Source organism: Enterobacter chinensis (assembly GCF_034008295.1).
GTDB classification, from domain to species: domain Bacteria; phylum Pseudomonadota; class Gammaproteobacteria; order Enterobacterales; family Enterobacteriaceae; genus Enterobacter; species Enterobacter chinensis.
In genome coordinates this window covers 511,259-566,772 of sequence record NZ_JARDVI010000001.1, presented here as the reverse complement: position 1 = coordinate 566,772, position 55,514 = coordinate 511,259, and the positions used below count along the sequence as shown (strand labels likewise).

General features: G+C 55.5%; 60 protein-coding genes (2 of these 60 running past the window's edge). 28 read left to right on the top strand and 32 right to left on the bottom strand.

Annotated features, from left to right (window positions below; genetic code table 11):
* On the bottom strand, window positions 1-549 hold the 5' portion of the coding sequence (locus PYW49_RS02830) for a MarC family NAAT transporter (protein WP_023311775.1). Its footprint begins 117 nt before the window's first position; the window shows 549 of its 666 coding nt (coding positions 1-549); it begins with the start codon at window positions 547-549; the stop codon falls past the left edge of the window.
* Between the two features lie 255 nt (window positions 550-804).
* Between PYW49_RS02830 and marR the strand changes: the two genes are divergently transcribed.
* From marR to marB, 3 genes are read left to right on the top strand one after another with little or no spacing between them, the layout of a single operon-like run.
* A complete protein-coding gene (gene marR / locus PYW49_RS02825; protein ID WP_032647191.1) occupies window positions 805-1,239 on the top strand; it encodes a multiple antibiotic resistance transcriptional regulator MarR in 435 nt (144 codons plus the stop codon).
* A gap of 20 nt (window positions 1,240-1,259) precedes the next feature.
* Window positions 1,260-1,640 carry an MDR efflux pump AcrAB transcriptional activator MarA gene (gene marA / locus PYW49_RS02820; protein WP_008502237.1) on the top strand — a complete coding sequence of 127 codons (381 nt, stop codon included), beginning with the start codon at window positions 1,260-1,262 and terminating at the stop codon, window positions 1,638-1,640.
* 33 nt (window positions 1,641-1,673) lie between these two features.
* Window positions 1,674-1,892, top strand: a complete 219-nt coding sequence (gene marB, locus PYW49_RS02815) for a multiple antibiotic resistance protein MarB (protein WP_320385588.1) — start codon at window positions 1,674-1,676, stop codon at window positions 1,890-1,892.
* A 32-nt stretch (window positions 1,893-1,924) separates the two neighbouring features.
* Here marB and eamA read toward each other — a convergent pair whose 3' ends face one another.
* On the bottom strand, window positions 1,925-2,827 hold the full coding sequence (gene eamA, locus PYW49_RS02810) for an O-acetylserine/cysteine exporter (RefSeq protein WP_320385587.1): 903 nt from the start codon (window positions 2,825-2,827) through the stop codon (window positions 1,925-1,927).
* A 194-nt stretch (window positions 2,828-3,021) separates the two neighbouring features.
* Here eamA and ydeE point away from each other — a divergent pair, with 194 nt between their 5' ends.
* Entirely contained in the window at window positions 3,022-4,215 is a 1,194-nt protein-coding gene (ydeE, locus tag PYW49_RS02805) for an efflux MFS transporter YdeE (protein ID WP_320385586.1), read from the top strand.
* Between the two features lie 49 nt (window positions 4,216-4,264).
* Here the strand turns inward: ydeE and zinT are convergent, their stop codons facing one another.
* From zinT to PYW49_RS02765, 8 genes are all read right to left on the bottom strand, one after another.
* Window positions 4,265-4,906 (bottom strand): metal-binding protein ZinT, encoded by a 642-nt coding sequence (gene zinT / locus PYW49_RS02800; RefSeq protein ID WP_320385585.1) that lies wholly within the window; start codon window positions 4,904-4,906, stop codon window positions 4,265-4,267.
* 52 nt (window positions 4,907-4,958) lie between these two features.
* A complete protein-coding gene (urtE, locus tag PYW49_RS02795; protein WP_134350271.1) occupies window positions 4,959-5,657 on the bottom strand; it encodes an urea ABC transporter ATP-binding subunit UrtE in 699 nt (232 codons plus the stop codon).
* A 9-nt stretch (window positions 5,658-5,666) separates the two neighbouring features.
* On the bottom strand, window positions 5,667-6,464 hold the full coding sequence (gene urtD, locus PYW49_RS02790; RefSeq protein WP_320385584.1) for an urea ABC transporter ATP-binding protein UrtD: 798 nt from the start codon (window positions 6,462-6,464) through the stop codon (window positions 5,667-5,669).
* A complete protein-coding gene (gene urtC / locus PYW49_RS02785) occupies window positions 6,464-7,537 on the bottom strand; it encodes an urea ABC transporter permease subunit UrtC (protein WP_320385583.1) in 1,074 nt (357 codons plus the stop codon). The genes urtD and urtC overlap by 1 nt, the downstream gene beginning before the upstream one ends.
* Entirely contained in the window at window positions 7,537-9,111 is a 1,575-nt protein-coding gene (gene urtB / locus PYW49_RS02780) for an urea ABC transporter permease subunit UrtB (protein ID WP_320385582.1), read from the bottom strand. Before urtB ends, urtC begins: the two co-directional genes overlap by 1 nt.
* 23 nt (window positions 9,112-9,134) lie before the next feature.
* Entirely contained in the window at window positions 9,135-10,406 is a 1,272-nt protein-coding gene (urtA, locus tag PYW49_RS02775; protein WP_047348546.1) for an urea ABC transporter substrate-binding protein, read from the bottom strand.
* A 204-nt stretch (window positions 10,407-10,610) separates the two neighbouring features.
* Window positions 10,611-11,714: a cobalamin-independent methionine synthase II family protein gene (locus tag PYW49_RS02770; protein ID WP_320385581.1), complete on the bottom strand. Its 1,104-nt coding sequence runs from the start codon at window positions 11,712-11,714 to the stop codon at window positions 10,611-10,613.
* 156 nt (window positions 11,715-11,870) lie between these two features.
* Window positions 11,871-12,284: a rhodanese-like domain-containing protein gene (locus PYW49_RS02765; protein ID WP_134350266.1), complete on the bottom strand. Its 414-nt coding sequence runs from the start codon at window positions 12,282-12,284 to the stop codon at window positions 11,871-11,873.
* Window positions 12,285-12,357: 73 nt separating this feature from the next.
* On the opposite strand from PYW49_RS02765, the gene ftrA reads away from it, so the two are divergent.
* Together ftrA and PYW49_RS02755 are read left to right on the top strand one after the other, a co-directional pair.
* The gene (gene ftrA, locus PYW49_RS02760) at window positions 12,358-13,365 is read left to right on the top strand and encodes a transcriptional regulator FtrA (RefSeq protein ID WP_320385580.1); all 1,008 of its coding nucleotides are present in this window, start codon (window positions 12,358-12,360) and stop codon (window positions 13,363-13,365) included.
* 52 nt (window positions 13,366-13,417) lie between these two features.
* Window positions 13,418-13,954 (top strand): dihydrofolate reductase family protein, encoded by a 537-nt coding sequence (locus tag PYW49_RS02755; RefSeq protein ID WP_134350264.1) that lies wholly within the window; start codon window positions 13,418-13,420, stop codon window positions 13,952-13,954.
* Window positions 13,955-14,121: 167 nt separating this feature from the next.
* Here PYW49_RS02755 and PYW49_RS02750 read toward each other — a convergent pair whose 3' ends face one another.
* Entirely contained in the window at window positions 14,122-14,484 is a 363-nt protein-coding gene (locus PYW49_RS02750) for a hypothetical protein (protein WP_320385579.1), read from the bottom strand.
* 244 nt (window positions 14,485-14,728) lie between these two features.
* Here PYW49_RS02750 and PYW49_RS02745 point away from each other — a divergent pair, with 244 nt between their 5' ends.
* Window positions 14,729-14,959: a DUF2554 family protein gene (locus PYW49_RS02745; RefSeq protein WP_134350262.1), complete on the top strand. Its 231-nt coding sequence runs from the start codon at window positions 14,729-14,731 to the stop codon at window positions 14,957-14,959.
* Here the strand turns inward: PYW49_RS02745 and PYW49_RS02740 are convergent, their stop codons facing one another.
* Window positions 14,960-16,924 carry a peptidase U32 family protein gene (locus PYW49_RS02740; RefSeq protein WP_320385578.1) on the bottom strand — a complete coding sequence of 655 codons (1,965 nt, stop codon included), beginning with the start codon at window positions 16,922-16,924 and terminating at the stop codon, window positions 14,960-14,962.
* 80 nt (window positions 16,925-17,004) lie between these two features.
* The gene (locus PYW49_RS02735; RefSeq protein WP_320385577.1) at window positions 17,005-17,532 is read right to left on the bottom strand and encodes a helix-turn-helix domain-containing protein; all 528 of its coding nucleotides are present in this window, start codon (window positions 17,530-17,532) and stop codon (window positions 17,005-17,007) included.
* A gap of 92 nt (window positions 17,533-17,624) precedes the next feature.
* On the opposite strand from PYW49_RS02735, the gene PYW49_RS02730 reads away from it, so the two are divergent.
* A complete protein-coding gene (locus tag PYW49_RS02730; protein ID WP_320385576.1) occupies window positions 17,625-18,791 on the top strand; it encodes a benzoate/H(+) symporter BenE family transporter in 1,167 nt (388 codons plus the stop codon).
* Here PYW49_RS02730 and PYW49_RS02725 read toward each other — a convergent pair.
* On the bottom strand, window positions 18,771-19,643 hold the full coding sequence (locus PYW49_RS02725; RefSeq protein ID WP_134350258.1) for a helix-turn-helix domain-containing protein: 873 nt from the start codon (window positions 19,641-19,643) through the stop codon (window positions 18,771-18,773). The genes PYW49_RS02730 and PYW49_RS02725 overlap by 21 nt on opposite strands.
* A 173-nt stretch (window positions 19,644-19,816) precedes the next feature.
* Here PYW49_RS02725 and PYW49_RS02720 point away from each other — a divergent pair, with 173 nt between their 5' ends.
* Complete coding sequence (locus PYW49_RS02720; protein ID WP_320385575.1) at window positions 19,817-20,713, top strand: DMT family transporter; 897 nt, start codon at window positions 19,817-19,819, stop codon at window positions 20,711-20,713.
* A gap of 34 nt (window positions 20,714-20,747) precedes the next feature.
* Here the strand turns inward: PYW49_RS02720 and PYW49_RS02715 are convergent, their stop codons facing one another.
* Window positions 20,748-21,422 carry a DUF3313 domain-containing protein gene (locus tag PYW49_RS02715; protein WP_320385574.1) on the bottom strand — a complete coding sequence of 225 codons (675 nt, stop codon included), beginning with the start codon at window positions 21,420-21,422 and terminating at the stop codon, window positions 20,748-20,750.
* Window positions 21,423-21,557: 135 nt separating this feature from the next.
* A complete protein-coding gene (locus tag PYW49_RS02710; protein ID WP_320385839.1) occupies window positions 21,558-23,153 on the bottom strand; it encodes an ABC transporter substrate-binding protein in 1,596 nt (531 codons plus the stop codon).
* Between the two features lie 111 nt (window positions 23,154-23,264).
* Here PYW49_RS02710 and pepT point away from each other — a divergent pair, with 111 nt between their 5' ends.
* Window positions 23,265-24,494 carry a peptidase T gene (gene pepT / locus PYW49_RS02705; protein WP_320385573.1) on the top strand — a complete coding sequence of 410 codons (1,230 nt, stop codon included), beginning with the start codon at window positions 23,265-23,267 and terminating at the stop codon, window positions 24,492-24,494.
* Here the strand turns inward: pepT and tehB are convergent.
* Complete coding sequence (gene tehB / locus PYW49_RS02700; protein ID WP_134350254.1) at window positions 24,491-25,084, bottom strand: tellurite resistance methyltransferase TehB; 594 nt, start codon at window positions 25,082-25,084, stop codon at window positions 24,491-24,493. The genes pepT and tehB overlap by 4 nt on opposite strands.
* 134 nt (window positions 25,085-25,218) lie before the next feature.
* Here tehB and ydcK point away from each other — a divergent pair, with 134 nt between their 5' ends.
* On the top strand, window positions 25,219-26,199 hold the full coding sequence (gene ydcK, locus PYW49_RS02695) for a YdcK family protein (protein WP_320385572.1): 981 nt from the start codon (window positions 25,219-25,221) through the stop codon (window positions 26,197-26,199).
* Here the strand turns inward: ydcK and rimL are convergent.
* The 4 genes from rimL to PYW49_RS02675 form a co-directional block, all read right to left on the bottom strand.
* Window positions 26,194-26,733, bottom strand: a complete 540-nt coding sequence (gene rimL / locus PYW49_RS02690) for a 50S ribosomal protein L7/L12-serine acetyltransferase (protein WP_320385571.1) — start codon at window positions 26,731-26,733, stop codon at window positions 26,194-26,196. The genes ydcK and rimL overlap by 6 nt on opposite strands.
* A gap of 104 nt (window positions 26,734-26,837) precedes the next feature.
* Window positions 26,838-28,493 (bottom strand): glucan biosynthesis protein D, encoded by a 1,656-nt coding sequence (locus tag PYW49_RS02685; RefSeq protein ID WP_320385570.1) that lies wholly within the window; start codon window positions 28,491-28,493, stop codon window positions 26,838-26,840.
* A 242-nt stretch (window positions 28,494-28,735) separates the two neighbouring features.
* The gene (locus PYW49_RS02680; protein WP_025756391.1) at window positions 28,736-29,509 is read right to left on the bottom strand and encodes a transporter substrate-binding domain-containing protein; all 774 of its coding nucleotides are present in this window, start codon (window positions 29,507-29,509) and stop codon (window positions 28,736-28,738) included.
* A 10-nt stretch (window positions 29,510-29,519) separates the two neighbouring features.
* Complete coding sequence (locus tag PYW49_RS02675) at window positions 29,520-30,689, bottom strand: pyridoxal phosphate-dependent aminotransferase (protein ID WP_320385569.1); 1,170 nt, start codon at window positions 30,687-30,689, stop codon at window positions 29,520-29,522.
* A 114-nt stretch (window positions 30,690-30,803) separates the two neighbouring features.
* Here PYW49_RS02675 and PYW49_RS02670 point away from each other — a divergent pair, with 114 nt between their 5' ends.
* Window positions 30,804-31,646, top strand: coding sequence for a LysR family transcriptional regulator (locus tag PYW49_RS02670; RefSeq protein WP_320385568.1), 843 nt, complete (start codon window positions 30,804-30,806; stop codon window positions 31,644-31,646).
* Here the strand turns inward: PYW49_RS02670 and PYW49_RS02665 are convergent.
* Both PYW49_RS02665 and hglS read right to left on the bottom strand, forming a co-directional pair.
* A complete protein-coding gene (locus tag PYW49_RS02665) occupies window positions 31,633-33,138 on the bottom strand; it encodes a carboxylesterase/lipase family protein (protein ID WP_320385567.1) in 1,506 nt (501 codons plus the stop codon). The two genes, PYW49_RS02670 and PYW49_RS02665, sit on opposite strands and share 14 nt — an antisense overlap.
* A 43-nt stretch (window positions 33,139-33,181) precedes the next feature.
* Window positions 33,182-34,525, bottom strand: coding sequence for a 2-oxoadipate dioxygenase/decarboxylase HglS (gene hglS, locus PYW49_RS02660; protein ID WP_320385566.1), 1,344 nt, complete (start codon window positions 34,523-34,525; stop codon window positions 33,182-33,184).
* A gap of 524 nt (window positions 34,526-35,049) precedes the next feature.
* On the opposite strand from hglS, the gene PYW49_RS02655 reads away from it, so the two are divergent.
* The 8 genes from PYW49_RS02655 (at window position 35,050) to PYW49_RS02620 (ending at window position 41,588) form a co-directional block, all read left to right on the top strand.
* A complete protein-coding gene (locus tag PYW49_RS02655) occupies window positions 35,050-35,235 on the top strand; it encodes a con-10 family general stress protein (protein ID WP_004136767.1) in 186 nt (61 codons plus the stop codon).
* 94 nt (window positions 35,236-35,329) lie between these two features.
* The gene (locus tag PYW49_RS02650; RefSeq protein ID WP_023311678.1) at window positions 35,330-35,824 is read left to right on the top strand and encodes a YciE/YciF ferroxidase family protein; all 495 of its coding nucleotides are present in this window, start codon (window positions 35,330-35,332) and stop codon (window positions 35,822-35,824) included.
* Between the two features lie 23 nt (window positions 35,825-35,847).
* Window positions 35,848-36,051: a hypothetical protein gene (locus PYW49_RS02645; RefSeq protein ID WP_320385565.1), complete on the top strand. Its 204-nt coding sequence runs from the start codon at window positions 35,848-35,850 to the stop codon at window positions 36,049-36,051.
* A 25-nt stretch (window positions 36,052-36,076) separates the two neighbouring features.
* Entirely contained in the window at window positions 36,077-36,583 is a 507-nt protein-coding gene (locus PYW49_RS02640) for a ferritin-like domain-containing protein (protein ID WP_193139977.1), read from the top strand.
* 16 nt (window positions 36,584-36,599) lie between these two features.
* Complete coding sequence (locus PYW49_RS02635) at window positions 36,600-37,472, top strand: manganese catalase family protein (RefSeq protein ID WP_320385564.1); 873 nt, start codon at window positions 36,600-36,602, stop codon at window positions 37,470-37,472.
* 68 nt (window positions 37,473-37,540) lie between these two features.
* Window positions 37,541-38,944, top strand: a complete 1,404-nt coding sequence (locus tag PYW49_RS02630; RefSeq protein ID WP_320385563.1) for a cytochrome ubiquinol oxidase subunit I — start codon at window positions 37,541-37,543, stop codon at window positions 38,942-38,944.
* The gene (gene cydB, locus PYW49_RS02625) at window positions 38,944-39,954 is read left to right on the top strand and encodes a cytochrome d ubiquinol oxidase subunit II (RefSeq protein WP_320385562.1); all 1,011 of its coding nucleotides are present in this window, start codon (window positions 38,944-38,946) and stop codon (window positions 39,952-39,954) included. Before PYW49_RS02630 ends, cydB begins: the two co-directional genes overlap by 1 nt.
* Before the next feature lie 8 nt (window positions 39,955-39,962).
* Window positions 39,963-41,588 carry an alpha-amylase family protein gene (locus tag PYW49_RS02620; protein ID WP_320385561.1) on the top strand — a complete coding sequence of 542 codons (1,626 nt, stop codon included), beginning with the start codon at window positions 39,963-39,965 and terminating at the stop codon, window positions 41,586-41,588.
* Here PYW49_RS02620 and PYW49_RS02615 read toward each other — a convergent pair whose 3' ends face one another.
* Genes PYW49_RS02615 through PYW49_RS02600 form a run of 4 tightly spaced genes read right to left on the bottom strand, consistent with a single transcriptional unit; the run spans window position 41,589 to window position 44,082 of the window.
* Window positions 41,589-42,575: an SDR family oxidoreductase gene (locus PYW49_RS02615; protein ID WP_320385560.1), complete on the bottom strand. Its 987-nt coding sequence runs from the start codon at window positions 42,573-42,575 to the stop codon at window positions 41,589-41,591.
* Between the two features lie 17 nt (window positions 42,576-42,592).
* Window positions 42,593-43,111, bottom strand: coding sequence for a 2-oxo-tetronate isomerase (locus PYW49_RS02610; RefSeq protein WP_134350241.1), 519 nt, complete (start codon window positions 43,109-43,111; stop codon window positions 42,593-42,595).
* Between the two features lie 11 nt (window positions 43,112-43,122).
* Entirely contained in the window at window positions 43,123-43,569 is a 447-nt protein-coding gene (locus PYW49_RS02605) for a DUF421 domain-containing protein (protein WP_320385559.1), read from the bottom strand.
* 9 nt (window positions 43,570-43,578) lie between these two features.
* The gene (locus PYW49_RS02600) at window positions 43,579-44,082 is read right to left on the bottom strand and encodes a hypothetical protein (protein ID WP_320385558.1); all 504 of its coding nucleotides are present in this window, start codon (window positions 44,080-44,082) and stop codon (window positions 43,579-43,581) included.
* 138 nt (window positions 44,083-44,220) lie between these two features.
* Here PYW49_RS02600 and PYW49_RS02595 point away from each other — a divergent pair, with 138 nt between their 5' ends.
* The 4 genes from PYW49_RS02595 to PYW49_RS02580 all read left to right on the top strand — a co-directional run bounded on the left by PYW49_RS02595 (window position 44,221) and on the right by PYW49_RS02580 (window position 49,303).
* On the top strand, window positions 44,221-44,610 hold the full coding sequence (locus PYW49_RS02595; RefSeq protein ID WP_123922440.1) for a YdeI family stress tolerance OB fold protein: 390 nt from the start codon (window positions 44,221-44,223) through the stop codon (window positions 44,608-44,610).
* Window positions 44,611-44,674: 64 nt separating this feature from the next.
* Complete coding sequence (locus tag PYW49_RS02590) at window positions 44,675-45,559, top strand: SDR family oxidoreductase (RefSeq protein WP_134350237.1); 885 nt, start codon at window positions 44,675-44,677, stop codon at window positions 45,557-45,559.
* 182 nt (window positions 45,560-45,741) lie between these two features.
* Complete coding sequence (locus tag PYW49_RS02585; RefSeq protein WP_134350236.1) at window positions 45,742-46,665, top strand: LysR substrate-binding domain-containing protein; 924 nt, start codon at window positions 45,742-45,744, stop codon at window positions 46,663-46,665.
* A 256-nt stretch (window positions 46,666-46,921) separates the two neighbouring features.
* Window positions 46,922-49,303, top strand: coding sequence for a glucose/quinate/shikimate family membrane-bound PQQ-dependent dehydrogenase (locus tag PYW49_RS02580; protein ID WP_320385557.1), 2,382 nt, complete (start codon window positions 46,922-46,924; stop codon window positions 49,301-49,303).
* Between the two features lie 119 nt (window positions 49,304-49,422).
* Here the strand turns inward: PYW49_RS02580 and PYW49_RS02575 are convergent, their stop codons facing one another.
* The 4 genes from PYW49_RS02575 to cspF form a co-directional block, all read right to left on the bottom strand.
* Window positions 49,423-51,114, bottom strand: a complete 1,692-nt coding sequence (locus PYW49_RS02575) for a methyl-accepting chemotaxis protein (RefSeq protein WP_320385556.1) — start codon at window positions 51,112-51,114, stop codon at window positions 49,423-49,425.
* Window positions 51,115-51,274: 160 nt separating this feature from the next.
* Entirely contained in the window at window positions 51,275-52,393 is a 1,119-nt protein-coding gene (locus tag PYW49_RS02570) for an S-(hydroxymethyl)glutathione dehydrogenase/class III alcohol dehydrogenase (RefSeq protein ID WP_134350233.1), read from the bottom strand.
* Window positions 52,394-52,424: 31 nt separating this feature from the next.
* Window positions 52,425-52,700 carry a metal/formaldehyde-sensitive transcriptional repressor gene (locus PYW49_RS02565; protein ID WP_134350232.1) on the bottom strand — a complete coding sequence of 92 codons (276 nt, stop codon included), beginning with the start codon at window positions 52,698-52,700 and terminating at the stop codon, window positions 52,425-52,427.
* A 248-nt stretch (window positions 52,701-52,948) separates the two neighbouring features.
* Window positions 52,949-53,161 (bottom strand): cold shock-like protein CspF, encoded by a 213-nt coding sequence (gene cspF, locus PYW49_RS02560; RefSeq protein ID WP_134350231.1) that lies wholly within the window; start codon window positions 53,159-53,161, stop codon window positions 52,949-52,951.
* Window positions 53,162-53,431: 270 nt separating this feature from the next.
* Here cspF and PYW49_RS02555 point away from each other — a divergent pair, with 270 nt between their 5' ends.
* A complete protein-coding gene (locus PYW49_RS02555) occupies window positions 53,432-53,653 on the top strand; it encodes a cold shock domain-containing protein (RefSeq protein ID WP_134350230.1) in 222 nt (73 codons plus the stop codon).
* A 115-nt stretch (window positions 53,654-53,768) separates the two neighbouring features.
* Here PYW49_RS02555 and PYW49_RS02550 read toward each other — a convergent pair whose 3' ends face one another.
* Window positions 53,769-53,933 carry a YnfU family zinc-binding protein gene (locus PYW49_RS02550; RefSeq protein WP_286164430.1) on the bottom strand — a complete coding sequence of 55 codons (165 nt, stop codon included), beginning with the start codon at window positions 53,931-53,933 and terminating at the stop codon, window positions 53,769-53,771.
* 149 nt (window positions 53,934-54,082) lie between these two features.
* Here PYW49_RS02550 and PYW49_RS02545 point away from each other — a divergent pair, with 149 nt between their 5' ends.
* The 3 genes from PYW49_RS02545 to PYW49_RS02540 all read left to right on the top strand — a co-directional run.
* The gene (locus PYW49_RS02545) at window positions 54,083-54,310 is read left to right on the top strand and encodes a hypothetical protein (protein WP_134350229.1); all 228 of its coding nucleotides are present in this window, start codon (window positions 54,083-54,085) and stop codon (window positions 54,308-54,310) included.
* Window positions 54,311-54,550: 240 nt separating this feature from the next.
* A complete protein-coding gene (locus tag PYW49_RS23355; protein WP_353620398.1) occupies window positions 54,551-54,658 on the top strand; it encodes a YnaM/YnfT family protein in 108 nt (35 codons plus the stop codon).
* Between the two features lie 308 nt (window positions 54,659-54,966).
* Window positions 54,967-55,514: the 5' portion of a LysE family translocator gene (locus tag PYW49_RS02540; RefSeq protein WP_320385555.1), read on the top strand. The gene runs 55 nt beyond the window's last position; only the first 548 of its 603 coding nucleotides appear in the window; it begins with the start codon at window positions 54,967-54,969; its stop codon lies beyond the right edge, outside the window.

Here is a 55,514-nt window from a genome sequence, read left to right as displayed (position 1 = left end):
GCGCATAATGGCGCCGGAGCTGCGCAGTGACGCCCACACGATAACCCCGATAATCGCAAAAATCAGCGGCGGTGCAACCGTCAGCACCCAGTCAGGGAAAGTTGCGCTGTCGCGCACCGTCGACGCGGAGCTGATGATCATCGCAATGGTACCCGGCCCCGCAGTGCTCGGCATGGCAATCGGCACAAACGCAATATTCGCACTCGGTTCGGTTTCCAGCTCTTCGGATTTGCTGGCCGCCTCCGGCGACTCATGGGCCTTTTGCGCCGGGAACAGCATGCGGAAACCGATAAAGGCCACAATCAGCCCCCCGGCGATACGCAGGCCAGGGATGGAAATCCCAAAGGTGTTCATCACCACCTGTCCGGCGTAGTAGGCCACCATCATGATGGCAAACACATACACCGAGGCCATCATCGACTGATGGTTGCGCTCGGCGCTGTTCATATTCCCTGCCAGCCCGAGGAACAGCGCCACCGTCGTTAACGGGTTAGCCAACGGCAGCAAGACCACCAGCCCAAGGCTGATTGCTTTTATTAAATCCAACATAGTGCGTTGTTGTCCTTATCCATATTTAACACAGCAATTATAGGGTGAAAGTGTGACATTCAGCCATGGGCGCAACGTAACGATTATTTTCCTCCAGAAATGATAACTGACAGTTATCTATCTGATTTGAAAGACCTCAAAAATAGTTCATGAAACGTTTTAGCAATTCGTGGCATCGGCTAATTCATTCAGTTGACTTATACTTGCCTGAGCAATAATATCTGCCGTGACTAACTACTTGCCAGGGCAACCATTGTGAAAAGCACCAGTGATATCTTTAACGACGTTGTTCCGCTGGGTCGTCTTATTCATATGGTAAATCAGAAAAAAGATCGCCTGCTCAACGACTATCTGTCACCGCTGGATATCACCGCGACACAGTTCAAAGTGCTGTGTTCCATTCGCTGCGAAGTGTGTATCACACCGGTTGAGCTGAAAAAGGTGCTCTCTGTCGATCTGGGTGCGTTAACCCGCATGCTCGATCGTCTCGTCTGCAAAGGATGGATAGAACGAAGCCCTAACCCGAATGACAAACGCGGCGTACTGGTGAAGCTGACGAGCGATGGCGCGGACATGTGCGAGCAATGTCATCAATTAGTAGGACAAACACTGCATCAGGAACTAACAAAAAACTTAACGGCAGATGAAGTGGCAACCCTTGAGCTTTTGCTGAAGAAAATACTGCCGTAAACAGAAAAAGAGGTATGACGATGTCCAGACGCAATACTGACGCTATCACCATTCATAGCATTTTGGACTGGATCGAAGATAACCTGGAATCGCCGCTCTCCCTTGAAAAAGTGTCAGAGCGTTCAGGTTACTCCAAATGGCACCTGCAACGGATGTTCAAAAAAGAGACCGGCCATTCATTAGGTCAATACATTCGCAGCCGCAAGCTGACGGAAATTGCCCAGAAGCTGAAAGAAAGCAATGAGCCGATCCTTTACCTGGCGGAGCGTTACGGATTTGAATCGCAACAAACCCTGACGCGTACGTTCAAGAACTATTTTGACGTGCCGCCTCATAAGTACCGAATCACCAGCGTGCCGGGTGAATCCCGATACCTGTATCCGTTAAAACACTGTAGTTAATCATCGCCTGTAACAGACGTAACCGAGGAAATCATGAAAGTTACCGCCTCCGCCGCCCTCGCCTTGCTGGTGCTGTTCACCAGCCAGACCTTCGCGGAGCAAACCCCTCGTGCAACGCAGCAAAATAATCCTGATACGATGATTTTGCCGTCAGCACATGACCAGACGCCTTATGATTTCAACCATATGGGTGCTGGTAGCGACAAATCCGACGAATTAGGCGTGCCTTATTATAATCAGCACGGCCTCTGATTCGTTTTTGCCCCGCAGACGCGGGGCTTTTTTTATGCCTTTCTTACCCGCGTCACCCGACGCACGCGCAGGCCAAAGACATTGATGTACAGCCCGGCCATGATCAGCACTGCGCCCAGCAGCTGCAGCGCGCTCAGCGTTTCATCCAGCAAAAGTGCCGCACTGGCAAGCCCCACAACCGGAACCAGCAGGGATAACGGCGCGACGCGCCAGGTTTCATAGCGACCCAGCAGCGAGCCCCAGATCCCGTAGCCCACAATGGTGGCGACAAAGGCCAGATAGACCAGAGAAAGGATGGTGGTCAGATCGATCTCAACCAGGCTGTTGAGCATGACCTGAGGGCCATCCAGGATCCACGCCGCGACCATAAACGGTAAGACGGGGATCAGGGCGCTCCACACCACCAGGGACATCACCTGCGGACGTGCTTCATGCTGCATAATCAGCTTGTTGAAGATATTCCCGCAGGCCCAGCTCAGCCCTGCCGCCAGCGTCAGCATAAAGCCCAGCAGCGCCACGTGTTGTCCATTCAGACTGGCCTCTATCAGCACCAGCACGCCAAACACCGCCAGCGTAATGCCCGCCAGCTGTTTACCCTGCAGGCGTTCGCCAAACACAAACGCGCCGAGAATAATGGTAAAGAACGCCTGCGCCTGTAAAACCAGCGAGGCAAGACCGGCCGGCATACCGAACTTGATGGCGCAGAAGAGAAACGCGAACTGGCCAAAGCTGATGGTCAGACCGTAGCCCAGCAGCAGTTTTAAGGGGATTTTAGGACGGGCGACAAAGAAGATGGCCGGGAACGCAACCAGCATAAACCGCAAACCGGCCAGCATGAGCGGAGGCATGTTATGAAGCCCCAGCTTGATGACCACAAAATTGAGCCCCCATACTACGACCACCAGCAACGCCAGCAGCCCGTCTTTACGCGTCATACCCTGCCCCTGAATTATTAATTATTTGTTAACACTTCAAGGTAACAGAAAAAACTGCGCCGCGAGAAGATCATTAATTCTGGCAGTCAGGCGAAGCACTTACGGATAAATTGGGCGCTATACAAGCTCCTTATGTCGTGATACTCCTTTTAGAACACAACATAAAAAAGCATAAGCATTTGTCGGGCAGGAATATGAAACCATCTCTCAGGCGCTCAACCGCAGCGCTGCTGGCATCGTCATTGTTATTAACTATCGGTCGGGGGGCAACGCTGCCGTTTATGACCATTTATCTCACGCGCGTCTATAGCATGAGCGTCGAGAATATTGGTTATGCCCTGACGATTGCGTTGACCATTGGCGTGGTATTCAGCCTGGGATTTGGCATTCTGGCCGATAAGTTCGATAAAAAACGCTACATGCTGATCGCGATTGTGGCCTTTATCGCCGGATTTGTGGCGATCCCGCTGGTGGATAACGTCACCCTGGTGGTGCTGTTCTTTGCGCTGATCAACTGCGCCTATTCCGTTTTTTCGACGGTGCTGAAAGCCTGGTTCTCCGACGTGCTGACCTCAAGTGAAAAAGCCCGCGTTTTTTCGCTGAACTACAGCTTCCTGAATATTGGCTGGACGATCGGGCCGCCGATTGGCACCCTGCTGGTGATGTACAGCCTGCAACTCCCGTTCTGGCTGGCGGCCTTCTGCGCCGCCCTGCCGCTGGGGTTTATCCATTTCTTCGTGCAAAAGAGCGTGGCGTTAGATACCGCCGAGGAGAAGATGCCGTGGCAGCCGTCAGTATTGCTGAAAGACCGTGCGCTGTTCTGGTACACGCTCTCTGGCCTGCTCGCGTCATACGTTGGCGGATCGTTCGCAACGTGCATTTCGCAGTATGTCCTGGCCGCGCATGCAGACAGTAATTTCGCCGAAAAGGTGGTCGCCGTGGTGCTGCCCGTCAACGCCGCCGTGGTGGTGACGCTGCAGTACGCCCTGGGCCGCAAGATCTCAGCCCGCAACATTCGCCCGCTGATGACCGTAGCAACCCTGTTCTTTATCGTTGGGTTGGCCGGCTTTATGCTCTCCGGTGAAAACCTGATTTACTGGGGCATCGCTGCCGCCATCTTTACGCTGGGTGAGATTATCTATGCGCCAGGCGAATACATGCTGATCGACAACATCGCCCCGCCGGGGATGAAAGCCAGCTACTTCTCCGCTCAGGCGCTGGGCTGGCTCGGCGCGGCGGCAAACCCGATGATCACCGGTATTATCCTGACCAACCTGCCGCACTGGTCATTGTTCGTGATTATGATGGCCGCCATTGTCGTTGCATGGTTGATGATTTTGCGTGGCATGAGCGTGAAGGCGTGGTGCGAAACGCCCAACGTAGCGTAGCGCTTGTAGGCCGGGTAAGGCGTAGCCGCCACCCGGCAACAACAACAGCCTAGTGGTGCAACATCTCCTCCACCACCTGCTCTTTGTACATCTCGTTCGGATAATAGGTCGGCCAGTTATCCATCTCTTTCAGAAGCGCCTCGTGGGAGGTGTTGCCCATGAAGATGTGGAAATGCGAAGAGGCCTTCGGCGCGATGGTATGGTCGCTGAACTGCACAAACTTCGGTGCCTTGCTGCTGGCGTCCTTACACTCGAACAGATAGCGAACGCCCTTTTTGCCCGATGCGTAGGTCAAAATTTTGTACCCGCTGTAATCATAACGACAGCTACTGACCGCTTTGCCCTTATGAAATTCCATCACGTTATTTTCGATGCCGATGGCATCCACATCCGTCGCATACCCCGTGCGGTAATACGCTTTTACCTGGTCGAAGGATTTGCTTTTATCCTTTTCGGCCTTCTTCCTGAAGACCGGATCCAGCGAACCATCGACCAGGAAGGGGTAGACGGACTGCCAGGTGCCGTCCCAGTCAGACAGCTGTCTGTCCTTGACGTCTTTGTCCTCAAAGACGCCATTCGCCGCCTTTTGTTCCGCTTCGCTCATCGCGTGTCCGTGTGAATGGGCAAACAGCTGGCCGCTGACCAGCATCGCCCCCAGAGTCATGGCAAATTTCCCAATATGTGCAGCCAAAATAACACCCTCATTCCGTTTTATAAGAATGAGGATGTTATATTATAACATTTCAAATCGCAACCAACCCGCGAACGCCCTCCTGCTCCATGTTTTCTCCCCGCCCGCGCTGAATGATGGTGCCACGCGACATCAGCAGGTAGCTGTCGGCCAGTTCGGCGGCAAAGTCGTAAAACTGCTCGACCAGCAGAATTGCCATATCCCCCCGGTCCGCCAGGGTGCGGATCACCTGGCCAATCTCCTTAATCACCGAAGGCTGTATGCCTTCCGTGGGCTCATCGAGGATCAGCAGCTGCGGGCGGCTCGCCAGCGCGCGACCAATCGCCAGCTGCTGCTGTTGACCACCGGAGAGATCGCCCCCGCGACGGTGCTTCATCTCTTTGAGCACCGGGAACAGCTGCCAGATCTCGTCCGGCACCTGCTTTGCCTCGCGGGCGGAAAAGCGCGACAGCCCCAGCAGGAGATTCTCTTCCACGGTCAGCCGCGGGAAAATCTCCCGTCCCTGCGGGACATACGCCACGCCAGAGTGCACCCGCTGGTGCGGCTTACTGTGGGTGATCTTTTTCCCCTGCCAGATGACCTCCCCGGTTTTCGCCGGGATCAGCCCCATCAGACACTTCAGCAGCGTGGTTTTCCCTACGCCGTTGCGTCCCAGCAGGCAGGTAACTTCTCCGGTGACGGCTTCAAAGCTCACACCGCGCAGGATATGGCTTCCGCCGTAATACTGATTCAGTTCGTTGACCTGTAACATCCTCTCTCCTTAACGTCCCAGATAGACCTCAATCACCTGCTCGTTGGCCTGCACCTCGCGAAGCGACCCTTCCGCCAGCACGCGCCCCTGATGAAGCACCGTCACGCGATCGGCAATGGTTTCCACAAAGCCCATATCGTGCTCCACCACCATCAGGGAATGTTTGCCCGACAGCGTTTTGAACAACTCTGCGGTATATTCCGTTTCCGCGTCGGTCATCCCGGCGGCGGGTTCATCCAGCAGCAGCAGGTGCGGGTCCTGCACCAGCAGCATGCCAATCTCCAGGAACTGTTTTTGCCCGTGCGAAAGCAGCCCGGCGCGGCGGTCCCGCTCGTTGCTAAGGCGAAGCAAAACCAGCATCTCATCGATACGGTCGCGCTGCTCACCGTTGAGCGTGGCCCGCAGGCTCGCCCAAACGGATTTATCGGTTTTCATCGCGATTTCGAGGTTTTCCCACACCGTCAGCGCCTCAAAGACCGTGGGTTTCTGGAATTTACGCCCGATGCCCTGACGGGCGATGGCCGCAGGCTCCAGCCCGGTCAGATCGACGGACTGATCGTAAATAGCTCGCCCGCTTTTTGGCCGCGTCTTGCCGGTGATCACGTCCATCAGCGTGGTTTTACCAGCCCCGTTGGGACCAATCACGCAGCGCAACTCGCCCACGCCGATATTCAGCGAGAGATCGGTCAGGGCCTGAAACCCATCAAAATTCACGTTAATGGATTCAAGCTGAAGCACCGGGTCGGTCTGTTCGCGGTAGCGATCGCCGGGCAACTGGCGAGTGAATAACCCTTCGGCTGGCTGCATTATTTTTCTCCCTTACGAAACAGGCCGTAGACGCCGCGCGGTAAAAACAGCGTGACGGCGATAAAAATCAATCCCAGAAACAGCTGCCAGTACTCCGGCATCGCGACGGTGAAGAAGCTCTTCGCCCCGTTGACCAGCGCCGCGCCAATCACCGGCCCGACCAGCGTTCCGCGCCCACCCAGCGCCACCCAGATGGCGGCTTCTATCGAGTTTGTCGGCGACATTTCACCGGGGTTGATAATGCCCACCTGCGGGACATACAGCGCGCCGGCCAGGCCGCACAGCACCGCAGAGAGCGTCCATACCAGCAGCTTGAACCCGCGCGGGTCGTATCCGCAAAACGTCAGGCGGTTTTCAGCGTCGCGAACGGCCGTCAGAATGCGGCCAAACTTGCTCTTCGCCAGCGCGAATCCGCTGCCCAGCGCCAGGAGCAGCAACAGTACGGTCGCCAGAAACAACGCGACACGCGTGGTGGTTTCCGTCACCGAAAATCCGAGCAGCGTGGTGAAGCCGGTAAAGCCGTTATTGCCGCCAAAGCCGGTTTCGTTGCGAAAGAACAGCAGCATCCCGGCATAGGTCAACGCCTGGGTCATAATCGAGAAATAGACCCCTTTGATCTTTGAGCGGAAGGCAAACCAGCCAAACACCAGCGCCAGCAGCCCGGGGACCAACACAATCAGTACCAGCGCCCAGGCAAAATGCTGGGTTCCCCACCAGAACCACGGCAGTTCGCTCCAGGAGAGAAACGACATAAACGCAGGCAGACCGTCACCCGCCGCCTGGCGCATCAGGTACATGCCCATCGCATAGCCGCCCAGGGCGAAGAAAATGCCATGCCCCAGGGAGAGCATGCCGGCATAGCCCCACACCAGATCCAGCGCCACCGCAACGATGGCATAGCAGAGGATCTTCCCGAGAAGGGTCAGCATCCAGGTCGATAGCGCCAGCGGATGCGTCGCGGGCAGTAAGGCGAAAAACGGCAATATCAGCAGACACACCACCAGCAGGCTGCCGGCAATCTGCGTTGTGCGCGGCGCTTTACGCGCCAGCGTTAAGGTCAGCGGCTGGCTCATCAGTCAATTACCCTCCCTTTCAGCGCAAACAGCCCCTGAGGGCGTTTCTGAATAAACAGCACGATCGCCACCAGAATCAGGATTTTACCCAGCACGGCCCCCATCTGCGGTTCAAGGATTTTATTGAAGATCCCCAGACCAAACGCCGCGGCGACGCTGCCTGCCAGCTGACCAACCCCGCCGAGAACGACCACAAGGAACGAGTCGATGATGTACCCCTGACCCAGCTCCGGCCCGACGTTACCGAGCTGGGATAGCGCCACGCCGCCCAGACCCGCAATGCCGGACCCCAGTCCAAACGCCAGCATATCCACACGCCCGGTCGGCACGCCGCAGCAGGCGGCCATGCTGCGGTTTTGCGTCACCGCGCGCACGTTCAGACCCAGGCGGGTTTTATTCAGAGTGAGCCAGGTGAAGAACAGCACCAGCAGCACGAAGCCCAGCACAACGATACGGTTCCACGGCAGGGTCAGGTTGGCAAAAACCTGCACTCCTCCGGAAAGCCATGCCGGGTTCGCCACCTCCAGGTTCTGGGCGCCAAACGTCATGCGCACCAGCTGGATAAGCATCAGGCTGATCCCCCACGTCGCCAGCAGCGTTTCCAGCGGACGGCCATACAGATGACGAATCACGGTGCGCTCCAGCACCATCCCGATGCCCGCCGTCAGGCAGAATGCGACCGGCAGAGCAATAACGGGATAGAGCGCCAGCCACTGGGGAGCAAGCCCGGCCATCGCCTGCTGCACCATCCACGTGGCATACGCGCCCAGCATCAGCATCTCGCCGTGCGCCATATTAATGACCCCCAGCAGGCCGTAGGTGATGGCGAGCCCCAGCGCTGCCAGCAGCAGCACCGACCCCAGCGACAGCCCCATAAACGCCTGGCCCAGGAGGTCACCCCACATCAGTCGATGCTGGATCTGGCTAAGGCTCTCCTGCGCGGCGGCGCGAACCCTGCCGTCAGGCTCGGTCTGCACCTGGGTAAACGGAGTAAGTCTGGACTCCACGTCCGGATCGTCGGACTGCCCCAGCCGTTCGACTGCTTTGCGGCGCACCTCTGCCTGCGGGCTGGTCAGCTGGAGATTCGCCACCGCCAGCAACAGCGCCTGACGCGCCACCGCATCCGTTTCATCCTTTAGCCGCGTTTCCAGAAAGGCCAGCATCCCGGGCTGGGCATCCCGCTGAAGCTGACGTGCTGCCGCGCGCCTTTCGGTGACGCTGTCACTGACGAGCTGATGGGTGGCGATGGCCGTTGCGGCAAGCACGCGCAGCCGGTTAGTCAGGCGAACGGCTTTGGTTGGCCCTGCTGCCGCCTGACTTTCACCGAGCGGGATGACGTCGCCATTGCGTTGTGCAAAGGCGTGCTTCTGTGCGTCGACGTAGAGGTTTTCCTTTTGCAGCGCCTGGAGCAGCGGCAACCTTGCTGCATCCGGCGACGCGGCCCACTGCGTCAGCAATTCCGCCTGCTGGCTGCGACTGGCGGCAACAAAACGATCGGCATCCGATGCCTGCGCCATCCCTGGCAGCAGTCCGGTAAGCCATACAAGCGCGACAATCGTGCGTATGAGGTTCATGGCTTTCTCCCTGCGGTGATGGCTTAGTTACTGGCGGTTTTCATCGGCTGGTCGGGCTTTTTGTCATTCCCGGCAATGAACGGGCTCCATGGCTGAGCACGTACCGGCTGTTCCGTCTGCCACACCACGTTAAACTGGCCGTTGCCTTCGATTTCGCCGATCATGACCGGCTTATGCAGATGGTGGTTGGTGGCATCCATGGTGAGCGTAAAGCCAGACGGTGCCTTAAAGGACTGCCCGGCCATCGCCGCACGCACTTTATCCACATCGGTGGAGCCCGCTTTTTCTACCGCCTGCGCCCACATATGGATGCCCACGTAGGTGGCTTCCATCGGGTCGTTGGTCACCACGGTATCGGCGTTCGGCAGCTTATGTGCTTTGGCATAGGCTTTATAGTCCGCCACGAAGGCCTGGTTGGTCGGGTTATCGACGGACTCAAAGTAGTTCCACGCGGCAAGGTTACCCACCAGCGGTTTGGTGTCGATCCCGCGAAGCTCTTCTTCACCCACGGAGAATGCCACCACCGGCACGTCCGTCGCCTTCAGCCCCTGGTTAGCCAGCTCTTTGTAGAACGGAACGTTGGAATCGCCGTTGATGGTCGAGACCACGGCAGTTTTGCCGCCCGCAGAGAATTTCTTGATATTGGCGACGATGGTCTGGTAGTCGCTATGGCCAAACGGGGTATAAACCTCTTCGATGTCCTTATCCTCAACCCCTTTCGAGTGCAGGAAGGCGCGCAGGATTTTGTTGGTGGTACGCGGATAGACGTAGTCCGTGCCCAGCAGGAAGAAGCGTTTCGCCGCGCCGCCGTCTTCGCTCATCAGGTATTCCACCGCCGGGATGGCCTGCTGGTTCGGCGCAGCGCCGGTATAGAAGACATTCGGCGACATTTCCTCGCCCTCGTATTGCACCGGGTAGAACAGCAGGCCGTTCAGCTCCTCGAAAACAGGCAGGACGGATTTGCGCGAGACCGACGTCCAGCAGCCAAACACTACCGCCACTTTATCCTGACTCAACAGCTGGCGCGCTTTCTCGGCAAACAGCGGCCAGTTTGAGGCCGGGTCAACCACCACCGGCTCCAGCTTCTTACCCAGCACGCCACCTTTGGCGTTGATCTCATCAATCGTCATCAGGGCAACGTCTTTTAGCGGGGTTTCGGAGATCGCCATGGTGCCGGAAAGAGAATGCATGATCCCCACTTTGATGGTATCGGCCGCCTGCACGCCGAAACTCATTCCCATAGCAACGACAGAGGCAGACAACGCAAAGGCTTTTAATAAAGTACGACGATGCATATTTTCACTCCTGAAAAAGAACGCTGTGCGAAGACGTCCGTTACGGCGTGGACGCGAATAAAAATGTGTCAGCGAAGCAGGAGCAAAAAGGATGCCAGAATGAAGAAAGCGCGAATGCAGGAGGTGAAGCGCAGGATGTAAAGAGAATGTCTCAGAATAGCCCAGCGCTGCACTTTTATAATGCAGCGCTGGGGAAAAACGTGATTACCAGACTTCGCTGGCGATCCGCGTTACCAGCCGGACTTTGTCCCACTGCTGGGTTTCGCTCAGGCTGTTCCCCTCTTCGGTAGAGGCAAAGCCGCACTGTGGGCTGAGGCAAATTTGATCTTTCGCCACGTATTTCGCCGCCTCTTCCAGACGGGCTTTAATCCCTTCCGGGTTCTCCAGCTCACCATTTTTAGTGGTGATAAGACCCAACACCACCTGCTGCTTGCCTGGGCGAACAAAGCGTAGCGGCGCGAAATCTCCGCTGCGGTCGTTATCATATTCAAGGAAGAACGCGTCAACGTTGACCGTGCCAAACAGCACTTCCGCCACCGGCTCATAGCCGCCTTCGGAGATCCAGGTTGAACGGAAGTTACCGCGGCAGACGTGCAGCCCGATGGTCAGATCGTCCGGCTTGCCCTCCAGGGCCTTGTTCAGCACGCGGGCATAAATGCGCGCCAGCTCATCGGCATCGTCACCGCGCTCGCGGATCTGACGGCGCTGATCGTCCGAACAGAGATAGGCCCAGACGGTGTCATCCAGCTGCAGGTAACGGCAGCCCGCGTCGTAGAAGGCCCGGATGGCGTCGCGCCAGGTGGTCGCCAGATCGTCAAAATAAACGTTCAGGTCCGGATACACGTTCGCATCAATGTCTTTGCGACCGCCGCGGAAATGCAGCACGCTCGGGCTGGGGATCGTCATCTTCGGCTGAGCATTACCGCTGATGCTTTTCAGATAACGAAAATCTTCGAGCATCGGATGCTCGCCAAAGCCTAGCTTGCCGGTAACGCGCACGCCGTGGGCTTTGGTTTGCACCCCGTTGAACTGAATGCCCTGCTGTGAATCGTAACGCTCCACGCCCTGCAGACCGTCGAAGAAGTCGAAGTGCCACCAGGCTCGGCGGAACTCGCCGTCGGTGACCACATTCAGCCCGCACGCGCACTGTTGCTCAACAACATGGCGGATAGCGTCATCCTCAACCGCACGAAGCTGTCCGGCGTCGATTTCGCCGCTGGCAAATTTCAGGCGAGCCTGTTTGATGGCATCCGGGCGTAAAAAACTGCCAACTACATCGGCGCGGTATGGGGCATGGTGTCGTTGCATGGAAATCTCCTCAGTCTGCCGACGATAATTGCCAGCAGTGATAATTCATTATTTGAATCTTTAGACTTCTGGATGTCTAGATGTCCAAAAAAGATGTCATACCTGTCCTGTTCCGGCAAACGAGAAAATTTCACGGGTGTTGAAAAAAATTCATGTTCACAGTGCGGCGGCGGCTTCGCTGCTGGCAAAGGCGAACTTTTCATCTTCCCAGCCGGTGATCCCCCCGAGCATGATTTTGACCGGCAGCCCAAGACGCGCCAGCTTTAGCGCGGCTCTGTCCGCGCCGTTACAGTGTGGCCCTGCGCAGTAGACGACGAACAGCGTGCCCTCAGGCCATTGGGCCATACGTTCTGCGGTAATCTGGCTCCGTGGCAGGTGCAAGGCGCCGGGCACGTGCCGGCGGGCAAACTGCTCCGGGCTTCCCACCACGTGCAGCAGCACGAAGTCCTGCTCATGGTTGACAATGGCGTGATGCACATCTGCGCAGTCGGTCTCGACGCTCAGACGACGCAGAAAATGGGTGACGGCTTCCTGCGGCTCTGCAGCCGGAAATTCAGTAACATAGCTCATGAAACTTCCTCATCTTTAGCGTTTGTGTTAACACTACTCTATCCACAAATTCAGCCCGTGAATGCGCTCGCTTATGCCAGAAAACAGCAAAAAGATGACAAACTTAAGACAAACTCCCCGCCCGAAGGTGGTCGTGCTGGCGTATGACGGTCTGTGTACCTTTGAGTTTGGCGTGGCGGTGGAGATCTTCGGCTTGCCGCGTCCCGAGCTGGGGGACGAGTGGTATCGTTTTGCGGTGGCGGGCGTGGATAGCGGTGAGCTTCGGGCGACGGGCGGGATCCGCATCATTACCGACGGTGATATTTCCCTGCTTGAGTCTGCCGACCTGATCGTCGTGCCGGGCTGGCGGGGTCTGGATTCTCCGGTTCCGGACGCGCTCTGCAGCGCCTTACGTCAGGCCAGCGCGCGGGGCTGTCAGCTGCTGTCCATCTGTTCGGGCGTGTTTGTCCTGGCCGCGTCGGGGCTACTGGACGGACGCAAAGCCACGACGCACTGGCGCTACGTTGACGCGCTTAAAGCCCGCTACCCCGACGTCGACGTGGTCGAGGATGTGCTCTACCAGGACGAGGGGAATATACTGACCTCCGCAGGCAGCGCGGCGGGGATCGATCTCTGTCTTCACGTAGTACGCCGGGATTATGGAATGGAAACCGCTAACAGCGTGGCGCGTAGGCTGGTCATTCCCCCTCACAGGGACGGCTCGCAGGCGCAGCAGCTGAGCCGCCCGGTGGCGCAGCTGCGCGAAAGCCAGCGTCTGGGCCAGCTGTTTGATTTTTTGCACACGCATCTTGCCGAGCCGCACCGCGTCGACTCGCTCGCGCGTCGGGTTGGCATGAGCCAGCGCACCTTTCTTCGTCGCTTCGAGGCGGCAACCGGAACGACGCCTGCGCGCTGGTTAATCAATGAACGCCTGCTGCGGGCCAAAGATTACCTGGAAAGCAGCCGTTTAAGCATCGACAGCATCGCTGAACAGACCGGGTTTGGTCAGGCCTCGGCACTGCGTCATCATTTTCGCCAGCAGTTCGCGCTTTCCCCGGCCCAGTATCGCAAACAATTTTCACGTCCCGACGCTGCCCGCTGAGGGGGCCGTCTGGATATCGACACGTTGATGACGCAGGAATACGGAGCACCTGATGGTTACCACACACGTTTTTATCGCGGTCAGTCTTGATGGCTACATCGCCCGGGAGAATGACGATATCGACTGGCTTTTGCAGCGCGATGACCCGACAGAAGATCATGGCTATACGGCGTTCATCGCAGACAAAGAGTGGATCGTCATGGGCCGGGGGAGCTATGAAAAGGTGTTGACCTTTGATACATGGCCTTATGACCGGCCCGTACTGGTGCTCTCCCGGCAGCTGGCCGATACTCCCGTGCCGGAGGCGCTGAAGGGCAAAGTACAGTTTTCAGGACGCACCCCAAAGGAGGTTCTCGACGACTTGGCCGCGCAAAACGTCCATCGCGTCTATCTTGATGGCGGCCGGGTGATACAGTCGTTCCTGCGCGAAGGGCTGGTTGCCGATATGGTTATCACTACCGTTCCTGTCCTGCTCGGGTCGGGTAAAGCGCTGTTTGGAACCCTTCACCAGGATATCGATTTAACGCTGGTATCAAGCCGCAGCTTCCCTTCGGGCCTGGTGCAGTCGCACTATCGGGTAACGTCATAAAACCGTGCCAGCGCCGCTGTGGGCAAAAAAAAACCGCCATTATCTGGCGGTAAATGCTTGCATGGATAGATTTGTATTTTGGTCTCTACGTCCCGACACTCCATGGCCGGGCAGCGGATCCCTTACAACCTACCACCTTTTATCTTAACGAACCCTCAACAGCGCTATTAACCTGCCTGGGTATTGATTTGCAAATAACGCATCAGGCCCTGTTCAGCACTCTGTTTTGCGTCATCATTGATGGCTTCAAGATAAAATGAACGCGAGACACCATAGGGTGCTTTTTCAGACGGATACACGGCAAACTGGAATGTTTTTCCTCTCGTCTGATTGGTGCAGTCTAATTCCCAACGCTGATCGTTAACTTTGGTGCTATTACAGGCAACGTGCCCATAATCGCTGGTTAAATATGAACCCACGCGAGTTTCTGCGGACTGAATATATTCAGGTGCGTCATTACCGGCATAATGAGCCCCCGCAGCGGCTCCTACTGCAACCACCAGAAGCGCAAGCGCCATTATTTTTTTCATTTATGTAGACCTGTTCCTTAGCCAGAGATAGCTATTATATAGGATTTATCCTTAATGGAACTGTCCATTTGTGTACCATAAATGGGAGTTTACAAAGAGACATACATTTTTAGGAAAAATCCTAGGTTGCTTTTTTAACATCCACACTCTTTGACATTCTCTTTGCACTAATTTGAACTTTTGAATAATAACCCTAAAAAATAAGCGACATGATTATCCCGCAATATCATTCAGCGGTGAATCCATGATAAAAAAAGGGTTATCTCTCGTCATGCTTATCTGCGCGCTGTTTTCAGGCAAGATAATGGCTGGACACAACGGGCATGAATATATATGGGTAAAATATGTGGAGCATCAGCTTCGTCATGAAGCCGACAGCGATGAGTTGCGAAGCGCTGCGGAAGAGTCGGCGGAGGGTTTGCGCGAACACCACCTGTGGCAGAAATCGCGCAAACCGGACACGCACGTTCGGTAATTAGCTGTCCTTGCGCTTTGGCAGGGTTTTCATCAGATCGTCCGGACTGACGGACGCCACAATACTGCCGGGCTGCGGCATTTTGAAGATGTGGTTTTTCATCTTGCCAATCACATGCATTTCACAGGGACGGCAGTCAAATTTGAGGGTCAGGACTTCATCACCATTCACCAGCTGCATGGGGGTGGCTTTCCAGCTTTTGATATTCCCTTTCGCCTGCTTCGGACACAGGTTAAACGCGAAGCGGAGGCAGTGCTTGGTGATCATCACCGGCACGTCGCCCTTCTCTTCGTGCGCTTCATAGGCCGCGTCGATCAGCTGCACGCCGTGGCGATGATAGAATTCACGGGCTTTATGGTTGTAGACGTTGGCCAGGAAGGATAAATGCGTATCCGGGTAAACGGGTGCCGGGACGGCTTCGGCTTTACGGCTGCCGCGCGGGTACTGCGCCAGACGTGCAGCATCCAGCATTTCTGCCGTTTCGCGGCGGAACGCGTTAAGCAGGCTGTTCGGCACGAACAACGCGTCCGGCAGATTAACGTCGATAGCGCGCGCATAGTAAATCGTCTGCCCCAGCTTCGCCACGCCATCCTTCAGGCTGTTAAGCGCTTTTTCCGCGTTATTTGCCACCTCGAACAGGCCGTCAAGGGTATGCGTCACGCTGATACCGTCTTCACAGGTCATGGTCAGAATAAGCTGCTCTTCCCAGCCGCCCAGCTCAATGTCCACCGCGATGCGGCGTTCGCTGGAGGTTTTCAGCAACGCCTGCTGCCAGTTATGATCGAGGTTGCGGTTAAGCGCCGCATTCGGTCGCGCTTTATAGAGGTCGGCCGGCATTTCATTCGGCCATACGCGGTAGCGATTTTCACCGGTCTTTTCGACCGTATTGGCACGGAAGCCGACAACTTCACGCTTGATCATCACGTTCAGGCCATCGCCGTTCGCCAGCGGTTCCGTCACTTCGACATCAAGGTGATCTTTCGCTACTTTCAGCACTTCACCGACCGGTAAACCGATAAACTTCGGTGAGTCAAACGCGCCGATATCCCCTTTACGGGCATTCACAAAATAGTCCGTGCTGCCGCGGTGGAACGTTTTGTCTGTCGATGGAATGAAGAAATGCTCGGTACGACCAGCCGACGCGCGTGCCAGGTCACCGCGATCTTCAATAATGGCGTCCAGCATCTGGCGATAGTGCGCGGTGATGTTCTTCACGTAGCTCATATCTTTGTAACGCCCTTCAATCTTGAAGGAACGCACGCCTGCGTCAATCAATGCGCCCAGGTTCGCGGTCTGATCGTTATCCTTCATGGAGAGCAGGTGTTTTTCAAACGCCACGACGCGGCCCTGATCGTCTTTCAGGGTATACGGCAGACGGCAGGCCTGAGAACAGTCGCCGCGGTTGGCGCTGCGGCCCGTCTGCGCGTGGGAGATGTTGCACTGACCGGAATAGGCGACGCACAGCGCGCCGTGGATGAAGAACTCAATCGTTGCGTCTGTCGCCTGGTGAATATCGCGGATCTGATTCAGGTCAAGCTCGCGCGCCAGGACGATCTGCGAAAAGCCGACGTCGGAAAGAAACTTCGCCTTCTCTACCGTGCGGATATCGCACTGGGTGCTGGCATGCAGTTCAATGGGGGGAATATCGAGTTCAAGCACGCCCATATCCTGAACAATCAGGGCATCGACGCCGGTCTGGTAGAGATCGGTAATCAGACGTTGCGCAGGCTCCAGCTCATCATCATGCAAAATAGTGTTGAGGGTCACGAACACTTTCGCCCCAAAACGGTGGGCGAACGGCACCAGTTCAGCAATATCGCTCAGGCTGTTGCTGGCGTTATGGCGGGCACCGAAGCCAGGACCGCCAATGTAGACGGCGTCTGCACCATGAAGGATCGCTTCACGGGCAATGGCGGCGTCACGGGCCGGGCTTAAAAGTTCAAGATGATGGGATTGCAGGCGCATACTTCGTCGTTATCCGTTATGGTCAAAATGGCGGCTATTGTAGTCAGAAGTATGCGTTAGCGAAACAGTTTTGCGTAGCCTCAGCGGGGATAATGAATCAGGGAGTGAAAATGTACCGTCCGGTCGCTGCTGTTGCGGTAGGCATGCGGTTTATCGCCGGCAAAACGAACGCCCGAATCGGCAGAAATTGACTGCCATTTGCCGTCAATTTTCATCTCCAGCTCGCCGCTGATGACCACCACGTGTTCAATCACTCCCGCCTCGTGCGGCGTGGACTCGCTCAGGGCACCGGGTGCCAGCGTGATAGAGAAATAATCAAATCTGAGCGTCTCGTCCCACGGAAAGAGCGGTTTCACCACCATCGCCTGCTGCTGCGGGTCAAATACCGCCTGGCGGTCCGCCTCCGGCGTGATGAATGCGGAAAACGGGACGTTCAGCCCTGTGGCAATTTTCCACAGCGTCGACACCGTCGGGCTGGATTCATTGCGCTCGATTTGCCCGAGCATGGCTTTTGACACGCCGGTCTCGTCTGCCAGCTTCGACAAACTCCAGCCGCGCGCCTGGCGCAGCGTTTTCAGCGTTGTTGCAAGATGTAGTGTGATGTCCATGTTCCCTCCTGATGGCGATCAGCATACCACTTGTACGCTATAGCGCACAGTGTTACCTTATGCCGGACGTTATAACGCACAACGGAGTTTCCATGCGCCCTTCCTCTCACCTTGTTCCAGTCGCACTGGCTGGATTTGTCGCCGTGCTGGTCGGTTACGCCAGCTCGGCCGCCATCATCTGGCAGGCCGCCGCTGCGGCAGGCGCCAGCGCGCAGCAGATAGCGGGCTGGATGACCGCGCTGGGGATTGGCATGGGCGTCAGCACGCTGGCGCTTTCCTGGTGGTACAAAGCGCCGGTGCTGACCGCCTGGTCGACGCCGGGCGCGGCGCTGCTCGCCACCAGCCTGCACGGCGTGACGCTGGCTGAAACGATCGGCGTATTCATCTTTGCCAACGCGCTCATTTTACTCTGCGGCATCACCGGTTTATTCGCCCGGCTGATGAAGCTGATCCCCCATTCGCTGGCCGCCGCCATGCTGGCTGGCGTGCTGCTGCAGTTTGGCCTGCATGCATTTGCGCATCTTGAGGGACACTTTCTGCTGTGCGGCAGCATGATTGCGGCGTGGCTGATAGCAAAAGCGCTGGCCCCGCGCTATGCCATCGTGGTCACGCTCCTGGTGGGTGGTATTGTGGCATGGGCGGGAGGTGACGTTGTCACTGATAAGATTACCCTCTCTCTGGTAATGCCTGAATTTATTGCGCCCGCCTTCACCTTCACCAGCCTGGTGAGCATTGGCGTGCCCTTCTTCCTGGTGACCATGGCCTCGCAAAACGCGCCGGGGTTCGCCACGATGAAAGCCTCCGGTTACCCGCTGGCAGTCTCACCGCTCATTATCGTTACCGGTGGGCTGGCGCTGCTGTTTTCACCCTTTGGCGTCTTTTCCATCTGCATTGCGGCGATTACCGCCGCCATTTGTCAAAGCCCGGACGCACACCCGGATGCCGGGAAACGGTGGCTGGCGGCCATCGCAGCCGGGGTGTTTTACCTGCTTGCGGGGATTTTCGGCGGCTCCATTACCGGGCTGATGGCCGCCCTGCCGCTCAGCTGGATCCAGACGCTGGCCGGTCTGGCGCTGCTGGGCACCATCAGTGGGAGTTTATATCAGGCGCTGAATCACGAAGCGGAGCGCGACGCGGCCATCGTCACGTTTCTGATGACCGCAAGCGGCGTTACGATCCTGGGCATTGGCTCGGCATTCTGGGGGCTGGTGCTGGGGGGCGTGTGCTATGCCCTGTTTTCACGCGCTCGCCGCGCGTAGCTGCGACGGCGTCATGCCCGTCACGCTGCGAAAGCGGTTGCTGAAGTGGCTGGCGGAGTTAAACCCGCAGGCAAGTGCGATATCCGTCAGCGGCGTTGAGGTATGCTGCACCAGGGCTTTCGCTTTTTCCATTCTTCTCTGCATCACGTACTGATGCGGCGCCAGCCCCGTCGACTGGCGGAACATGCGGGCAAAATGGTATTCGCTGAGAGCGGCCTGTGCCGCCAGTTCAACCAGCGTCAGGGGCTGCCCCAGGTTCTCTTCGATAAAGGCCAGCACGTTGCGCAGAACAAACGGCGATAGCCCTCCGGTGACGACCGGCAGCTTCCACTGTACGTTTGAGTAGTTTTGCAGCAGATGGGTCAAGAGCAGCGTAGAGGCCGTGCTCAGGGTAAGCTGGTTGGCGTGCTGCTGCCAGTCACAGCCAAGCAAAAACTGGCGATACAGGGCGGTGATCTTCGGATCGCTGCCGAAAATGCGCTCGTCCAATGTCAGCGAAAGCGGCCGCTTGTCCCAGATTTTTTCCCCCACGTCGCGCAGGTGCTCATCAGTGCAGTAGAGATGCACAAACGACAGGTCGTCCCGGATATCCCACGTCGATTCGCTCTCTTTGGGCATTAAACAGAAACGGTCCGGCCCCCCGCCGTTCTTCCAGCCGCCCGGCGTTTTTTGATAGCTTTCGTAGCCATCCTCCACGTAAAGGCTCAGGGTATGATGGTTACTTTTTACCGTTATCGTATCGTGCTTGTTGTACCACGCTGCCAGCTGAATGCCCGAATTCAGCGAGACGGTTTCCCGCAGGATTGCATTCTGTTGGCAAAGCGTTTCAAAGGTATCGTAAGCGTGAGACATAACCGTTAGCGCGTGATGGACAGGAATCTCAGTCTAAGAAGAGTTGTCTCCGGTTGCCAGTCCCCGGGAAAGAAAAAAGCGCAAGATTTTGCAAGTCTGCCGCAAGCCGGTGAAAGCCCTTTATGGAATGCAGCGCCATACTGCGGGCTTCAGCGGTTTGAGAAGAGAAAAATATGAACGCATTACTATACGGACTGGTGGTCATTATCTGGGGAACGACCTGGATTGCCATTTTCCTGCAGCAGGGTCCCGTGGCGGCGCCCGTCTCTATTTTCTGGCGCTTCGCCGTCGCCAGCCTCACGATGATGGTGGTATTACTCGCCCTGCGCCGCTTGCGCAAGCTGGCGCTGCGGGATCATCTTTTTTGCATGCTCCAGGGATGCTGCGTCTTCTGCTTTAACTTCTGGTGTTTCTACACCGCGGCCTCGCACATCAACACCGGGCTGGAATCGGTGATCTTCTCCATGGCCGTGCTCTATAACGCCATTAACAGCTTTCTTTTCTTCGGACAGCGCCCGCCCGCGCGTTTCTGGACGGCTGCGGCTCTGGGCCTGATCGGGATCGTCACCCTCTTCTGGGACGATTTGCTGGCCAGCGGCTGGAGCGCGTCGCTCCTGACGGGTATCGGTCTTTCAGCACTCGGTACCTATGGCTTCTCGCTGGGCAATATGATCAGCATGCGCCATCAGCGCAAAGGCCTTGAAACCATGACCACCAACGCCTGGGCGATGCTCTATGGCACGCTGGTGATGGGCTGCATTGCGCTCTTCCGAGGCGACAGCTTCACGCCGGAGTGGACCACCAGCTACATTGGCGCGTTGCTCTATCTGGCACTGTTTGGTTCGGTGATTGCCTTTGGCGCCTACTTCACGCTGGTGGGCCGCATTGGCCCGGGCAAAGCAGCCTACAGTACGCTGCTCTTCCCGCTGGTGGCGCTGTCCATCTCCACGGTGTATGAAGGCTACGTCTGGCATATCAACGGACTCGTTGGATTATTGCTGATTTTGGGGGGAAATATGGTGATGTTTACCAAACCAGAAACCTGGTTCAGGCGCTTGCGCACGGCGTAAATAAAAAGGCCTGCATTGCGCAGGCCGTTTTAGGTTATTTCGCGGTCTTTTTCACATCAAACATGGTGGCGTCGGTCGCCATGTCATCAACAACCTGCTTCAGCGTCGCAAAGGTCATCGGTGTATTTGCGTTATTCAGCTCTTTACCTTCGCCTTTACGCACTACCTTTATTACCGGTTTGTTGGTAGCCGCATCGATCAGCTCACCTTCAAAGTAAAGGTGGGTATCCATGGTGCGATGTCCGGTTGCCATCTGCGTACCGGCAACCACCAGCGCAACAGGCACCACTTCATAGAACTGCAGTCCCTCTTTCTGCGAACTCACCCCGGTAATTGCGCCGCGGAAGATCAGGCTGTGTTTACCCGGCGTGGTCACAACTGGCTTACGGGTACCAATAGCGGTTTTCATTTTGTTATTGGTGTAATTCAACAACTCATCAAGCGTTTTTTGACCAATTTGTGTCGTTGGTTTAGGCGTTGGATAATAAGTAATCGGCGTCCAGAGAATACTGTCGTAATTAGCTTCGTTATAGGACGGGTCAACCCAACGCAGCGTTGGTTTGCCCGTCGCAGACGTCGTCTGCTGTAAACCTGAATAGTCTTTTAAAAAGCCAGAATATTGTTCTGGAGCGGCGACTTTTGAAGAACAGCCCGCCAACGCCAACAGACCAGTAAGCACTGCAACTTTAAAAAAAGTTTGAGTACGCATGATAGTTTTCCATGTTATTTGCAAGTATGCATTTGAAGTTATAGCAAAAGACTGGCGGGTTTGTTGTGACAAAAAATGATGCCGGGAGCACAAATTGCGAAAAGACTGCCCGGACGCGTGCCGGGCAGTGAAAAATTACTGATTTATGTCCAGTTGCCAGAAGAGATGTTTACCAAACGGGTCTATTTCATATCCCTTCACTTCCTTGCGCACCGGTTCGAAAATGGTTGAATGCGCAATCATCACCGCGGGCATCTGGTCATGCATAATCTGCTGAGCCTGTTTATACAGCGCCACACGTTTATCATGATCGGTTATCGATTTCGCCTCGGCGATAATATTATCAAACGGCTTATAGCACCATTTCGCCGAATTCGACCCGCCGTTTGCCGAGGTGCAGGTAAACAGCGGACCAAAGAAGTTATCGGGATCGCCCGTAGCTGTCGTCCAGCCCATCAGCGCGGCCTGATGCTCCCCGCCCTTCACGCGTTTCAGGTATTCGCCCCATTCGTAGGTAACGATTTTGGCCTGTACGCCGACTTTCGCCCAGTCCGCCTGAATCATCTCCGCCATGCGTTTGGCATTCGGGTTATAGGGCCGCTGGACGGGCATCGCCCATAAATCGATGCTCATGCCGTTGGCAAACCCGGCCTCTTTCAGCAGCGCTTTGGCTTTTTCTGGATCGTACTCGTAGTCCTTAAGCTCGCTGTCAGCGCTCCAGACGCCCGGTGGCAGCAGGTTCTTCGCCGCAGTGCCGGTACCGTGGAACACCGCGTCAATAATGGCCGGTTTATTGATGGCCATCGCCAGCGCCTGACGGACTTTCACGTTATCCAGCGGCGGCTTTTGGGTATTGAAAGCCAGAAAACCGGTATTCAGCCCGGGTTTGCTCATCAGATTGATGTCTTTATTGGCCTTCATGCGCGGCAGGTCGGCCGGGTTCGGGAACGGCATGACCTGACATTCGTTCTTCTCAATTTTGGCAAAACGCACGGAGGCATCCGGTGTGATGGAAAACACCAGCCGATCCAGCTTCGATTTTCCCTGCCAGTAGTCGGCAAACGCCGTGAACAGGATCCGGGAATCTTTCTGATACTGCGCCAGCTTAAACGGCCCGGTGCCGATCGGCGCCATATCCACCTTCTCGGGCGTACCCGCCTTTAGCATCGCGTCGGCATACTCCGCTGAAAGGATCGAGGCAAAATACCAGGCCAGATCGGCGACGAACGGCGCCTCCGGGTGCGCCAGGGTAAAGCGCACGGTGTGGTCATCGACTTTATCAATAGCGGTGATCAGACTGCCAAACTCCAGGCTTTCGAAGTTGGAGTAGCTGCCGTTCGAGACGTTATGGTAGGGATGGTTGACGTCTTTCTGCCGCATAAACGAGAAGATGACGTCATCGGCGTTAAAGTCGCGGGTCGGCGTGAAGGATTTATTGCTCTGTAACTTAACGCCTTTACGCAGATGGAAGGTGTAAACCTTACCGTCGTCGCTCACCTCCCAGCGCTCTGCCAGGCTTGGCACCAGCTCCGTGGTGCCGGGTTTGAAATCAACCAGCCGGTTATAGACCGGCACGGCGCTGGCGTCCACGCTGGTTCCCGAGGTGTATAACTGAGGGTTAAAGTTTTCCGGCGATCCTTCGGAGCAATACACCAGCGTTTTTGCGGCGACAGCGGAACTGACCGTAAGTGCAGCAAGCGCCAGCGATAAAGTTGCGAGTTTGCTTGTCATCATTTATTCCTGTCTTTTTAATTCGACGGCTAATTAATTCTTTTGCCATTTCATAAATAACATTAAAGTGATGTGGCAAACACCCGAAAAATAAATAAGGAACAAATCACTATGGGCTCGCCGCTTTCCAGACAATTAACGCACCGTTTTTTCCGCTACCTCGCGATCGCCAGCCAGAGCGATCCCAAAGTAAAAACCCTGCCCTCAACGCCGGGCCAGCACGACATGGCGCGAGAGCTGGCGCAGGAGCTGGCACAGCTGGGTTTAGACGACATTGTGATTGATGAATTCGCCACGGTGACAGCGGTCAAAAAAGGCAACGTGCCCGGCGCGCCGCGCATCGGCTTTATTACCCATATTGATACCGTCGACGTGGGATTATCACCGGATATTCATCCACAGATATTAACGTTCACCGGTGAAGATCTCTGTCTGAATAAAGAAAAAGAGATCTGGCTGCGGGTGAAAGAGCATCCCGAAATTCTGGCTTACCCGAACGAGGAGATTATTTTCAGCGACGGGACCAGCGTATTAGGTGCCGATAATAAATCGGCGGTCACGGTGGTGATGACGGTGCTGGAAAACCTGACGGCGGAGCATCGGCATGGCGATATCGTCGTGGCGTTTGTGCCTGACGAAGAGATTGGCCTGAACGGCGCCAAGGCGCTGGATCTTAAACGCTTCGACGTCGACTTCGCCTGGACCATCGACTGCTGCGAGCTGGGTGAAATTGTCTACGAGAACTTTAATGCGGCAGCCGCTGAGATCCGCTTTACCGGCGTGACGGCGCACCCGATGTCCGCCAAAGGCGTGCTGGTGAACCCGTTATTAATGGCAACCGACTTTATCAGCCACTTCGACCGCCAGCAGACGCCGGAGTGTACCGAGGGGCGTGAAGGCTATATCTGGTTTAACGGCATTCAGGCCGGGCAGAATGAGGCCGTTCTTAAGGCCAATATCCGGGACTTTGACAAGGAGAACTTCGCCGCCCGCAAGCAGCAAATTGCCGACGTTGCCGCGCTGATTGCCGCCCAACATCCGACGGCCAAAGTGGACTATCGCATTGAAGATACCTACAGCAATATCAGCAATGCGATTGGCGAAGACAGGCGCGCTATCGACCTGATGTTTGAGGCGATGGAATCGCTCGGCATCACGCCGAAACCGACGCCTATGCGCGGCGGTACTGACGGCGCGGCGCTCTCGGCAAAAGGGCTGCTCACGCCGAACTTCTTCACCGGCGCGCATAACTTCCACTCGAAGTTTGAATTCCTGCCACTGTCGTCGTTCGAGGCGTCTTACAAGACTGCTCTGCAGCTCTGTTTGCTGGCCGCCCGTTAAGCAGGCTTGCGCGCCAGCATAGTGGCAAAACGCAGCTTGATGCGGTTCCCGTTTTCGTCGGTGCGGTGCAGTTCGCCAACATCTTCGTTGTATTTGAGCAACTCCCAGCCTTCGTAGTAGTTGCTCAGTTCACCGGTTTTAAATGCAAACGGGAAGCCGACGGTGCAGGGAAAATCTGCCGTGTCCATGGCGGCAACAATCAGGTTGTAGCCGCCCGGTCTGGTGCAGCGCTGCATATTGGCGATAAGGCCCGGGATGGTGTTGGCTTCCAGGAACATCAGCACCACGGTGGAGAGAATAAAATCGTACTCTCCGTCAAAGCTAAGGTTGTTGAGATCTTTGATTGCCGTCTGGAGATTCTCAATGCCTTCTGCCGCTTTGATGCGCTCGATATTGTCGATGCTCATCGGGTTCTTGTCCCACGCGGTCACGTCGTAACCGTTGGCCGCAAGATACAGGCTATTGCGGCCATTGCCGCAGCCCAGGTCCAGCGTTTTGCCCGGTTTAACCTTTTCCGCACTGAACAGCACCTCTGAGTGCGTACGGGTTAAGCCATATTTCTCTGTAAAGTAATTCTCATCGACGGTCATTATTTTTCCTGAGCCTGTATAAGCTGAAAGTGCATTTTGAATGCCATTTTAAGTCGTTTACCGTCTGGTTGCCAACCGTTCGAAAACCGAAAAATTTGCTACGTTTAGTTAAGACGCTTATCAGAGATATTACGATGAACAAATATCGCCTTAGCGACGAGACACGCCTCTGGCAGTGGAAAAACGGCGAGACATCCCACTCCGCCACGCTGCGGCAGATTATCGCCACGGCCGATTTTAACGACGTAGTGGCCGGTACGAAAGGCGGCTGGGTTGACGACGAGCGCGCCCTCTCGCACGACGGCAATTGTTGGATCTACGACGAAAACAGCGTGGTGTTCGCCGGCGCAACCGTGTCCGGCAACGCACGTCTTACCCTGCCTTGCATCATTAGCCATGATGCGCATATCGGCGGCAGCTGCTGGCTGGACGGCGCGGAGGTCAGCCATGGCGCACGAATTAGTGACAATGTCACCATTCAGCAATCCTGCGTGCGCGGCGAGTGTCATATTTACGGTGAGGCTCGCGTGCTGCACCACAGCGTGGTGATCGCGGCCAAAGGGCTGACGCCGGACCATGAACAGATCCTGCAAATCTACGATAAGGCGACGGTGAGCCAGTCGCGTATTGTGCATCAGGCGCAAATCTACGGCGAGGCGATGGTTAATTTTGCCTTTGTTGAGCATCGCGCTGAAATTTTCGACAACGCCATCCTTGAGGGGAACGATCTGAATAACGTCTGGGTGTGCGACTGCGCAAAAGTCTATGGTAACGCCCGCGTAATAGCCGGTTTTGACGACGATGCCATCCCGACGGTGCGTTACAGCTCGCAGATTGCAGAGAATGCCGTGGTGGAAGGCAACTGCGTCATCAAGCACCACGTCCTGATTGGCGGTCAGGCATGGCTGCGCGGCGGGCCGATCATGCTGGACGATAAGGTGGTGATTCAGGGACGCGCGCGGATCAGCGGGGATGTGCTCATCGAGCACCGGGTTGAAATCACCGATGATGCGGTCATTGAAGCGTTTGCCGGCGAGAGCATTCACCTGCGCGGCGAAAAAGTGATTAACGGCGACCAGCGCATCACCCGCACGCCGCTGCTGGGGGCGTTATAAGGTATAAATTTTTCCGTAGATATTCACATCATCAAAGCGGCCATTCAGGTATTCCGCTTCCCGCAGGCACCCTTCCAGCGTAAAACCATTGCGCAGAGCAACGTTGTTGCTGTTCTGATTCGCGACCCGGCACTTAATCACAAAACGACGGATCTCACCGCGTTCAGCGTAGTAGCGCATAAACGCCTGCAGTGACCGGGAGAGAATGCCCTGCCCCTGATGGTCTTCATCCAGCCAGTAGCCGATGTACCCGGCTTTGTTGGTCGGTTCAATCGTGTTGAACGACAGCACGCCGACCAGCGCATCATCCTTGAAGATCAGAAACATTTTGGCGTAGCCGCGCTGGTGCAGCATCTGGTTACTCTGCACGTTACGGCGGGTATCCTCTTCGCTGCCCGCGTGCTGCGCCCAGTCAAAGGCGGTTTGCAGCCAGGGTTTGTTTTTGACGACGAGGTTGTGCAGATCGGCGGTATAGCGCTCTTCGGCGGCGCGAAGTTCGATGTGTTGCGAAACGGGGATGATTTCTGAAGACATGGTGCCTCTCCATTGCCGGGTGGCGCTAACGCTTACCCGGCCAACAAATGCGTCCAGAGTAGGCCGGGTAAGCGTTAGCGCCACCCGGCACAATTCCACAAGGACTAGCGCATTACCCGGTCGTCAACATACTGACGTTTATCCGGCGCTGGCGGGAAATACTGGTACAGCCAGGTTTCACTGATGGCATCGCCCTGGCAGCGCAGGAACAGGCGCATATCCACCGGCTCCGTCGAATCCGACGTTGGGTACCAGTCAAACAGAATACGGTATCCATCAAACGGCTCAACGTAGAGGATCTCAACCTGCTTCGCTTCACCGCTGGAGAGCGTAATCACCGGCTCGATACCTTTTGGCGCTGCGGCCTTCAGGTCGCCACCGACGAAGTCGATAGCAAAGCGACGGGCCCACACTTTCGGGTAATTTTCGCCCGGCGCCCAGCCTTCCGGGAACCCGCCCATGCCGGTGCGGGTGGCAAAGACGTTGGCCAGCGGAGAACGCACCGGCGGCATAGCGCTCCAGTACAGGCGATATTTAAAGTCCAGCTCGTCGCCCGCTTTGACGGCTTTTTCCGGCTGCCAGAAGCACACCACGTTATCCAGCGTTTCACCGGTGGTCGGGATCTCCATCAGGCCAACCGAGCCTTTACCCCAGTCGTTACGCGGTTCAACCCACAGGCTCGGGCGTTTGTTATACCAGCCCATCACGTCCTGATAGTGCGAGAAATCGCGATCGAGCTGTAGCAGACCGAACCCTTTCGGGTTTTTATCCATATAGGCATTAAATTGCAGCTTTTGCGGGTTGTTCAGCGGACGACAGATCCACTCCCCGTTGCCGCGCCACATCGCCAGACGATCGGAATCATGAATTTGTGGGTGAATGGTGTCACACATGCGGCGTTCGTTATTGCCGCAGCTGAACATGCTGGTCATCGGCGCAATGCCGAGCTGTTTAATGTCTTTACGCGCATAGAGGTGGTTTTCGACTTCCATGATCACCTGGCTCTTCTCGCAGTGGATCACGAATTTATAAGCCCCGGTGATGCTTGGGCTGTCGAGCAGCGTATAGACGGTAAAGGTCGTGTCACCCGGCTTGACGGTTTCAAACCAGAAGGAGGTAAAGTCCGGGAACTCTTCCGGAGTGTCGGTGAAGGTGTCGACCGCCAGACCACGCGCGGAAAGACCGTACTGGTAGGTGTCATCCACCGCGCGGAAATAGCTCGCCCCCAGGAAAGAGACGATATCGCGACGCGCCAGCTCAGGCGCCTTAAAGGCGCGGAAGCCTGCAAAACCGAGATCGCTTTGCCCTTCCAGCTGTTTGGTATCCACGCCCGTTTCACCGTAGCTGAATAACTCCGGGCGGAAGTGGATCTCGCGCGCCATCGAGGTGGACTGGTCCAGCGAGAACATCCGCACGCGGCGGCGGAACCCCATTCCCATATGGAAGAATTGCACGTCCAGCTGACGCCCTTCAACGTTGTTCCACAGAGACTGTTTTTCATCGTACCGGATGGCGTTGTACGCCTGCGGCGTCATGGTTGCCAGCGTGTCCGGCAGCGGGCGCGGCGCGCCACCCCATGGGGTTTTCGCCAGGTCATGCGCCATGGATTGCAGTACGGAGAAGTCAAAGCGACGGCTCTGACCGTCAGCAATGCCAGCGTCAGCAGCGTATGCCGCTTTGGAAAACAGGGAAGCAAGGCCGGATGTGCCGCTCAGGGCTGCCACTGCCAGCGAGCCTTTTAGAAAACGTCTGCGATTCATGCCTGGAAAAACGTCCTTATGGTCGTGTGAATGTATTTCGCGCTCGGCGAAATGACGGCAAGAAAGAACGCACAGCCTAAACAAAAACGGTTAAGAATCCAATTGTTGGCCGGTGATTATCTGAACAAAGTGAGAAATATTTTCTGTCGACCAGAACGGCCCGAAAGTGGTGTAAAGAAAGCCTGGAAAATGTGTATAAAAATGCCCCGGCGCGACATCGTTCGCCGGGGCCAATGAGGCGGTTATTTTACGCTGACATCGATACCCGGGAAGTACTTATCAGCGAGTTTAGCGATCGTGCCGTCGGCACGTACTTTATCAATTGCGGCATCAAGCTGCTTTTTGGTGGCCTCGTCCCCTTTACGCAGCCCAAAACCGATCCCACTGCCGAGGATAGTGTCGTCAGACACCGGTTTGCCGATGAAGCCAAACCCTTTACCCTGCGGCTTGCTGAGAAAACCTGCCTGCCCGGCCGCGGACATGACCAACGAGGCGTCGATACGGCCATTCAGCAGATCGCCCCAGGCCATATTCTGATCTTTATAAGACACCACGGTGACACCCTGCTTTTCCCAGTGCTCTTTGGCATAGGTTTCCTGAATCGACCCCTGCAACACGCCGATGGTTTTACCCTTCAGCCCTTCTGGCGTGGCCTCGACCGCCGTGCCAGCCTTGCCGACGAGCTGCGACGGAATACGGTAAATCGGCTGGGTAAAATCAATGCTCTTGCGGCGCTGCTCGGTGATGTTCATCGCCGAGTTGATGGCGTCAAATTTCTTCGCCACCAGGCCCGGGATCAGCGCATCAAATGAGGTTTCCACCCAGCTGCATTTCAGCGCAGCCGCTTTGCAAATGGCATTCCCCAGCTCAACGTCAAACCCTTCCAGTTCGCCCGCCGCATTGCGGCTCTCAAACGGCGGATATTCCGCTTCCAGACCGTAACGCAGCTCGGTGGCCGCGAAGGAGGAAAATGTACACAGCAATCCCATGCCGACTACTAACGCGCGTAATTTCATCTAATACTCCTCAGCGTGGTTTAACCCGACACAGGGCCTGGGCACCTGCCCGTAACGTCGCCTCATCTTTCGCAAAAGAGAGACGAATCAATTTATTATCCGTACCGTCCGCATAAAACGCCGACAGCGGGATGGTGGCAACGCCGTACTCGACGATCAGCCTTTTCACCAGCTCGCTGTCGCGCTCGTCGCTGAACTGGCTGTAGTCCGCCAGCATGAAGAACGAACCGGCGCTCGGCAACAGCGTAAACGGTGAATCGGCCAGCAGACTGTGCAGCAGATCGCGCTTGCGCTGGTAAAACGCCGACAGCGACAGCCAGGTTTGCGGGTCGACCATATGCTCAGCAAACGCGTGCTGCATTGGCGTATCGGCAGAAAACATTAAAAATTGATGGACTTTACAAATCTCGTCCATCAACACCGCCGGGGCCACACAGTAACCCACGCGCCACCCGGTGACGTGATAGGTTTTTCCGAAAGATGAGATAATCACGCTGCGCTCCGCCAGCTGCGGGTGCGTGGCCATCCCGTGGTGCGGCTCACCATCAAACACGACGTGTTCGTACACTTCGTCAGACAAAATAATGATGTCGGTATTGCGCGTCAGCGCCACCAGCTGCTGCAGGTCATTGGCTGAGAAGACCTGACCGCTCGGGTTGTGCGGCGTATTGATGATGATCATGCGCGTGCGCGGGGTGATCGCGGCGCGAACCTCGTCCCAGTTGACGGCAAAATCCGGCACCGTGAGCTTGATGGCGATCGGGGTTGCCCCCTGCAGACGGACAATCGGCGCGTAGCTGTCAAATGACGGCTCAAAGTAGATCACCTCATCGCCCGGATGCACCAGCCCGCTAATCGCCGAATAGAGCCCCTCGCTGGCGCTGGCGGTGACCAGCACCTCGCTGGCAGGGTCGTACTGCGTGCCGTAGAGCGTGGCAATTTTATCGGCAATACGTTCTTTGAGCGGCTGCAGACCGGTCATCGCCGCGTACTGGTTATGCCCCGCCTCCATTGCGCGGGTGACGCTCGCGACAAGCTTCGGGTCGCAGGAAAAATTCGGTGCGCCCTGAGAAAGGTTAATGGCGTTATGCTGCGCCGAGAGCTGGCCGATAACGGTAAAAATGGTGGTTCCCACATCTGGCAGTTTGGAGCGCGTTTGCACCGGCGTTCGTAAAGTCATCCTGTTACCCTTCTCATGGTCTTTGCATAACTATTCAAACAACATCTGTGCTGTCGGGACAATCGAATTGTTGTCATAATAGCCATGAGAAAAATGCATAGCTGAGGTATTTTCATGTCGCGCCGTTCGCTCCCGCTCAATGCCATCGACGCATTTTTAGTCACCGCGCGTCATCTGAATCTTACCCATGCCGCCGCCGAGCTTTGTCTGACGCAGGGGGCCGTAAGCCGCAAAATAGCCTCCCTTGAGGCGTGGTTTGGCTTTCCACTTTTTGAACGCCACGCGCGCGGCCTGCGCCTCTCTTCGCAGGGCAGCGCCCTGCTGCCGGAACTGCAGTCTGCTTTCGAACACTTGCTGGCCGTGGCCGATCGGGCCCGCAGCCAGCAAACCGTGATCCGGCTCAAAGCCCCCACCTGTGCGATGCGCTGGCTGGTGCCACGCCTGCTGGAGGTGGAGCGCGAGCAGCCGGAACTGCAGATTGCGCTGACCACCACCACCGATCATAACGTCAATTTCAAAACCGAATCCTACGACGCGGCCATCGTGTTCGGCACGCACATGAGCGCGGGCGATCTGCTGTTCGAAGAGGCGCTCACCCCGGTAATAAGCCCGGTGCGGGCAGGTGCAGCGCTGGGTTCGTTAACGTTTCTTCACCCGACAAGAGATAAGACAGACTGGTCTTTGTGGCTGACGAAACAGGAAGGCCCCGGCTTTGTCATGCACAAAAATCAACACTTCGACACGATGGATCTGGCGATTACGGCCGCCATTCAGGGGCTGGGCGTCGCCATTGCCGACGAAACGCTGGTGGCAGAAGATGTCCATGCCGGAAGGCTGATGCGGCCCTATGAGGCAAGCATAAAAACCGGTGCGAGCTACCGGCTGGTGCTGCGCGAAACGCCTGGTGAGGAAAATGGACTGGCGGCGTTTCGCGCCTGTTTGCTTAATCGAGACTGACGTGATGCTTCATCACCCGCTTGAAGAGGCTCATGCGGGCGCGCATAAAGCGGTTTTCAAGCCTGAAACCTGCATGTTTATTCACGCCTATGCGTAGCAGAACGTCCCGTCCTTTGCGACACGCGGGCCAGTGCGTTGGCCCTGACAGGCTGTCGCGACGACCGGCGTCACGCGCAAAGCTCACCCAGTAGTCGGCTACCTGGGCAGCAAATGCCAGATCCCGCGCATTGACATACTGACGTGAGGGTTCTACCTGGCCAAGCGTGTCGAAGACGTAGGGAACCTCGTTGCCGTGCCAGGCACCGTTGACATAGGTGGCGTGTTCCGCTTCCGCGACGTAGTCAAACCAGTAGCGCCAGCACAATCCACCGACGCGCTGCTGGGCCTGCATCACCACATAGCCCATCGTCGTAAACGCCATGTCGCGGCACACCTGTCTGCCGAGCTCTTCATCACCTTTTACGCCCGGATAGAGCAACTTAATCAGCCCCAGCCCGAAGCGGCGCTCCCGGCGAAGCTTCTGAATTTGCCCGGCGAGATCGATGCCAAACACCGCCATCACGCTGGCTTCATCGCTGTTGGAACCAATCATTACCGGCACGGGGTGCTGACGAGCGGCGAAAAAGACGTCCAGCATGGCTTCCGGCAGAACGCAATCCCCGACGATGGGCGCCGGGGCAACGTTCAGCGGCGCGGTCAACGGCCAAAACGCGTCGGGCGGAATGGCGCGCAGCTCCTCGGCCGTTGCTTTCTCCAGGCCAAAATGGGCGGCCAGGGCTTCTCCTTTCTGCAGCGCCTGCTTACGCGGCGTGTCCGGCAAGGTATAGCCGCTTTGCACAATCGCCTTATGGAATAAGCCTTCTGCCAGCGGAGAGGCCAGCAGCGAGAGCACGCTGCGCGCGCCGGCGGATTCACCAAACAGGGTCACACAATTCGGATCGCCACCAAACGCGGCGATATTCTCACGCACCCATTCAAGGGCGGCGATCTGATCCAGCAGAGCAAAATTATGCACCACGCGATCTTCTTCCCCTTCCAGTGCAGGATGGGCAAAAAAGCCGAGATGGCCGAGACGGTAATTGAGCGTCACAACAACCACGCCGCGCGTGGCCAGCGCTTTGCCGTTATACGGCGGCAGGCCACCAGCACCAATTGTAAACCCGCCCCCGTGCAACCAGACCATAACCGGAAGCGGCTCCGCGCGCTCTGTGGGAGACCAGACGTTAAGATAGAGACAATCTTCAGAAAACTGGCCCGGATCGCCGCCGCCCAGCTCCTGACAATACTCGCTGCTTTGCCAGCTGGAGGGCGAAAACGCCGTGGCCTCGCGCAGGCCCTCCCAGCGTTCAGGCGGCCGTGGAGAGCGCCAGCGCCAGTGACCTACGGGAGGCGCGGCGTAAGGGATCCCGTACCATGCATGCACATCATCATCAGTGAAACCAGCCAGTGCGCCGCAGCGCGTTTCAACCACAGGGGCGGAAGGATTTTGCATAACGACCTTATTTTTTCCATCACACCCCAGCAGAGTAACGATTTCAGAGCAAACCGCAACGCTGTTTGCTGCGCGTTTCAGCCTCTTGATAAAGCGTAAACTCGTCATACACCGGGCAGCCCAGCGCCACTTCAAACGCTTCACGGCTGGCATTACCGTGGCTTCGCGCCTGGGTTTCGTTCCCAAGATTAGACTGGAAAATCCCGGCGGCGCTGACCGGAAGGAAATCTTCGTAGGTGATCGGCTGGGCAACCACCCATCCGCGCTCTATCAGCGGCTGCGGATCGTCGCCAGGACGGAACGCATGACGATGGGCTTCCCCCGCTGGCGTCAGACGATAGCGAAAATAGGCCAGCTCCTGACGGCGCATTAACAGCTCGCTGTCCGGGAAGGCGCTAAATATCTCCCGTAAATGCAGCTGGTGCGTCAGGTTATCTTTACCGGTACCGGCCTGGGCGAGCAGGCTATCGTACAGTTCTCGTCCTTTCGGGGTCAGCGCCACGCCGCGCTGCTCAATCTCACCGAAGCGCGCGGTGTGGGTGCCCTTATGTTCACCGGCAAACAGCACCGGCTCTTCCAGCGCCTTGAAGCTGGTTTGACGCAATAAGACCGGCACTTCGCGACGAGGCGGCCCTTCGATCAGAATTTTTGGCTCGATACCGTACTTCGGCATCAGCTCCTGCACCCGGTCAATATCCAGCGTGCGCGGCGTAAGGTGGTTAATATGGCAGCCTGGGAAGCAGACCACATCGGCAATCAGCCGGTGCTCGTTATGCAGCGCCTGATAGGTTTCCTGATCGACCGTCGCATGACGGTGCCAGCGGAAGGTTTCCAGCGCTTCCTGCACAAACTCGCGCGCCTGTGCGTCTGTAAACTGCCCTTCTGCGTCATACAGATCGAGAAGCGCCAGACAGCGCGGGGTAAAGATGTTCCGGTGAGAAAGGATCTCCGCGGCACGCTCGCGCAGCGCGACGTTGTCAATCAGTTCGAGGCGCAGGAGTGAGGTAAAGATACGAAACGGATTTCGACACAGCGCGGCATCGTCTATCGGGCGAAACGCCGTGGAGTGAACCGGCACCCCCGCCTGTGAGAGATCGTAATAGCTGACCGGGTACATGCCCATAATGGCAAACATACGGCGCAGGGTTGACAGTTCCTGCGCCGAGCCGACGCGGATTGCCCCGTGACGCTCTACGTTCAGGCGTGCAAGTTCATCGGCGTTTGCCAGTTGTTCATGTAATAGTGGGTTATTTTCCAGAACCGCCAGGTTTACGTCCGCAACCAGTTCAAGCAAGGTGCCGTACTGCGGAACTTCCTGCTGGTACATCGCCGACATAGCCTGCGAAAAGTGTTCCCGAATGTCATCAGCCGTGATGGTGTTCGCCATGATGTCATGCCTCCAGTGAATATTACCTGGAGTGTAGAGAAACCCGTTCGTTCCGGGGGGAAGAATTTCTGAATTGTGATCTTAAGGCGACAGTGGTCAAACCGTGTGCTATGGCCCCTGAACGGCCACAACGAAACCGCCCTTTCGCCTCGTTCTATTCTCCTGGATTTTAATAATTATTTAGGGTTCCGTTTTCTAGCCATAAAGGAGTATATTTATTCACACCTTAGCGGTTGCAAATTAATCAGATTCAGCACCACGTTGTTTTTATCCTCTGCATTCAGTTTTTTAGCAAAAACTTAGGACTAATCCGATCTTGTGTTTACAAGTCCTTCCTGCTCCTCCTTATTTTATCGATAAGCGAAGCGTGAGCGCTTGAATATTTAAAAATAACGCAACCGCAAATAGCCAAACGCATTTGACGAATGACGAACAGCGACTAGAGTTATTACTCGAACGACGAGTGATACGGAATATTTTTCGTATCGTACTGACATAACCAATATATGACTATGAGGTTTAATATGGCAGAGCATCGTGGTGGTTCCGGTAATTTCGCTGAAGACCGTGATAAAGCATCAGAAGCTGGACGTAAAGGCGGCCAGCATAGCGGCGGCAACTTTAAAAACGATCCGCAACGCGCTTCTGAAGCGGGTAAGAAAGGGGGACAGAACAGTCACGGCGGAGGCCGTAAATCTGATAACTCCTGATCTTATTTAAAACTCTTTTAATAAAACCAGAGAGTATGCTGCGGGCTGAAAGGCTCGCAGTACCCTTTAATTATTTTACCGGAGCGTAATTATTATGAATATGAAAAGCGTTGAGGATGTATTTATTCATCTTCTGTCGGATACCTACAGTGCGGAAAAACAGCTTACCCGCGCGCTGAGCAAGCTTGCCCGCGCCGCGTCCAGTGAGAAGCTGAGCGCAGCCTTCACCGCACACCTTGAAGAGACGCAGGGTCAGATCGAACGTATCGACCAGATCGTCGAACAGGAAGACGGTATCAAGATCAAGCGCATGAAATGCGTGGCAATGGAAGGCTTAATAGAAGAAGCCAATGAAGTCATCGAAAGCACGGAAAAAAATGAAGTGCGTGATGCCGCGTTAATTGCCGCTGCGCAAAAAGTCGAGCATTACGAAATAGCCAGTTACGGTACCCTTGCCACACTCGCAGAACAGCTGGGCTATAAAAAAGCCGTTAAACTTCTTGCCGAAACGCTGGAAGAAGAAAAAGAAACCGACCTTAAACTCACCGATCTGGCCGTTGGAAATATTAACCAAAAAGCGCAGAAATGACGCAATAACACAGGTTAAATAAAATGAGCATCAGTCCCAGGACAATTAAACGGTGCCATTTAACGGCAGCCATAATATGGTTCATTCTCGCCATCCCTTCCGTAATATGGTGGAAGAACAGCGTGCTATGGGTCATTATCATCAGTATTTACGCCAATATTGTCGGCCATTTATCTGGCTACAGTGCCGCGCGTGCCGATCAGGCTGCTGAAAGTGAGCCCAAATAAGCGAACCCATTATGAGGATACAATAATGAATCACGTAGAACACTACCATGACTGGCTACGCGATGCCCATGCGATGGAAAAGCAAGCCGAATCAATGCTGGAATCCATGGCCAGCCGTATCGATAATTATCCTGATGTTCGCGCCAGAATCGAGCAACATATTAATGAGACAAAACGGCAAATTACATTGCTGGAGGAAATCCTCGACCGTAATGATATTTCTCGTTCGGTTTTAAAAGATTCGATGAGCAAAATGGCGGCGCTGGGTCAATCCATCGGCGGCATGTTCCCTTCTGACGAAATCGTGAAGGGTTCGATCAGCGGCTACGTGTTCGAACAGTTTGAAATCGCCTGTTATACCTCCCTGCTGGCGGCGGCTAAAAAAGCGGGCGATACCGCCTCGGTACCCGCTATCGAGACCATTCTTGCCGAAGAGCGCGAGATGGCCGAATGGTTGATTCGTCATATCCCGCAAACGACGGAACAGTTCCTGCTGCGTTCAGACGCGTCGGGTGTCGAAGCGAAAAAATAACCACAGGAGAGTGCGCATGTTTCGACACGTTAAACAGCTGCAATACACGGTTCGCGTCGCTGAACCAAACCCTGGCCTGGCCAATCTTTTACTGGAACAGTTTGGCGGTCCGCAGGGCGAGCTGGCAGCCGCCTGCCGCTACTTTACGCAAGGCCTGAGCGATGACGATTCGGGCCGTAAAGATATGCTGATGGATATCGCGACCGAGGAGCTAAGCCACCTCGAAATCATCGGTACCCTGGTGGGGATGCTGAATAAAGGCGCGAAAGGCGCGCTGGCGGAAGGAGTGGAAAATGAGGCCGAGCTGTACCGGTCTATGACCGAAAACGGTAACGACAGCCACATCACTTCTCTGCTTTACGGTGGCGGCACCCCGCTGACCAACTCTGCGGGCGTGCCGTGGACGGCGGCCTACGTCGATACCATCGGCGAGCCGACGGCGGATTTGCGCTCTAACGTGGCCGCCGAGGCCCGGGCGAAGATCATCTATGAACGGCTGATCAACGTGACCGACGATCCCGGCGTGAAGGATGCGCTGGCGTTTCTGATGACGCGCGAGGCGGCGCACCAGCTCTCCTTTGAGAAGGCGCTCCAGTCCATTCGCAATAACTTCCCACCGGGAAAACTGCCGCCAATCGAGGAATTCACCAACAAGTACTACAATATGTCTGAAGGTGGAGAGGTTCGCGGAAGCTGGAACAGCGATAAACATTTCGATTACGTTGAGTCCCCCCAGCCTGCCGTTGATGGCGGAGACGGTAGCGCAAGCGTGACGCTGACGACCGAACAGGCAACCCTGGTCAAGGCGATGTCTGCCCGCACGAAGTCCGATCCACACGCCGACCCGCTGACCGGTGCCGAGCTGGGCGCCGGTAAGAAAAAACCGTAATCGGTTTTGCCGGGCAGCCATAAGCTGCCTGGCAATTCTCGTGCCCCATCGTTTCAGAGGTACGGACCATGTTCGAACTCGATGCATTTCATCTGGCCAGAATTCAGTTCGCTTTTACCGTCTCGTTCCATATTCTTTTCCCCGCGATCACCATCGGGCTCGCCAGCTATCTGGTGGTGCTGGAAGGCATGTGGCTGCGCACCAAAAATGACGTCTGGCGCTCCCTGTACCACTTCTGGCTAAAGATATTTGCCGTTAACTTCGGTATGGGCGTCGTGTCCGGGCTGGTGATGGCGTACCAGTTTGGCACCAACTGGAGCGGATTTTCCCAGTTCGCGGGCAGTATTACCGGTCCACTCCTGACCTATGAAGTGTTAACCGCCTTCTTCCTGGAAGCGGGCTTCCTCGGCGTGATGATGTTCGGCTGGAATAAGGTTGGTCCGGGCCTGCATTTCTTCTCGACCTGCATGGTGGCGCTCGGCACGCTGATGTCGACCTTCTGGATCCTCGCCTCCAACAGCTGGATGCACACGCCGCAGGGTTTCACCATTCAGAACGGTCAGGTTATCCCTGAAGACTGGCTGGCAATCGTTTTCAACCCCTCTTTCCCGTACCGTCTGATCCATATGGCTATCGCCGCCTTCCTGAGCAGCGCGCTGTTTGTTGGCGCATCAGGCGCGTGGCACCTGCTGCGCGGTAACGATACCCCCGCCATTCGGACCATGTTCTCCATGGCGATGTGGATGGCGCTGCTGGTCGCCCCCATCCAGGCCGTTGTGGGCGATATGCACGGCCTGAACACGCTTGAGCATCAGCCGGCAAAAATCGCCGCCATCGAGGGGCACTGGGAAAATCCGCCCGGCGAGGCCACCCCGCTGCTGCTGTTTGGTCTGCCGGATATGGAAGAGGAACGCACCAAATACGGCCTCGAGATCCCCGCGCTCGGCAGCCTTATCCTGACGCACAGCCTGGATAAGCAAGTCCCGGCGCTGAAGGACTTCCCGAAAGAGGATCGTCCAAACTCGACCATCGTTTTCTGGTCGTTCCGCGTCATGGTCGGGATGGGCCTGCTGATGATTACCCTTGGGGTGATCAGCGTCTGGCTGCGCTATCGCCATCGGCTTTTCCACTCGCGTCCGTTCCACTGGTTTGCCCTCTGTATGGGGCCTGCCGGTCTGCTGGCGCTGCTGGCGGGCTGGGTGACTACCGAAGTGGGCCGTCAGCCGTGGGTCGTCTATGGCTATCTGCGCACGGTCGACGCGGTTTCCCTGCACAGCACCCTGCAGATGAGCATCAGCCTGCTGGCATTCTTCGTCGTCTACTCGTCGGTGTTTGGCGTGGGCTATGTTTACCTCATCCGGCTGATTAAGAAAGGCCCTCAGCCTGTTGATACGCTGACGTCAAATACCTCGGGCACGCCCGCGCGTCCGCTGTCTGCCGCTGAGTCTGTTCCGGAAGAGGAGAAAATCTGATGGGCGTCGATATCTCAGTTATCTGGTTTGCCATCATCGTGTTTGCCACGCTGATGTACATCATCATGGATGGCTTTGATTTGGGGATCGGCCTGCTGTTTAACTTCGTGGGCGATGCCAGAGAGCGTGACGTGATGGTCAACAGCGTGGCGCCGGTCTGGGACGGAAACGAAACCTGGCTGGTGCTCGGCGGCGCGGGCCTGTTCGGCGCGTTTCCGCTGGCCTATGCGGTAATTATTGATGCGCTGACCATCCCCCTCACCGCGATGCTGATCGGCCTCATCTTTCGCGGCGTCGCCTTTGAATTCCGCTTTAAAGCCACGCCCTCACACCGCAAATTCTGGGACTACTCCTTTGCAGGCGGCTCCCTGCTCGCCACCTTCAGCCAGGGGATCGTGGTGGGCGCCGTGATTAACGGCTTCGACGTAGAGGGGCGGCGGTTTGTCGGCTCTGCGCTTGACTGGCTCACCCCCTTTAACCTCTTCTGCGGTATCGGGCTGGTCGTCGCCTACACGCTGCTGGGCACCACGTGGCTCATCATGAAAAGCGAAGGCGCGCTGCAGGCCCGCATGCGCGAACTCACCCGCCACGTGCTGCTGGCGCTGGTTGTCGTTATCGCCGTAGTCAGCATCTGGACGCCGCTCGGCTGGCAGTACGTGGCCGACCGCTGGTTCACCTTGCCCAACTTCTTCTGGTTCCTGCCGGTTCCTCTGCTGGTAGCGCTCTTCAGCGTGCTGATCTGGCGCCTGACGCGCAACCCTAACAGCCACGCGCGCCCCTTCCTGCTGACGCTGGGGCTAATCTTCCTCGGGTTTAGCGGGCTCGGTATCAGCCTGTGGCCGAACATTATTCCGCCGCGTATCACCCTGTGGGAAGCCGCGGCGCCGCCTGCCAGCCAGCTGTTTATGCTGGTAGGGACATTACTGATTATTCCGGTGATTCTGGTGTACACCGCCTGGAGCTACTACGTCTTTCGGGGCAAAGTTTCTGACACTGAAGGTTATCACTGAGGGACGCTATGACTGACTGGCATACACGAGCCATTATTTATCAGATTGATACTGCGCTATTTTATGATTTGAACGGCGATGGCTGCGGGGACATCGCCGGGATTACGGCCAAGCTGCGTTATATTCGCCGCATGGGGGCGACGGTAATCTGGATCACCCCGTTTTACCTCACCCCCTTTCTCGATGAGGGCTACGACGTCAGCGACCATCTCCAGGTAGATCCTCGCTTCGGAAAACTGGCCGATATCATCGCCTTTATCGAACAGGCCCGGGAGCTGGGCATGCAGGTCATTATCGAGCTGCTGATCCAGCACACGTCGGATGCGCATCCCTGGTTCCAGCAGGCCCGCCGCAACCCGGCGTCACCCTATCGTGATTATTACCTGTGGTCGGATAACGACGAGGACGATACGCCCCCCATGTTCCCTGGCGTGGAAGAGAGCATCTGGACCTGGGACGACGAGGCGGGACAATACTATCGGCACATGTTCTATCGCCACGAGCCGGATCTGAACCTCACCTCTCCCGCGGTGCTGAAAGAGATTGAGAACATCATCCTCTTCTGGCTCAAGCTGGGCGTGTCGGGTTTTCGCCTGGATGCCGCATCCCACCTCACCACGCAGGCAGGAAACGGGGATGAAAAAAAGGGGCTGTGGATCCTCGAACATATGCGTCGTCTTATTGAGCAGCATAATCCGAACGCGATCCTGCTGGGTGAAGTTGATGTCGAGGTGGAAGCCTATCAGGACTACTTCGGCAATAATGACCGCCTGAATCTGGTGCTGAATTTCTGGCTCAACAAGTATTTCTACGTCAGCCTGGCGAGGAAAAGCGCCCGCCCGCTGCGCAATGCGGTGAAGAAGATGATCGCCCCGCCTGATTCCTGCTGCTTTGCCAACTGGCTGCGCAATCATGACGAGCTGGATCTGGAAGGCATTAGCCAGAAAGATAAGCAGTTTGTCCTCGACACGTTCGCGCCTGATGAAGAGATGAACGTCTATCAGCGCGGGATCCGCCGCCGCCTGGCGCCGATGCTGAATGGCGATCAAAAACGGCTGGCGTTCTGTCACGCGGTGCTGTTTTCTCTGCCGGGTGTCCCGGTGATGCGCTACGGCGACGAGATAGGCATGGGTGACGACCTGGATCTGGAGGAACGCTACGCCGTCCGCACCCCGATGCAGTGGGCGGGGTCACAGGGGGGCGGATTTTCCGCAGCCGATCCGGATAAATTTATTGCCCCGATTATCGACCACGGCCCTTATCGCTATCAGAAAATAAACGTCGCCGATTCGCTGCTCCACCGCAACTCGCTCCTGCACCGAATTATTGATATTGCCAATACCCGCTCGGAGTTTCCCGAAATTGCCGTTGCGCCCTTTCATCTCATCACCATCGATCATGACGCGGTGCTGGGGATCTACTACGAAACCGACGAGCGCAGCATCCTGACCTTCGTTAACTTTAGCGACCAGCCTGTGACGTTCAGCGCCAGAGGGATCCGCAATGCCACCTGGACCGCCTGTCTCGCGGACAAACGCTACGACGATGCGCTGATCTGCGGCAAAACCGTTCAGCTCAGTCTTGGCGGCTACGGCTATCGCTGGTTCTGGACACGCCGTAGCGCGCTTCGATAATTATGTTTTCCGGCGCGTTAGCAAGCGGGTCACCATAATCCCCGCCACCGCGAGGGCCCCTAATGCCACTTTACCCGGCATACCGGAGGTGACGGACGGCGCGCGGTTTTTCGCCTCGTCACTGAAGCGACCATGGATTTTGTGCAGGTCGTTAACCGGCCGATCGAGGTAGTCCTGGCGATCCGGCGCGTTCAGATCGTCAGTCATCTGGCCCTCCCAGGCTTTTTTCACCATCAGCCGGTCAAGAAAACCGGGGAAGAGAAACTGACCGACAATCGACTGGATGGTGCTGCCGCCTACCCACAGCTCTCGTACTGGTTTTTGCGCCACCCTGAAGATGGCGCTGGCGGCGACCTCAGGCTCAAACACCGGCGGCACCGGGCGCATCGCCCAGGCGAACTTATTCCTCGCCCATTCAAACTGCGGGGTATTGAGCCCCGGCATCTGGACCATCGAAAGCTGAACCCGGCTGTTCTCATGCATCAGCTCGGTACGCACCGCATCGGTAAACCCGCGGATCGCCGCTTTGGCGCCGCAGTAGGCTGACTGCAGCGGAATAGAACGATAGGCCAGTGCCGAGCCCACCTGGATAATCACGCCCCTGTCGCGCGGAACCATAAGCTCCAGGGCAGCGCGGGTACCGTTCACGTAGCCGAGGTATGTCACGTCAGTCACGCGTCGAAACTCGTCCGGCGTGAGGGTACGAAACGGTGCCAGGACGGCCCCCATGGCATTGTTAACCCAGACATCAATCGCACCGAGGCGATACTCAATTTCGTTAGCGGCATCCACCACCGCCTGGCTGTCGGCGACATCCGCCTGTACGGCGTGGGCATTGACGCCAAACCGCCGTAGCTCCTCCTGAGTGGAGTGCAGGCTTGCTTCATCCCGCGCGATGAGCCCCACATCGTAACCTGCCTTTGCAAAGCGCAGCGCCGTGGCTTTTCCCACGCCCGCCGTTCCGCCGGTAATCACTATGACAGCCATACAACCTCCGCGTGCGTTTAGCCGTTATTCCAGTCCGACAATGTTGTCACCAGTTCAGACAGCGAAAAATGTACCGCTTTTTCCACCACGTCCTGACAGTCGCCGGAGAACAGTACGGTGCGGGTTTTCGTCTGGCCGCGTATATTCCAGGCAAAGCAGACCGTCCCCGCCGCCGTGCCATCGTCGCCCCCTTCTGGCCCGGCATAGCCGCTGATGGCGATGCTGATATCAGCCTCGGCAATGTCACGGATACTGGCGGCCATCTCGGTGACGGTTTGTTCACTGACGGCGGTATACCGCGCGAGCGTCTCAGGGCGAACGCCGAGGATCCGCTCTTTCGCAGCATCGCTGAACACGACCAGGCCGACATCATAAAAATCGGCGGTGTTCTCTTCCGCACAAAGCGCCACCGAGAGCTTTCCTCCCGTACAGGATTCGGCCGTGGTTAAGCGAAGCCCGCGATCGGTTAATTTGCTTGCCAGCTTTTTCGTCAGTTCACCCACGGTATTATTACTGTCGTGAAAAAGATTGCTCATCTTGCCGCCTCTTATTTCTCGAAAGGAATGATTGAAATATGTCCATTGCGCTCAAGTATGGCATATTTAATTTTACTCATTCCCGTAATGCCATTATTCTGACGCGCCGACACCAGAATATCATCGCAAGATACATCGACTTTCTTAAGTTTATCTGCTAAAGGCACGCCGTTCTCAACCAGAATCACGGGGGTGCCATCCAGAATATTTTCCACCGGGGAAAAGTATTTCTTCATTAGCCCAAATATAATATCCACTACCACCAGGGTGGTAATCGTAATCATCGCACCGGTGACGGAGAAATCTTGTCCAAGGAGCGCTTGCTGTGTGGCTTCACTAATAATCAAGAGCAGAATGAGATCAAAACTGGTCATTTGCAGCAGCGCGCGTCGTCCGGCCACTTTAAATACCACCATGAGAAACAGATAAATAGCCAGCGCGCGAAAGACCATATCCATATCAGCCTCCTACGGGTAAATAAATTGCCAGAGGGTAATTTCCGGCTCGTTGTTTACGCGGATGACCGTGTCCCACTTACCGGCTCTGGACGGTGTCGTGAAGAGCAACACAGAGAAATTGTCTGACCTTTTAAGGTTGTTATAGACAAAATAGAGGGTTTTCCCGCGGCTGAACATGGTGTCCGGCTGCGGCCATACGCTGCCGGGCTCATACGCGTCGCTGCTCTCGCTGGTCATGCTGAGGGTATACTTCCCCTCTGCTTGCACCGGAAACGCGAGCTGCATTCGCGTCTCTGTCTCCCGCCGTCCAAAGCGTTCATAATTTATGGTCAGGGATTGAGCGGAATTCGTTTTTACCGTGTCGCTGACCATTCCGCTTGAAAACAGACCGGCAATGGCCGCGACGATAATACCTAGCAGAACAATAAAACCCACCTGACGAAACGCGTATTCAAACGTCAGCAAGCGATAACTTTCATCTATCCCGGGTAAGTTTTCATTTTCACGCTTCATGGCCATCGTCACCGTTTCGCTTATTATCCGATAATTTTGATTTCTAACGCGAATGTTTTTAGGACTTATCACATTTGCCACATAAAGGAATAGCAACAATACTTAATAAGTCAAGACACCCAAAATGAAGGATATCAGATGAAATTATCGCTTATTTCCGCTTTTTTGATATTTCTGGTTCCGGCCGCATGGGCAGATAATAACGGCGGGTTACAAAAAGGTGAAGCACCGCCGCCCCCGCACGCTCTTGATAGCGGATATCGCGGAACCGACGACGCGCGTATTATGACCATCGTTCAGGCAAAACAACTGCACGATGGTGCGACAATTTCCCTGCGCGGTAATCTTATTGACGGTAGCGGCGATAAATTTGTATTTCAGGATAAAACCGGAAAAATCGACGTTATTATTCCCCAGGCAGTCTTCGACGGCAGAACGGTAAAACCCGATCAGATGATCAGCATCAACGGTTCGCTTGATAAAAAATCATCCCCTGCCGTCGTCCGTGTCGATCGTTTGCAGAAATAATTCAGCGAAGCGTTAACGCTGCAACTATCCATCAAATCTCACCCCTTGGCTTAAGGAGTCAGCTATGAGTGATACTACACAACGTACGAACGCTTACCCGCAGCCCCCGTTCCCGGAACAGCCGCAAACGCCGCCGGGACTGGCATCCGAAATGCAACCTGTACCCGACCACGGGGAACAAAGCTATAAAGGACATGGCCGCCTTGCCGGCAAAAAAGCGCTGATTACCGGGGGTGACTCCGGTATTGGTCGCGCGGTGGCGATCGCCTATGCCCGTGAAGGCGCTGACGTGGCCATCAACTACCTGCCGGAAGAAGAGAAAGACGCGGTTGAAGTCATCGACCTGATCAAAGCGGAAGGCCGCACGGCCGTCGCGCTTCCCGGCGATGTGCGGGACGAAACCTTCTGCGAGAACCTGGTCGATGAAGCCGTCTCCAGACTCGGTGGGCTGGATATTCTGGTGAATAACGCCGGCCGTCAGCAGTTCCGGGAATCGTTAGAAGAGCTGACCACGGAAGATTTTGACGCGACGTTCAAAACCAACGTCTATGCGCCTTTCTGGATCACCAAGGCGGCGCTGCGCCATCTGAAAGCGTCTTCCGTTATCATTAATACTTCCTCCGTTCAGGCGGTTAAGCCCAGCCCCGTGCTGCTGGATTATGCTCAGACAAAAGCCTGTCTGGCGGTATTTACCAAAGCCTTAGCCAAACAGCTGGGTCCGAAAGGCATTCGCGTCAACGCGGTCGCCCCAGGCCCTTACTGGACGGTGCTGCAATCCAGCGGCGGCCAGCCGATGGAAAAAGTGAAGGAGTTCGGGGGCGATACGCCGCTGGGGCGTCCGGGTCAGCCCGTGGAGATTGCTCCGCTGTACGTCACGCTGGCCTCGGATGAATGTTCATTTACGTCCGGCCAGGTGTGGTGCTCTGACGGCGGTGACGGCGTGATCTAAACCACTTAGCAATTCCCCCCTCCGCAATGAGCAATAAATGAACAAGGACGTTCGCTTTTTTCCCCTGCCGAAAAATTTGTTGTAACTCAAACAGATCAAATGTTAAAAATATTTTGCTATCAAGTTATCAAAATTAAACAACTTAACTTGTCACCCGCATCGCTCTGTTTTTAACATCGCCTATGGAAAAAAATGGTCTGTTCAGTCAGCGCATACGCTTGCGCCATTTGCATACATTTGTGGCCGTCGCTCAACAGGGAACGCTGGGGCGTGCGGCTGAAACTCTTAACCTGAGCCAGCCTGCGCTCTCCAAAACCCTCAACGAGCTGGAACAGCTGACCGGTGCCCGCCTTTTTGACCGCGGTCGGCTGGGGGCGCAGCTTACCCTCGTGGGCGAACAGTTCCTCACGCACGCCGTGAAAGTCCTGGATGCGCTCAATACTGCAGGCCAGTCCCTGCACCGAAAAGCAGAGCAGGCCAGCGAGGTCGTGCGCGTGGGTGCCTTGCCTACCGCGGCGCTGGGCATTCTTCCCCCAGTTATCGGCCAGTTCCATAAGCAGCAGCGGCATACCACCATTCAGGTTGCCACCATGAACAACACCATGCTGCTTGCGGGGTTGAAATCGGGCGAGCTGGATCTCGGCATCGGTCGAATGTCCGACCCGGAACTGATGGGCGGGCTCAATTACGAACTGCTGTTCCTGGAGTCCCTGAAGCTGGTAGTGCGCCCCGATCACCCACTGTTGCAGGATACCGTAACGTTAAGCCGCGTCATGGAGTGGCCTGTTGTGGTTTGCCCGAAAGGAACCGTCCCGCGCCAGGCCGCCGAAACATTGCTGCAGATGCAGGGATGTACGCTGCCTTCAGGCTGTATCGAAACGCTTTCGGCCTCGCTTTCGCGCCAGCTCACGCTGGATTATGACTACGTCTGGTTCGTCCCCTCCGGGGCGGTGAAAGACGATTTGCGTCAGGGAACGCTGACCGCCCTGCCGGTGACCGCCCCCGGCGCCGGTGAACCTATCGGCATTTTGACCCGGGTGGATACCCCGCTTTCTATTGGCGCGCAAACGTTGCTGAGTGCCATTCGTAAATCAATGCCTGTCTGACACCTTTCTCCCCTCACCCTAACCCTCTCCCCAACGGGGCGAGGGCATTGCCCTGCGCGCTAATCAATTAATGCGAAATTATTCATTAACAATTGCGTAAAACAATTTAACAGTTTTATCATAACGACGAATTCACCAAATGGTTCGCAAATCATTTTATAAACCCGAATTCACTCATAATAATCATTACTCTCCCCGCAATTATTACCCAACTGGTACACACCCAACACGGCGGGGGGATCGAAAGGAGAAAGACATGGCATTTGGCAGCGCGCCGCGCGGGATACCTCGTATTCTGCAGTGGCTTCTTGCCGGACTGATGATGCTCATCGGTCTGGCCGTCGGCGGGTTGGGCTTTAAGCTCACCACCGTGGGCGGAAGTAGTTACTTCCTGATTATGGGCGTGGTAATGGTGATTGCCGCGATCCTGATTTTTCTTAATCGCACCGGCGGGATCGTGCTTTACGGTATCGCGTTTATTGCCTCACTGTTCTGGGCGGTAAGCGATGCGGGCTGGGATTTCTGGCCGCTCTTCTCCCGCCTGTTTACCTTTGCCGTACTGGCCTTCCTCTGCGCCATCGTCTGGCCTTTCCTGCGCGCAGCCAACCACCGCGCACCGAACAAGGCGCCCGCTTTTGGCACCGCGGTCGTGCTCGCGGTTGTGATGCTGGTTAGCCTGGGCTGGATGTTTAAGCCGCAAACTCTCGTGGCAGCGAACGAGCCCGTGCCGGTGAAACCCGTCGCGCCCGGCGAGCAGCAAAAAAACTGGGAGCACTGGGGTAACACCACGCACGGCGACCGCTTCGCCGCGCTGGACCAGATTAACAAACAAAACGTCAGTGACCTGAAGGTCGCCTGGGTTGCACACACTGGCGATATTCCGCAGAGCAACGGCTCCGGCGCGGAAGATCAGAACACCCCGTTGCAGGTTGGCGACACGCTCTATGTCTGTACCCCGTACAGCAAAGTGCTGGCGCTGGACGTGGATTCCGGTAAAGAAAAATGGCGCTACGATTCCAAAGCCACCGCGCCTAACTGGCAGCGCTGCCGCGGTCTGGGCTACTTTGAAGAACGCTCAAGCGTGACAACGTCACAGACTGAGACACAGCCTGCGGCCTGCCCTCGCCGCCTGTTCCTGCCGACCACCGATGCCCGCCTGATTGCCATTAACGCGGATAACGGCAAAGTCTGTGAAGACTTTGGCGACCATGGCACCGTGGATCTGAGCATCGGCATGGGCGAGATCAAGCCCGGGTATTATCAGCAAACCTCCACGCCGCTGGTTGCCGGGAATGTCGTTGTCGTCGGCGGTCGCGTCGCGGATAACTACTCCACCGGCGAACCGCCGGGCGTGGTGCGCGCGTACGACGTTCACACCGGCAAGCTGGCGTGGGCGTGGGATCCGGGTAATCCGAACCTGACAGGCCTGCCGCCGGAAGGCCAGACCTACACGCGCGGCACACCGAACGTCTGGTCTGCCATGTCTTACGACGCGAAGCTGAACCTGATCTACCTGCCAACCGGCAACGCCACCCCGGATTTCTGGGCGGGCGAGCGTACCGCGCTGGACGATAAGTACAGTTCTTCCATCGTCGCCGTTGACGCAACCACCGGTCAGGTGCGCTGGCATTTCCAGACCACCCACCACGACCTGTGGGACTTTGACCTGCCTTCCCAGCCGCTGCTGTACGACCTGCCAGACGGTAAAGGCGGCACCACCCCTGTGCTGGTGCAGACCAGCAAGCAGGGCATGATTTTCATGCTTAACCGCGAAACCGGCAAGCCGGTGGCGAAGGTTGAGGAACGTCCTGTTCCGGCGGGTAACGTTGAAGGTGAACGCTACTCTCCGACCCAGCCGTATTCCGTTGGCATGCCGATGATTGGCAACCAGACGCTGACCGAATCCGACATGTGGGGGGCGACACCTGTCGACCTGCTGCTGTGCCGCATTCAGTTTAAAGAGATGCGTCATCAGGGCGTCTTCACCCCGCCGGGGCTCGACCGTTCCCTGCAGTTCCCCGGTTCTCTCGGCGGGATGAACTGGGGCAGCGTCTCCGTTGACCCGAACAACAGCCTGATGTTCGTCAACGATATGCGCCTGGGGCTGGCAAACTACATGGTGCCGCGCGCTAACGTGGCGAAAAACGCCAGCGGCATTGAGATGGGTATCGTTCCGATGGACGGCACGCCGTTCGGCGCAATGCGCGAACGCTTCCTGTCACCGCTGGGCATTCCGTGCCAGAAGCCGCCGTTTGGTACTATGTCGGCCGTTGACCTGAAAACCGGCAAGCTGGTGTGGCAGGTCCCTGTCGGCACGGTGGAAGATACCGGCCCGCTCGGCATTCGTATGCACATGCCAATCCCAATCGGGATGCCGACGCTCGGGGCATCGCTTTCTACCCAGTCCGGTCTGCTGTTCTTCGCCGGCACGCAGGATTTCTACCTGCGCGCGTTTGATACCGCCACCGGGAAAGAGATCTGGAAAGACCGCCTGCCGGTCGGTAGCCAGTCCGGCCCGATGACCTACGTGTCGCCGAAAACCGGTAAACAGTACATCATCATTAACGCCGGCGGCGCTCGCCAGTCGCCGGATCGCGGTGATTACGTTATCGCCTATGCGTTACCCGATAAGAAGTAACGGATGAAAAAAGGGACCTTTCGGTCCCTTTTTTTTGCCCGGTGGCGCTACGCTTACGCGGGCCTACAAATACAAGTAGGTCGGGTAAGGCGAAGCCGCCACCCGACACAACACGCTACTCAGAACGTCTCCCAGTTATCCCCGGACACCGTTGCCGCTGGACGCAACGGTGAGCTCTTCGCCACTGGAGCAGACATTACCGCGCGGCCCGGCTTTGCCCCGCTCAGACGAAATGCGCCGACCGCCTCGGTCAGACGCGCGCCCTGTTCTTCCAGAGACGCCGCCGCGGCGGAGGCTTCTTCCACCAGCGAGGCGTTCTGCTGGGTGACCTTATCCATCTCGGAAATCGCCTGGCTGACCTGCACGATACCGCGGCTCTGCTCATCGGACGCGGCGGCGATCTCCAGCATGATATCGGTCACGCGCTTAACCGCATCGACGATTTCATTCATGGTGTGACCCGCGGCGACAACTTCACCGGAGCCCTGGTCGATCAGAGAAACCGATTCGTTGATCAGGCTTTCAATCTCTTTTGCTGCATTTGCACTGCGGCTTGCCAGGGTACGGACTTCACTTGCCACCACGGCAAACCCTCGCCCTTGCTCGCCCGCACGCGCCGCTTCCACCGCGGCGTTAAGCGCCAGAATATTGGTCTGGAACGCAATGCTGTTAATCACGGCGGTAATCTCAGAGATCTTCTTCGAACTGGTGGAGATATTGCCCATGGTTTTGACCACGCCGGAGACCATCTGACCGCCGCGGCTGGCTTTGCCGGAGGCATCTTCCGCCAGCTTGCTGGCATGATGCGCGTTATCGGCGTTCTGTTTCACCGTTGCGGTCAGTTGCTCCATGCTCGCGGCGGTTTGCTCAATCGCCGCAGCCTGCTGTTCGGTGCGCGAAGAGAGATCGGTGTTACCGGCAGAAATCTCGCTGGTGCCGCGGTAGATTTCCTCTGCACCCTGACGTACGGTGCCCACGGTGTTTTCAAGCGAGTGCTGCATGGTTTGCAGATCGCGCGTCAGGCGGCCAATCTCGCTGCGCCCGGCTACATCGTCCGGCATCGTCAGGTCGCCTTTGGCGATATTTTCGATGCGTTTCGCGGCACGCTGCAGCGGGTTGATCACCGTGCGGCGCAGCACAACAAAGGTCATCGCCGTCAGCGCCAGCGCCAGCGCAAACGCGCCCACCATAAACATCAGACCCAACTGCGTGCGGCTGTGAGCCTGTGCCGTCAGCGCACTGGCGCGGTCGGTACGGATCTTGATCGCCTTCAGCAGCACGGCGTTATAAGCCTCGTCCAGCGGGCGTGCCGTTTCGTTTTCGTGGTTGATAATCGCTTCGAACATGCCGTTTTTGGCAAATTTGACCATCGGCATAAGACCCGCGATGTAGGCGTCGTAGCGCGCTTTCAGGTCAGCATCCAGCGCTTCGTCGGCAGACGTGCGCACTGCACGGTTCATGTAGGCGGTAAAGCTATCCTGGGACTGCTTAATCCGCGTTTCCGCCTCGGCGATGTTCTGCTTCATGGCATCCATCTCCGCGATACGGCTTGCCGCACCGGCGTGGATCATATTAATACGCGCGGTTCGCAGATGGTTTGAGCTATTCGACAGCCCCATACGCACCTGAATTTCGGATGTGACATCCTGCTGATCGCGATCGGCCTGCAGCAGGAAATAACCCGCCAGACCCGAGCTCAAGGCAAAGAGCAGGATAATGCCACCGAGAATGGAGGAAAACAGCGGAACCAGCCTGATGTGATGCAAGAAGCTCAGCTTGCGCTGCGCCGGCATCGAAGTAGTGTTGTCCATGACCGTCGACTCTCTTGTAGGTAAGATGCGTAAAAACACGCCTGTCAGATAGTCATCGGCACGGTTGGGATTTAGATTACGGCTAAAAACGCCGCACTGGTCACACTTTAGAGAAGATTATTAAAGAAACGCCAGCGGCTAAAAACCGCTGGCAGAAGAGTTACTTGTCGCCGAAATGAATGACGGTGCGGATGGATTTTCCTTCGTGCATCAGATCGAACGCGTCGTTGATCTGCTCCAGCGGTAAACGGTGGGTAATGAACGGATCGAGCTGAATCTTTCCGACCATGGCATCTTCAACCATCCCCGGAAGCTGGGTACGCCCCTTCACGCCGCCAAAGGCGGAACCGCGCCATACGCGTCCGGTGACCAGCTGGAATGGACGGGTTTTAATCTCCTGACCCGCACCGGCCACGCCAATGATGATGCTCTCGCCCCAGCCCTTGTGGCAGCACTCCAGCGCGGAACGCATCACGTTAACGTTGCCGATACACTCGAAGCTGAAGTCAACGCCACCGTCGGTCATCTCAACAATGACATCCTGAACCGGTTTCTCGTGATCTTTCGGGTTCACGAAGTCGGTCGCGCCCATTTCACCCGCCAGTTTGAATTTCTCCGGGTTGGTGTCGACCGCGATGATACGACCGGCCTTCGCCTGGACCGCGCCCTGAATCACCGCCAGGCCAATGCCACCGAGACCGAACACCGCCACGGTGTCGCCCTCTTTGACTTTTGCCGTGTTGTGCACCGCGCCAATGCCGGTGGTTACGCCGCAGCCCAGCAGGCAGACTTTATCCAACGGCGCCTGCGGGTTCACCTTCGCCAGCGAGATCTCCGCGCAAACGGTGTATTCGCTGAAGGTGCTGGTGCCCATGTAGTGATAAACAGGCTCGCCGTTGTATGAGAAACGGGTGGTACCGTCCGGCATCAGCCCTTTCCCCTGCGTGGCGCGAACCGCCTGGCAGAGGTTGGTCTTACCGGATTTACAGAATTTACACTCGCCGCATTCCGCCGTGTACAGCGGGATCACGTGATCGCCGGGTTTCAGGCTGGTCACGCCCTCGCCCACTTCCACCACAACACCGCCCCCTTCATGGCCAAGCACCGCCGGGAAGACGCCTTCTGGATCGTCGCCCGACAGCGTAAACGCATCGGTATGACATACCCCGGTATGGGTGATTTTAATCAGCACTTCACCTTTCTTAGGCGGTGCCACGTCGATTTCAACGATTTTGAGCGGCTGGCCGGGACCAAATGCAACTGCAGCGCGAGATTTCATATTGTCTTCCCTTATTGTGAGGTGTGTGGGTTTATTTTAGATAAGAGCGCAGCAAATGGCCGACTTCTGCCATGCGTACGGCTCGCTGATCCGGCGTTGTTTCCCCCGCCACCAGCTCGTCTTTGAGGTGAATTTCAACCATTTCGCCCATCAGGCCATTAGCTGCCCCACGCACGGCGGCAATTTGCTGCAGAATGGCCAGACAGGGTTCGCCCGACTCCAGCGCACGTTCAAGGGCATCAACCTGGCCCCGAATGCGACGGACGCGAGTAAGGATACGTTTTTTATCTGCGGGTGAATGCGGCATACGCCCTCCTGATACTATAGGGGGGTATTGTATGTTTTAAAGCAGCCTCATGTAAACATTACGTTTTCTATGGTTATCAGTCTGCTATTCAATATGGTCAAAAGGCACTATCGGAGAGAGGTTTATCTGACATGCAATTTCATGCACTGTGGGGGGTGTTAAAAATCAAGGAGCGAAATTAATAGAACCAGTGGAATTCAAATCCCACACTGGTTAGGCATTGTACGTTTTTAATTGGTTTCATATTTTTAGGAAAAAAATATGTTAGCCGCCATCGGTCCACTGAGTCCGTTTATGCGATAAAATTCAACACGAACGCCTGGCTCTAACGATTGATTTTCACTGTTATTTAATGCGGAGATATGTAGAACAACATCTTTTCGGCCATCTGATGGGATGATAAAACCTTTTCCACTCTTGAAGTCAAAACTTTTGACAATTCCTGTCATTTTACGAGACAAATAATTTCCTTGTAGTAATCGAGCTTCAACTATACAGGAAATATTGATTTTAGCTAATCATCTTTAAAAGGCCGCCCAGACGGCTAAAATAAAGATTGCTTATTGACTCTATTCGTGCCTTAATGCTTTAGTTAGTTCGATGCAATACCGAATGAAAATATTTTGCAAGTCAGTCCTCATAACCAGGCGCTATCGCTGATATCCCCTCCTTTTGAGTCCATACGTTTTAGTCCTTCCTTATCATTTTAATAGCATTTAAAAGGAGTATTTATGTCTTCAAGAATTCAAGGTTTGGTTAAGTGGTTTAATGAAGGTAAAGGATTTGGTTTTATCTCCCCGCTTGATGGCAGTAAAGATGTTTTTGTTCATTTCTCTGCACTCCAGGGAGATGACTTTAAGACACTGTTTGAAGGTCAGAAAGTCGAATTTGCTATTCTAAGCGGCGATAAAGGTCCTGCAGCTTCAAATGTAATACTTTTAGATAGATTATAGTACAAATTAGGCAACCTCCAAAAGCATCACTTCCTTGCCTTCATGACAAGAAGATAACTTGTTGCCAAAAAAAATAAATATATTCAATAAATTTTCTTTCTGACAACTAACAGATTCAGAAGCGTTGAGTAGATTTAAACAAAGCATTGCAATACGGGCAGACAAGTTGAGCACCCTTTTGCACGCGATTAAAACTATGTTCTGAATCTTTAGAACAATTTGGGCATGGACATTTGACTAAATGATTTCGACGGAATTGTGTATTTTTACGTCCAGACATAGACTTCTCCTGATTTTAAGGACTGCCACAATACACGTTCCGGCAAAGAAATGCTTGCTTTAATTTTTCTAAAGGGTTCAAAAATGACAAAGTAATGCACTCTATTAGCAAGTATTACTTTGGAAATCCCCAAAAATACAGGGTGGTCTATGAAGAATGTAATCGTTTTTTTCAACGGAAAGCCGAGTAAACTTGTCACTGTACTGCAAGGAACGACGTCCGTAAGGCAGGAGTATCCGAACGGTGAAGAAATACACCTTCAGATAATGTCTGCGGGTTTCCCATCGTTAACCGGAGATCACAACTTTGTCTATGTAGCTTCTGACAGTGAACTCACCTCTAAGAAGATACTTGATGCGGCAAAAATTCATATGTGACAGGCTGTGCCGGCTACAACGCAGTCAGTAAAGTGCTATTTATATGTGATTTATTTTTTGAATTAGAATAACAACAATGACTCACTATTAAAGCCTGCAAAATGCAGGCATTTTTTTTACAAATAGCCCACCAAAAACACATCATTATAAAATGACAACACCAAATAAATTCTCGTGGTTAAGGAACTAACGCAAAAATAAAAAGTCAATTAAACAATCTGAATAGAAAAAGGTAATTTCATGTCATCTTATATTATCGTAACTAGCGTCGCCGTTGTTATGGGGTTGATAATGTTGAGTCTAATTAAGGTTTGGATCAGCACTTCGAACAACCCTGACAATCTTTGACGCCGCCGTAACCCATTGCTGGCATCGTGTATCGCACGCTATGCCCAGCGTGGGAAATCAGCGGCAACCCACCTCGTCTTCCAGGTCACGACTCTGCAAGCACATCTGCTAAAGCCTCAAACGAGACTACCCTACCCATTCAAATGGGTATTAGCCTACAAAAGCAAAAAAACTCAAACAAACCTTTAGAGAAAAGCCACTTACTCTGACGATCGTTCCCGGGTAGTCTTCAGAAACATGATGAGACAAGTAGTGAATGAAAAAATCACAGTACCTATATTGCAGATAAACCAACATGCGGAGATAAAATGTTATTAGTTTTTTCGATGTTTATATTTTCACTGACGCTTTCTTTTTCACCTGGCCCCGTTAATATGGTGATTATATCGTCAGGAGCCGTTAATGGTTTTAGAAAGACATTCTCATTTGTATCAGGTGCAACAACGGGGTTTACGTTATTACTTTTCTTAGTGTGTTTCGGGTTTTACGCCGCAATCGAAAGACATCCTCTGTTCTTTCAGTATCTCAATATTGCAGGTTCATTATTTATCATGTACCTGGGCTATAAGATAGCGGCATCCCGGCCAGATATGTCATTATCAAAAACAGATTCACCCGGTTTCATTCAGGGTTTCTTAATGCAATGGGTCAACCCAAAAGCATGGACCGCGTGCGCCTCGGGGGCAGCTATGTTTTCTGAACCCTCAAACCCTGCGACAGTACTCGTCTTTATAATCATCTATTTTTTAGTGTGCTATCTGTCACTTTCTGCATGGGCGCTGCTGGGAGAAAAGGTATCGGTGCTACTCAGGAGCACGCAACGTATCCGTACGTTTAACGTATTGATGGGCGGGCT

Bases quoted from the DNA above. Each gene is read 5' to 3' on its own strand.
- PYW49_RS02575 (WP_320385556.1), bottom strand. From the start codon at position 51,114: ATGGACAACACTACTTCGATGCCGGCGCAGCGCAAGCTGAGCTTCTTG.
- PYW49_RS02675 (WP_320385569.1), bottom strand. From the start codon at position 30,689: ATGACTTTACGAACGCCGGTGCAAACGCGCTCCAAACTGCCAGATGTG.
- PYW49_RS02725 (WP_134350258.1), bottom strand. From the start codon at position 19,643: ATGTCTCACGCTTACGATACCTTTGAAACGCTTTGCCAACAGAATGCA.
- PYW49_RS02650 (WP_023311678.1), top strand. From the start codon at position 35,330: ATGAATATGAAAAGCGTTGAGGATGTATTTATTCATCTTCTGTCGGAT.
- PYW49_RS23355 (WP_353620398.1), top strand. From the start codon at position 54,551: ATGTCATCTTATATTATCGTAACTAGCGTCGCCGTTGTTATGGGGTTG.
- PYW49_RS02590 (WP_134350237.1), top strand. From the start codon at position 44,675: ATGAGTGATACTACACAACGTACGAACGCTTACCCGCAGCCCCCGTTC.
- PYW49_RS02740 (WP_320385578.1), bottom strand. From the start codon at position 16,924: ATGCGCCTGCAATCCCATCATCTTGAACTTTTAAGCCCGGCCCGTGAC.
- urtA (WP_047348546.1), bottom strand. From the start codon at position 10,406: ATGCATCGTCGTACTTTATTAAAAGCCTTTGCGTTGTCTGCCTCTGTC.
- rimL (WP_320385571.1), bottom strand. From the start codon at position 26,733: ATGTCTTCAGAAATCATCCCCGTTTCGCAACACATCGAACTTCGCGCC.
- urtC (WP_320385583.1), bottom strand. From the start codon at position 7,537: ATGAGCCAGCCGCTGACCTTAACGCTGGCGCGTAAAGCGCCGCGCACA.
- PYW49_RS02670 (WP_320385568.1), top strand. From the start codon at position 30,804: ATGTCGCGCCGTTCGCTCCCGCTCAATGCCATCGACGCATTTTTAGTC.
- PYW49_RS02595 (WP_123922440.1), top strand. From the start codon at position 44,221: ATGAAATTATCGCTTATTTCCGCTTTTTTGATATTTCTGGTTCCGGCC.
- PYW49_RS02720 (WP_320385575.1), top strand. From the start codon at position 19,817: ATGAACGCATTACTATACGGACTGGTGGTCATTATCTGGGGAACGACC.
- PYW49_RS02605 (WP_320385559.1), bottom strand. From the start codon at position 43,569: ATGGATATGGTCTTTCGCGCGCTGGCTATTTATCTGTTTCTCATGGTG.
- tehB (WP_134350254.1), bottom strand. From the start codon at position 25,084: ATGACCGTCGATGAGAATTACTTTACAGAGAAATATGGCTTAACCCGT.
- PYW49_RS02580 (WP_320385557.1), top strand. From the start codon at position 46,922: ATGGCATTTGGCAGCGCGCCGCGCGGGATACCTCGTATTCTGCAGTGG.
- PYW49_RS02570 (WP_134350233.1), bottom strand. From the start codon at position 52,393: ATGAAATCTCGCGCTGCAGTTGCATTTGGTCCCGGCCAGCCGCTCAAA.
- PYW49_RS02750 (WP_320385579.1), bottom strand. From the start codon at position 14,484: ATGAAAAAAATAATGGCGCTTGCGCTTCTGGTGGTTGCAGTAGGAGCC.
- PYW49_RS02635 (WP_320385564.1), top strand. From the start codon at position 36,600: ATGTTTCGACACGTTAAACAGCTGCAATACACGGTTCGCGTCGCTGAA.
- PYW49_RS02755 (WP_134350264.1), top strand. From the start codon at position 13,418: ATGGTTACCACACACGTTTTTATCGCGGTCAGTCTTGATGGCTACATC.
- PYW49_RS02655 (WP_004136767.1), top strand. From the start codon at position 35,050: ATGGCAGAGCATCGTGGTGGTTCCGGTAATTTCGCTGAAGACCGTGAT.
- PYW49_RS02545 (WP_134350229.1), top strand. From the start codon at position 54,083: ATGAAGAATGTAATCGTTTTTTTCAACGGAAAGCCGAGTAAACTTGTC.
- PYW49_RS02640 (WP_193139977.1), top strand. From the start codon at position 36,077: ATGAATCACGTAGAACACTACCATGACTGGCTACGCGATGCCCATGCG.
- PYW49_RS02645 (WP_320385565.1), top strand. From the start codon at position 35,848: ATGAGCATCAGTCCCAGGACAATTAAACGGTGCCATTTAACGGCAGCC.
- ydcK (WP_320385572.1), top strand. From the start codon at position 25,219: ATGAACAAATATCGCCTTAGCGACGAGACACGCCTCTGGCAGTGGAAA.
- PYW49_RS02620 (WP_320385561.1), top strand. From the start codon at position 39,963: ATGACTGACTGGCATACACGAGCCATTATTTATCAGATTGATACTGCG.
- marA (WP_008502237.1), top strand. From the start codon at position 1,260: ATGTCCAGACGCAATACTGACGCTATCACCATTCATAGCATTTTGGAC.
- PYW49_RS02550 (WP_286164430.1), bottom strand. From the start codon at position 53,933: ATGTCTGGACGTAAAAATACACAATTCCGTCGAAATCATTTAGTCAAA.
- cydB (WP_320385562.1), top strand. From the start codon at position 38,944: ATGGGCGTCGATATCTCAGTTATCTGGTTTGCCATCATCGTGTTTGCC.
- hglS (WP_320385566.1), bottom strand. From the start codon at position 34,525: ATGGCGAACACCATCACGGCTGATGACATTCGGGAACACTTTTCGCAG.
- PYW49_RS02735 (WP_320385577.1), bottom strand. From the start codon at position 17,532: ATGGACATCACACTACATCTTGCAACAACGCTGAAAACGCTGCGCCAG.
- PYW49_RS02680 (WP_025756391.1), bottom strand. From the start codon at position 29,509: ATGAAATTACGCGCGTTAGTAGTCGGCATGGGATTGCTGTGTACATTT.
- urtB (WP_320385582.1), bottom strand. From the start codon at position 9,111: ATGAACCTCATACGCACGATTGTCGCGCTTGTATGGCTTACCGGACTG.
- PYW49_RS02585 (WP_134350236.1), top strand. From the start codon at position 45,742: ATGGAAAAAAATGGTCTGTTCAGTCAGCGCATACGCTTGCGCCATTTG.
- pepT (WP_320385573.1), top strand. From the start codon at position 23,265: ATGGGCTCGCCGCTTTCCAGACAATTAACGCACCGTTTTTTCCGCTAC.
- ydeE (WP_320385586.1), top strand. From the start codon at position 3,022: ATGAAACCATCTCTCAGGCGCTCAACCGCAGCGCTGCTGGCATCGTCA.
- PYW49_RS02685 (WP_320385570.1), bottom strand. From the start codon at position 28,493: ATGAATCGCAGACGTTTTCTAAAAGGCTCGCTGGCAGTGGCAGCCCTG.
- PYW49_RS02600 (WP_320385558.1), bottom strand. From the start codon at position 44,082: ATGAAGCGTGAAAATGAAAACTTACCCGGGATAGATGAAAGTTATCGC.
- marB (WP_320385588.1), top strand. From the start codon at position 1,674: ATGAAAGTTACCGCCTCCGCCGCCCTCGCCTTGCTGGTGCTGTTCACC.
- urtE (WP_134350271.1), bottom strand. From the start codon at position 5,657: ATGTTACAGGTCAACGAACTGAATCAGTATTACGGCGGAAGCCATATC.
- urtD (WP_320385584.1), bottom strand. From the start codon at position 6,464: ATGCAGCCAGCCGAAGGGTTATTCACTCGCCAGTTGCCCGGCGATCGC.
- PYW49_RS02630 (WP_320385563.1), top strand. From the start codon at position 37,541: ATGTTCGAACTCGATGCATTTCATCTGGCCAGAATTCAGTTCGCTTTT.
- eamA (WP_320385587.1), bottom strand. From the start codon at position 2,827: ATGACGCGTAAAGACGGGCTGCTGGCGTTGCTGGTGGTCGTAGTATGG.
- PYW49_RS02610 (WP_134350241.1), bottom strand. From the start codon at position 43,111: ATGAGCAATCTTTTTCACGACAGTAATAATACCGTGGGTGAACTGACG.
- PYW49_RS02665 (WP_320385567.1), bottom strand. From the start codon at position 33,138: ATGCAAAATCCTTCCGCCCCTGTGGTTGAAACGCGCTGCGGCGCACTG.
- PYW49_RS02765 (WP_134350266.1), bottom strand. From the start codon at position 12,284: ATGAGCTATGTTACTGAATTTCCGGCTGCAGAGCCGCAGGAAGCCGTC.
- PYW49_RS02770 (WP_320385581.1), bottom strand. From the start codon at position 11,714: ATGCAACGACACCATGCCCCATACCGCGCCGATGTAGTTGGCAGTTTT.
- ftrA (WP_320385580.1), top strand. From the start codon at position 12,358: ATGCCAGAAAACAGCAAAAAGATGACAAACTTAAGACAAACTCCCCGC.
- PYW49_RS02555 (WP_134350230.1), top strand. From the start codon at position 53,432: ATGTCTTCAAGAATTCAAGGTTTGGTTAAGTGGTTTAATGAAGGTAAA.
- PYW49_RS02615 (WP_320385560.1), bottom strand. From the start codon at position 42,575: ATGGCTGTCATAGTGATTACCGGCGGAACGGCGGGCGTGGGAAAAGCC.
- PYW49_RS02745 (WP_134350262.1), top strand. From the start codon at position 14,729: ATGATAAAAAAAGGGTTATCTCTCGTCATGCTTATCTGCGCGCTGTTT.
- PYW49_RS02565 (WP_134350232.1), bottom strand. From the start codon at position 52,700: ATGCCGCATTCACCCGCAGATAAAAAACGTATCCTTACTCGCGTCCGT.
- PYW49_RS02715 (WP_320385574.1), bottom strand. From the start codon at position 21,422: ATGCGTACTCAAACTTTTTTTAAAGTTGCAGTGCTTACTGGTCTGTTG.
- PYW49_RS02730 (WP_320385576.1), top strand. From the start codon at position 17,625: ATGCGCCCTTCCTCTCACCTTGTTCCAGTCGCACTGGCTGGATTTGTC.
- PYW49_RS02710 (WP_320385839.1), bottom strand. From the start codon at position 23,153: ATGACAAGCAAACTCGCAACTTTATCGCTGGCGCTTGCTGCACTTACG.